The 56,847-nt window shown below is 67.2% G+C and carries 51 protein-coding genes, 1 tRNA gene, 2 pseudogenes and 1 riboswitch (1 of these 55 only partly in view); of the genes and pseudogenes, 32 read left to right on the top strand and 22 right to left on the bottom strand.

Annotated features, from left to right (window positions below; translation table 11 throughout):
- The 3 genes and pseudogenes from J5T34_RS04350 to J5T34_RS04360 form a co-directional block, all read right to left on the bottom strand.
- Positions 1-274: pseudogene (locus J5T34_RS04350) on the bottom strand (allantoinase); the annotation flags it as partial.
- A gap of 105 nt (positions 275-379) precedes the next feature.
- A complete protein-coding gene (locus J5T34_RS04355) occupies positions 380-1,786 on the bottom strand; it encodes a nucleobase:cation symporter-2 family protein (RefSeq protein WP_208578777.1) in 1,407 nt (468 codons plus the stop codon).
- A 180-nt stretch (positions 1,787-1,966) separates the two neighbouring features.
- Entirely contained in the window at positions 1,967-2,707 is a 741-nt protein-coding gene (locus J5T34_RS04360) for a GntR family transcriptional regulator (protein ID WP_208578778.1), read from the bottom strand.
- A gap of 293 nt (positions 2,708-3,000) precedes the next feature.
- On the opposite strand from J5T34_RS04360, the gene uraH reads away from it, so the two are divergent.
- Both uraH and J5T34_RS04370 read left to right on the top strand, forming a co-directional pair.
- Entirely contained in the window at positions 3,001-3,354 is a 354-nt protein-coding gene (gene uraH, locus J5T34_RS04365) for a hydroxyisourate hydrolase (protein WP_208578824.1), read from the top strand.
- Positions 3,355-3,385: 31 nt separating this feature from the next.
- Positions 3,386-4,594: a urate hydroxylase PuuD gene (locus J5T34_RS04370; protein WP_208578779.1), complete on the top strand. Its 1,209-nt coding sequence runs from the start codon at positions 3,386-3,388 to the stop codon at positions 4,592-4,594.
- 135 nt (positions 4,595-4,729) lie between these two features.
- On the opposite strand, the gene J5T34_RS04375 is transcribed toward J5T34_RS04370, so the two are convergent.
- From J5T34_RS04375 to xdhA, 7 genes are all read right to left on the bottom strand, one after another.
- A complete protein-coding gene (locus J5T34_RS04375; protein ID WP_208578780.1) occupies positions 4,730-5,305 on the bottom strand; it encodes a TMEM165/GDT1 family protein in 576 nt (191 codons plus the stop codon).
- 81 nt (positions 5,306-5,386) lie between these two features.
- A riboswitch (yybP-ykoY riboswitch) is annotated at positions 5,387-5,536 on the bottom strand.
- 70 nt (positions 5,537-5,606) lie between these two features.
- Positions 5,607-6,740: a fatty acid desaturase gene (locus J5T34_RS04380; RefSeq protein ID WP_208578781.1), complete on the bottom strand. Its 1,134-nt coding sequence runs from the start codon at positions 6,738-6,740 to the stop codon at positions 5,607-5,609.
- 142 nt (positions 6,741-6,882) lie between these two features.
- Positions 6,883-8,205, bottom strand: coding sequence for a guanine deaminase (gene guaD, locus J5T34_RS04385; RefSeq protein WP_208578782.1), 1,323 nt, complete (start codon positions 8,203-8,205; stop codon positions 6,883-6,885).
- 69 nt (positions 8,206-8,274) lie between these two features.
- A complete protein-coding gene (locus J5T34_RS04390) occupies positions 8,275-9,330 on the bottom strand; it encodes an adenosine deaminase (RefSeq protein WP_208578783.1) in 1,056 nt (351 codons plus the stop codon).
- 69 nt (positions 9,331-9,399) lie between these two features.
- Positions 9,400-10,470, bottom strand: a complete 1,071-nt coding sequence (gene xdhC / locus J5T34_RS04395) for a xanthine dehydrogenase accessory protein XdhC (protein WP_208578784.1) — start codon at positions 10,468-10,470, stop codon at positions 9,400-9,402.
- Positions 10,471-10,501: 31 nt separating this feature from the next.
- Positions 10,502-12,913: a xanthine dehydrogenase molybdopterin binding subunit gene (gene xdhB / locus J5T34_RS04400; RefSeq protein WP_208578785.1), complete on the bottom strand. Its 2,412-nt coding sequence runs from the start codon at positions 12,911-12,913 to the stop codon at positions 10,502-10,504.
- Positions 12,914-12,930: 17 nt separating this feature from the next.
- A complete protein-coding gene (gene xdhA, locus J5T34_RS04405) occupies positions 12,931-14,448 on the bottom strand; it encodes a xanthine dehydrogenase small subunit (RefSeq protein WP_208578786.1) in 1,518 nt (505 codons plus the stop codon).
- Positions 14,449-14,725: 277 nt separating this feature from the next.
- On the opposite strand from xdhA, the gene J5T34_RS04410 reads away from it, so the two are divergent.
- Complete coding sequence (locus J5T34_RS04410; RefSeq protein WP_174108128.1) at positions 14,726-15,676, top strand: LysR substrate-binding domain-containing protein; 951 nt, start codon at positions 14,726-14,728, stop codon at positions 15,674-15,676.
- A 75-nt stretch (positions 15,677-15,751) separates the two neighbouring features.
- Here J5T34_RS04410 and J5T34_RS04415 read toward each other — a convergent pair whose 3' ends face one another.
- Positions 15,752-16,621: a substrate-binding domain-containing protein gene (locus J5T34_RS04415; RefSeq protein ID WP_208578787.1), complete on the bottom strand. Its 870-nt coding sequence runs from the start codon at positions 16,619-16,621 to the stop codon at positions 15,752-15,754.
- Between the two features lie 165 nt (positions 16,622-16,786).
- Between J5T34_RS04415 and J5T34_RS04420 the strand changes: the two genes are divergently transcribed.
- The 5 genes from J5T34_RS04420 (at position 16,787) to J5T34_RS04440 (ending at position 22,988) form a co-directional block, all read left to right on the top strand.
- Positions 16,787-17,878, top strand: a complete 1,092-nt coding sequence (locus J5T34_RS04420) for a substrate-binding domain-containing protein (RefSeq protein WP_208578788.1) — start codon at positions 16,787-16,789, stop codon at positions 17,876-17,878.
- A gap of 272 nt (positions 17,879-18,150) precedes the next feature.
- The gene (locus J5T34_RS04425; RefSeq protein WP_208578789.1) at positions 18,151-18,750 is read left to right on the top strand and encodes a DUF4126 domain-containing protein; all 600 of its coding nucleotides are present in this window, start codon (positions 18,151-18,153) and stop codon (positions 18,748-18,750) included.
- A 127-nt stretch (positions 18,751-18,877) separates the two neighbouring features.
- Positions 18,878-21,583, top strand: coding sequence for an ABC transporter permease (locus J5T34_RS04430; protein WP_208578790.1), 2,706 nt, complete (start codon positions 18,878-18,880; stop codon positions 21,581-21,583).
- A gap of 76 nt (positions 21,584-21,659) precedes the next feature.
- Positions 21,660-22,160 carry a group II truncated hemoglobin gene (locus J5T34_RS04435; RefSeq protein ID WP_244258699.1) on the top strand — a complete coding sequence of 167 codons (501 nt, stop codon included), beginning with the start codon at positions 21,660-21,662 and terminating at the stop codon, positions 22,158-22,160.
- 207 nt (positions 22,161-22,367) lie between these two features.
- Positions 22,368-22,988, top strand: a complete 621-nt coding sequence (locus tag J5T34_RS04440) for a DUF924 family protein (protein WP_208578791.1) — start codon at positions 22,368-22,370, stop codon at positions 22,986-22,988.
- 48 nt (positions 22,989-23,036) lie between these two features.
- Here the strand turns inward: J5T34_RS04440 and J5T34_RS04445 are convergent, their stop codons facing one another.
- The 10 genes from J5T34_RS04445 to J5T34_RS04490 all read right to left on the bottom strand — a co-directional run bounded on the left by J5T34_RS04445 (position 23,037) and on the right by J5T34_RS04490 (position 30,994).
- Positions 23,037-23,621 (bottom strand): TIGR00730 family Rossman fold protein, encoded by a 585-nt coding sequence (locus J5T34_RS04445; RefSeq protein WP_208578792.1) that lies wholly within the window; start codon positions 23,619-23,621, stop codon positions 23,037-23,039.
- Positions 23,618-24,340, bottom strand: a complete 723-nt coding sequence (locus J5T34_RS04450; RefSeq protein WP_208578793.1) for a TetR/AcrR family transcriptional regulator — start codon at positions 24,338-24,340, stop codon at positions 23,618-23,620. The genes J5T34_RS04445 and J5T34_RS04450 overlap by 4 nt, the downstream gene beginning before the upstream one ends.
- Before the next feature lie 161 nt (positions 24,341-24,501).
- Complete coding sequence (locus J5T34_RS04455) at positions 24,502-24,981, bottom strand: diacylglycerol kinase (protein WP_149319401.1); 480 nt, start codon at positions 24,979-24,981, stop codon at positions 24,502-24,504.
- A complete protein-coding gene (locus J5T34_RS04460; RefSeq protein WP_208578794.1) occupies positions 24,902-26,017 on the bottom strand; it encodes a glycosyltransferase family 4 protein in 1,116 nt (371 codons plus the stop codon). Before J5T34_RS04460 ends, J5T34_RS04455 begins: the two co-directional genes overlap by 80 nt.
- A gap of 87 nt (positions 26,018-26,104) precedes the next feature.
- A complete protein-coding gene (locus tag J5T34_RS04465) occupies positions 26,105-27,130 on the bottom strand; it encodes a UDP-2,3-diacylglucosamine diphosphatase (protein WP_208578795.1) in 1,026 nt (341 codons plus the stop codon).
- Positions 27,131-27,290: 160 nt separating this feature from the next.
- A complete protein-coding gene (locus tag J5T34_RS04470; RefSeq protein ID WP_208578796.1) occupies positions 27,291-28,331 on the bottom strand; it encodes an esterase/lipase family protein in 1,041 nt (346 codons plus the stop codon).
- 29 nt (positions 28,332-28,360) lie between these two features.
- Positions 28,361-28,867 (bottom strand): RDD family protein, encoded by a 507-nt coding sequence (locus tag J5T34_RS04475; RefSeq protein ID WP_208578825.1) that lies wholly within the window; start codon positions 28,865-28,867, stop codon positions 28,361-28,363.
- Between the two features lie 330 nt (positions 28,868-29,197).
- Positions 29,198-30,013, bottom strand: a complete 816-nt coding sequence (locus J5T34_RS04480; protein ID WP_208578797.1) for a DUF3106 domain-containing protein — start codon at positions 30,011-30,013, stop codon at positions 29,198-29,200.
- Positions 30,003-30,431 carry a DUF3619 family protein gene (locus J5T34_RS04485; RefSeq protein ID WP_208578798.1) on the bottom strand — a complete coding sequence of 143 codons (429 nt, stop codon included), beginning with the start codon at positions 30,429-30,431 and terminating at the stop codon, positions 30,003-30,005. Before J5T34_RS04485 ends, J5T34_RS04480 begins: the two co-directional genes overlap by 11 nt.
- Positions 30,428-30,994, bottom strand: coding sequence for an RNA polymerase sigma factor (locus J5T34_RS04490; RefSeq protein ID WP_208578799.1), 567 nt, complete (start codon positions 30,992-30,994; stop codon positions 30,428-30,430). The genes J5T34_RS04485 and J5T34_RS04490 overlap by 4 nt, the downstream gene beginning before the upstream one ends.
- Before the next feature lie 305 nt (positions 30,995-31,299).
- Between J5T34_RS04490 and J5T34_RS04495 the strand changes: the two genes are divergently transcribed.
- The 8 genes and pseudogenes from J5T34_RS04495 to J5T34_RS04530 all read left to right on the top strand — a co-directional run bounded on the left by J5T34_RS04495 (position 31,300) and on the right by J5T34_RS04530 (position 40,686).
- The gene (locus tag J5T34_RS04495) at positions 31,300-33,063 is read left to right on the top strand and encodes an acetolactate synthase 3 catalytic subunit (RefSeq protein ID WP_208578800.1); all 1,764 of its coding nucleotides are present in this window, start codon (positions 31,300-31,302) and stop codon (positions 33,061-33,063) included.
- Positions 33,063-33,554: an acetolactate synthase small subunit gene (ilvN, locus tag J5T34_RS04500; protein ID WP_006577027.1), complete on the top strand. Its 492-nt coding sequence runs from the start codon at positions 33,063-33,065 to the stop codon at positions 33,552-33,554. Before J5T34_RS04495 ends, ilvN begins: the two co-directional genes overlap by 1 nt.
- An 85-nt stretch (positions 33,555-33,639) precedes the next feature.
- Positions 33,640-34,701 (top strand): annotated as a pseudogene (gene ilvC / locus J5T34_RS04505) (ketol-acid reductoisomerase); the annotation flags it as partial.
- Between the two features lie 196 nt (positions 34,702-34,897).
- A complete protein-coding gene (locus J5T34_RS04510) occupies positions 34,898-35,542 on the top strand; it encodes a phosphatidylserine decarboxylase (RefSeq protein ID WP_174108115.1) in 645 nt (214 codons plus the stop codon).
- A gap of 26 nt (positions 35,543-35,568) precedes the next feature.
- Positions 35,569-36,456: a CDP-diacylglycerol--serine O-phosphatidyltransferase gene (gene pssA / locus J5T34_RS04515; protein WP_208578801.1), complete on the top strand. Its 888-nt coding sequence runs from the start codon at positions 35,569-35,571 to the stop codon at positions 36,454-36,456.
- Between the two features lie 206 nt (positions 36,457-36,662).
- Positions 36,663-37,166, top strand: coding sequence for a peptidoglycan-binding protein LysM (lysM, locus tag J5T34_RS04520; protein ID WP_208578802.1), 504 nt, complete (start codon positions 36,663-36,665; stop codon positions 37,164-37,166).
- Between the two features lie 372 nt (positions 37,167-37,538).
- Positions 37,539-39,077 (top strand): 2-isopropylmalate synthase, encoded by a 1,539-nt coding sequence (locus J5T34_RS04525; RefSeq protein WP_208578803.1) that lies wholly within the window; start codon positions 37,539-37,541, stop codon positions 39,075-39,077.
- Positions 39,078-39,411: 334 nt separating this feature from the next.
- The gene (locus J5T34_RS04530; RefSeq protein ID WP_208578804.1) at positions 39,412-40,686 is read left to right on the top strand and encodes an ankyrin repeat domain-containing protein; all 1,275 of its coding nucleotides are present in this window, start codon (positions 39,412-39,414) and stop codon (positions 40,684-40,686) included.
- Positions 40,687-40,720: 34 nt separating this feature from the next.
- On the opposite strand, the gene J5T34_RS04535 is transcribed toward J5T34_RS04530, so the two are convergent.
- A complete protein-coding gene (locus J5T34_RS04535; protein WP_174108110.1) occupies positions 40,721-41,245 on the bottom strand; it encodes a hypothetical protein in 525 nt (174 codons plus the stop codon).
- Between the two features lie 150 nt (positions 41,246-41,395).
- On the opposite strand from J5T34_RS04535, the gene J5T34_RS04540 reads away from it, so the two are divergent.
- The 16 genes from J5T34_RS04540 to nuoH form a co-directional block, all read left to right on the top strand.
- Positions 41,396-42,643: a branched-chain amino acid ABC transporter substrate-binding protein gene (locus tag J5T34_RS04540; RefSeq protein ID WP_208578805.1), complete on the top strand. Its 1,248-nt coding sequence runs from the start codon at positions 41,396-41,398 to the stop codon at positions 42,641-42,643.
- A gap of 198 nt (positions 42,644-42,841) precedes the next feature.
- Positions 42,842-43,111 (top strand): 30S ribosomal protein S15, encoded by a 270-nt coding sequence (rpsO, locus tag J5T34_RS04545; RefSeq protein WP_149319390.1) that lies wholly within the window; start codon positions 42,842-42,844, stop codon positions 43,109-43,111.
- Between the two features lie 534 nt (positions 43,112-43,645).
- Positions 43,646-45,817 carry a polyribonucleotide nucleotidyltransferase gene (gene pnp / locus J5T34_RS04550; protein ID WP_208578806.1) on the top strand — a complete coding sequence of 724 codons (2,172 nt, stop codon included), beginning with the start codon at positions 43,646-43,648 and terminating at the stop codon, positions 45,815-45,817.
- A gap of 219 nt (positions 45,818-46,036) precedes the next feature.
- On the top strand, positions 46,037-47,047 hold the full coding sequence (locus J5T34_RS04555; protein WP_208578807.1) for an NAD(P)H-quinone oxidoreductase: 1,011 nt from the start codon (positions 46,037-46,039) through the stop codon (positions 47,045-47,047).
- A 155-nt stretch (positions 47,048-47,202) separates the two neighbouring features.
- Positions 47,203-47,487 carry a hypothetical protein gene (locus J5T34_RS04560; protein WP_208578808.1) on the top strand — a complete coding sequence of 95 codons (285 nt, stop codon included), beginning with the start codon at positions 47,203-47,205 and terminating at the stop codon, positions 47,485-47,487.
- 90 nt (positions 47,488-47,577) lie between these two features.
- Complete coding sequence (gene tpiA / locus J5T34_RS04565) at positions 47,578-48,318, top strand: triose-phosphate isomerase (protein WP_208578809.1); 741 nt, start codon at positions 47,578-47,580, stop codon at positions 48,316-48,318.
- A 45-nt stretch (positions 48,319-48,363) separates the two neighbouring features.
- On the top strand, positions 48,364-48,741 hold the full coding sequence (secG, locus tag J5T34_RS04570; protein ID WP_208578810.1) for a preprotein translocase subunit SecG: 378 nt from the start codon (positions 48,364-48,366) through the stop codon (positions 48,739-48,741).
- 199 nt (positions 48,742-48,940) lie between these two features.
- Positions 48,941-49,025 (top strand) — tRNA-Leu (locus J5T34_RS04575).
- Between the two features lie 169 nt (positions 49,026-49,194).
- Complete coding sequence (locus J5T34_RS04580; RefSeq protein WP_006576543.1) at positions 49,195-49,554, top strand: NADH-quinone oxidoreductase subunit A; 360 nt, start codon at positions 49,195-49,197, stop codon at positions 49,552-49,554.
- Between the two features lie 6 nt (positions 49,555-49,560).
- Entirely contained in the window at positions 49,561-50,043 is a 483-nt protein-coding gene (locus J5T34_RS04585; RefSeq protein WP_151023252.1) for a NuoB/complex I 20 kDa subunit family protein, read from the top strand.
- Position 50,044: 1 nt separating this feature from the next.
- Positions 50,045-50,644: an NADH-quinone oxidoreductase subunit C gene (locus J5T34_RS04590; protein WP_208578811.1), complete on the top strand. Its 600-nt coding sequence runs from the start codon at positions 50,045-50,047 to the stop codon at positions 50,642-50,644.
- A gap of 19 nt (positions 50,645-50,663) precedes the next feature.
- Positions 50,664-51,917, top strand: coding sequence for an NADH-quinone oxidoreductase subunit D (locus J5T34_RS04595; RefSeq protein WP_208578812.1), 1,254 nt, complete (start codon positions 50,664-50,666; stop codon positions 51,915-51,917).
- Positions 51,918-52,084: 167 nt separating this feature from the next.
- On the top strand, positions 52,085-52,585 hold the full coding sequence (gene nuoE / locus J5T34_RS04600) for an NADH-quinone oxidoreductase subunit NuoE (protein WP_208578813.1): 501 nt from the start codon (positions 52,085-52,087) through the stop codon (positions 52,583-52,585).
- A gap of 1 nt (position 52,586) precedes the next feature.
- Positions 52,587-53,882: an NADH-quinone oxidoreductase subunit NuoF gene (nuoF, locus tag J5T34_RS04605; protein WP_208578814.1), complete on the top strand. Its 1,296-nt coding sequence runs from the start codon at positions 52,587-52,589 to the stop codon at positions 53,880-53,882.
- Positions 53,883-53,894: 12 nt separating this feature from the next.
- Entirely contained in the window at positions 53,895-56,261 is a 2,367-nt protein-coding gene (gene nuoG / locus J5T34_RS04610; RefSeq protein ID WP_208578815.1) for an NADH-quinone oxidoreductase subunit NuoG, read from the top strand.
- A gap of 30 nt (positions 56,262-56,291) precedes the next feature.
- Positions 56,292-56,847, top strand: partial view of an NADH-quinone oxidoreductase subunit NuoH gene (gene nuoH, locus J5T34_RS04615; RefSeq protein WP_208578816.1) — the 5' portion only. 509 nt of this gene lie beyond the right edge of the window; only the first 556 of its 1,065 coding nucleotides appear in the window; it begins with the start codon at positions 56,292-56,294; its stop codon lies beyond the right edge, outside the window.

The raw sequence follows: 56,847 nt of genomic DNA on the forward strand, positions 1-56,847 counted from the left end.
GCTCGAACTCGCGCAGGATGCGCCAGACGCCGGCGCGCGAGCCGTATTCGTAGATGCTCTCCATGCTCATGTGGCGGTCCGGATAGGCCGCCGCGCCGACGATCTCGGAGAGGAACTGCTCGGAGGCTGCGTCGCCGTGCAGCACGCAGTTCTCGCCGCCTTCCTCGTAATTGAGCACGAACTGCAGCGCAACGCGCGCGCCGCCCGGCCATTGGGCGTGAGGCGGCTGGCTGCCGTAACCGATCAGATCGCGTGGATAGTTATGGTTTGTCATCAGGGTCACTCGGGTTGTCAAAACAGGCCGCACGGCATCGACCCGGCCCGCGCCGCCGCCGCGGCAGCAACCGAAGCAGCGGCGCGGGCAATCGCACGGCTGGCCTCATTCCGTGCCGTGGGTATTGGCGGCCGCGTTGCGCATCGCTTCGTCGGCCGACTGGATGCCGTTGTAGAACAGGTTCAGCGCCACCGCGACCACGGTGCCCAGCACGATGCCGCTGTGCGTGATCGCATGGGTCCAGCTCGGCAGGTTCTGGAAGAACGTTGGCGACAGCGTCGGGATCATGCCGAAGCCGATCGAGATCGCGACGATGAACAGGTTGTGGCGATTGCGGTTGAAGTCGCACGAGCCCAGGATGCGGATGCCGGTTGCTGCCACCATGCCGAACATCACGATGCCGGCGCCGCCCAGCACGAACTGCGGCACCGAGGCCACCACGTGCGCCATCTTGGGGAACAGGCCGAAGGCGATCAGGATCAGGCCGCCCGCCGCAGCGACATAGCGCGAACGCACACCGGTCACGGTGACCAGGCCGACGTTCTGCGAGAAGGAGGTGTAGGGGAAGGTATTGAACACGCCGCCGATCACCGTGCCCAGGCCGTCGGCGCGCAAGCCGCGCGTCAGGTCGGCGTTGGACAGCCGCTTGCCGGTGATGTCCGCCAGTGCAAGGAACATGCCGGTCGATTCGACCAGTGTGATCACCATCACGATGCACATCGACAGGATCGCCGAGAAGTGGAAGGTCGGCATGCCGAAATGCAGCGGCGTGATGACGGCCACGTAGCTGGCCTCGTGCAGGCCCTCGAACGACACCTTGCCCATCGCCATCGCGATCAGCGTGCCGGCGATGATGCCCAGCAGCACCGCGCAGTTCGATACCAGGCCGCGGCCAAACTTCGTCAGCAGCAGGATGATGACCAGTACCAATGCCGCGATGCCGAGATTGGTCAGGTCGCCATAGGCGAGGTTGGGCACCTCCTTGGCCACGCCGTCGATCACCGTGCGCGTGGTCGGCTGGCCGCCGGCGGCCCAGTTGATGCCGACCCGCATCAGCGATACGCCGATCAGCGTGATCACCGTGCCGGTCACCACGGGCGGGAACAGGCCCAGCATGCGGCCCATCATCGGCGCAATCAGGATGCCGAACAGGCCTGACGCAATCACCGCGCCATAGATGCCGAGCAGGCCGATATTGGGATCGGAGCCGATCGCGATCATCGGCGCCACCGAGGCGAAGGTCACGCCCATCATCACCGGCAGCCGGATGCCGAACTTCCAGAAGCCGAACGCCTGGATCAGCGTGGCGATGCCGGCGGCGAACAGGTCGGCGTTGATCAGGAAGGCCAGCTGGTCCTTCGGCAGCTTCAGTGCGCCGCCGACGATCAGCGGCACCGCCACGGTGCCCGCGTACATCACCAGTACATGCTGCAGCCCGAGCGCGAGCAGCCGCCCGGAGGGCAGGCGCTCGTTGGTCAGGTCCGTGGGGACCGTGGTGCTTGCGCTTGTCATTGTGTTTGTCTCCTCTCCGATGGTTGGACGTTTGCTTGGCCTCCGCATGCCTTCTGGTGCGTGCGGCCCGATCGTCGGGAACGATTCAGGCCTGGGCCCGCTGCCGGCACCTGCGAGGGTGCGCGTGGCTGGGCGGGCTGCGAAAGCTGGGCGGGAGCGCCGGCAGGGTGGAACAGCGTGCTAGGTGGAGCGTCCCAGCACGCTGCGAAGATCGAAGCTGCCCGGGTCGTCGGGCTGTACGCGGTCGGCGCAGGCGCCGAGATGGTGCGCCATGCGCGATTGCGCCAGGGCGGCATCGCCCTGTTCCAGCGCATCGAGAATGGCCTCGTGTTCGTCGAAGGAGCAGGCGTTGTTGCCCGGCGCCTCGACGCTGGCGATCATCAGCGTGGTGCGCGACACCAGGCGACGCATCATCGTGACCAGCAGCGCGTTGCCCGACAGCTCGGCAAGCGCGGTATGGAATTCGGCCGACAGGCGGATCCACTTGGGCCGCTCGTTGTTCAGGAAGGCCTGCCGTTCCTGCTGGACCATCTGGCGCACCGGCGCGATCACGCTGCGGACATTGCGCTGCGCGGCCAGCTTCTCGAGCACGGCGCGCTCCAGCATCTGGCGCAGCTCGAACATGTCGTGCGCCTCGTCGGTGGAAGGGCTGGCGATGAAGGCGCCGCGATTGGGTTCGAGGTCCACCATGCCGTCGGCGGCCAGCCGCGCCAGCACCTTGCGCACGGTGTGGCGCGCGGTGGCATAGATCTCGCAAAGCGAATGCTCGGTCAGCTTGGTGCGCGGCGGCAGCCGATGCTCCATGATCGCGTCGTAGATCTCGTGATACATGCGCTCTTCGACCGAGCCCTTGCGCGGCTTCGTTTCGTTGGGCGCGGCGCCGTCATCGGCACCGGCAATCAGCTTGAGAGTCTTGGACATCGTGGCACCCGCTGGTGGACGGTTCGGCCGCGCATCGTGCAATGGCGCCGATCCAAAAATTGTTGACAATTATTTGGTTGTGCATTCAATATTGTCAACAAAACCGAACCAGGTTTTCGACAACTACGGGTAATCCCGCAGTTGTCATCCGGATTGGTGCAGCGCATTGTCGCCATGCACCAGTTCTGCGCCGGGATGCGTTGAAAAGACGTACCGAGCGGGCACCATACCCACAAATGGTGCTAGTGAAGGCAGCGGCGCCTCTCACCACCCACGTGCTAAGGAACCAGACCATGGGACGCTTGACCACCCACGTTCTCGACACCGCCGGAGGCATTCCCGGCCAAGGCCTGTCGATTACCCTTTCCAAAATTGTTGACAATCGCCGCGAAACGCTGAAGACCGTTGTGACCAATCACGACGGCCGTTGCGATCAGCCGCTGCTCGAAGGCGCCGACTTTGCCGTCGGCGTGTACGAGCTCGAATTCGCCGCCGGCGATTATTTCCGCGCGCGCGGCGTGAAGTTGCCCGAGCCGGCCTTTCTCGACGTGGTGACGCTGCGTTTCGGCATTGCCGATACCAGCGCGCATTACCACGTGCCGCTGCTGGTGTCGCCGTGGTCGTACTCGACCTACCGCGGCAGCTGATTCACGCAGCGAGGGAAACAGGAGACAAGAGATGGAAGGCTATATTCTCGACTGGGCCAATCTGCTGCTGCGCTGGGCCCACGTGATCACCGCGATCGCGTGGATCGGCTCGTCGTTCTACTTCGTCTGGCTGGACAACAGCCTGCAAAAGCCGGTCGATCCCGACCTGGTGGACAAGGGTGTGGGCGGCGAACTGTGGGCCGTGCACGGCGGCGGCTTCTACAACCCGCAGAAATACCTGACAGCCCCGAAGAAATTGCCCGAGAACCTGCACTGGTTCTATTGGGAATCGTATTCGACCTGGATGACGGGCTTTGCGCTGCTGGTGGTGCTGTACCTGTTCAACGCCAGCACGTTCCTGATCGACAAGAACGTCTACGACATGTCGCCCGGTGCGGCGGTCGGATTGGCGATCGCCTATCTGGCGGTGGGCTGGGTCGTCTACGACTGCATCTGCCGCGTATTCGGCAAGAGCGATCGCACCGTCGGCATCCTGGTGGCGCTGTACGTGGTGCTGGCCGCGTACGTGGCCTGCCACCTGTTCTCGGGCCGTGCGGCGTTCCTGCTGACCGGCGCGATGATCGCCACCATCATGAGCGCCAACGTGCTGGTGTGGATCATCCCGGGCCAGCGCAAGACCGTCGCCGCGATGCGCGAAGGCAAGCCGGTCGATCCGATCCACGGCAAGAACGCCAAGCAGCGCAGCGTGCATAACACCTACTTCACGCTGCCGGTGCTGTTCGCGATGCTGTCGAACCACTACAGCATGACCTACGCGCACAAGCACAACTGGGTCGTGCTGGTGCTGATCATGCTGGCCGGCGTGCTGATCCGCCAGTTCTTCATCCTCAAGCACAAGGGCAAGATCAATATCGCGTGGCCGGCCGCCGGCGTCGCCGCGCTCGGCGTGGTCGCCGTGATGATCGCCCCGCAGCCGCGTCAGCCGGTGGCCGCGCAACCGGACGGCGCCACCGCGACCAAGGTCAGCTTCACCAAGGTGCAGGAGATCATGAACGCGCGCTGCGTGCAGTGCCATGCCGAAGCGCCGAAGATGATGCCGACCGCGGCCAAGGGCATCAAGCTCGAGACGCCGGACGAGATCAAGGCGCACGCCCAGCTGATCTATCAGCAGGCCGTGCAGCAGAAGGCGATGCCGCTGGGCAACGTCACGCAGATCACGGACGACGAGCGCGCGCTGCTGGGCCAGTGGTTCGAGGCCGGCGCCAACACGACGCAATAACCCACCGATCGGTGATCGACGGTCCGGTGGCCGCGCAGTCGGCGACCGCAGTACCGGACCGGCGAGGGTTTGAACGGGGCGAAAGCCCCGTTTTTTTATCGGTCGGTGCTATTGAGTGCGTCTGATTGAGGCGCTTTAGCGCGCGATATCCAACAACGCCACCACGCCCAAACCGACGAACACCGCCGCCGCAATGCGGTGCACCAGCCGGATCGGCAGCCGGTGCGCGAAGCGTTCTCCCAGCAGCACCGCGGGCACATTGGCCAGCATCATGCCGATGGTGGTGCCGGCGACCACGGCGAGGATATCGGTGCTGAAGCGCGCGGCGAGGGCGACGGTGGCGATCTGGGTCTTGTCGCCCATCTCGGCGAAGAAGAACACCACGACGGTGGCGCACAGCACGCCGAACGCACCCTTGACCGCCTTGGGCTTCTCGGTCTCGTCGAGCTTGTCGGGGATCAGCATCCAGGCGCCCATCGCGATGAAGCCCAGGCCGAGGATCCAGCGCAGCAAGGCCGGGCCGACCATTTGCGTGATCCAGCCGCCGAGGGCGCCCGCGAGGCCATGATTGACCAGCGTCGCGATCAGGATGCCGAGGATGATGGGGATGGGCTTGCGGTAGCGCGCAGCGAGGATCAGCGACAGCAGTTGCGTCTTGTCGCCCATTTCCGCGAGGGCGACGATACCGGTGGAGACAAGCAGGGATTCCATTCGTTGTTATCGGAGCAGCGGGCCGGACGCATCGCGAGATGCCAATGACGTGCGTTTTCCCCGGCCCAGCCGGAAAACGACGTCATCGGTCTCGCCAGGCCCTGGAACAGGCATTGCACCGTTCCGAAGCTGCGTACGCCATAACCGCAAGCGGTCAAGTCTGTTGACGTACGCCCCTGTCGCACAACGCTGTGTCGCGCGGCAGGGCGGCTACTCCCCAATGGGAAGCGCGATTATAGCCACTGTGCGAGGGGCTCGTCCATACCGGTGCCGGACTCCCGCCGCACCGGGTCTCCGGAGCTCACGCCGGCACCGGCGACGGCGCGGTGGTGCGGCGGCCGCGAAAATCCGTCCAGCACAGCGCCTGGAAGTCGTACAGCTTGCAGCGTCGCGCGGTATCGAAATACCAGCGCCACGAGAAGTTCTGCACCACGATGCGGCCGGGCAGCGCCTGCTCCAGCAGCGCCTGCGCGCGCTTGAGCCGATACAGCGGCACGCTCATGTCGACGTGGTGGGCGGTGTGTTCCATGATGTGGTGGAGCAGCGTGCCGACGCCATGGCGAAAGCGCAGATGGACCGTGGTCGAGACGAAGGGCTGGGCGCGCGCCCACATCGCCTTGCTGGCGTACCAGGCCACGCTTTCGTGCGTATGGTGGACGTACAGCACGAAGCCGACGGTCGCGTTCCAGACCAGGAAGGGGACGACGAAGCCGGCGATCACGAGCAGCGCCACCGACTGGCTCGACGCGAGCGCAAATCCGGCCAAGGCGCCGATCCATAGCGCCGCGAAGGCGGCCACCAGCACGCAATCGGCCAGAAAGATCGGCCGCCGCGTCGCCATCTGCCGCCTGCTGGGAAAGAACAGTTTCAGCCACCAGATCTCGATCAGGTAGTACAGCCCGGCGCCCAGGCCATTGCGATACAGCCGTTCAAGCGCCCGACGCCACCACGGCAGCGCGGCGTATTCCTCGATCGAGTACGGCGCCCAGACGAAATCGAAGCCCTTCAGGTTGGTATAGCCGTGATGGACGACGTTATGGCCGACTTCCCACAGGCTGTACGGCGTCAGCGACGGCAAAAAGGCGATCCGGCCCAGCCATTTGTTCAGCCGTCGCCGCGGCGTCAGGCTCTGGTGGCAGGCATCGTGCCCGAGGATGAACAGGCGGGCGATCAGCACGCCCGCCAGCACACCGAGCGCCAGCTTGGCGAGCCAGTGCGAAGCGATGACGAGCGTGGCGAGGGCGGCAAGGAACAGCGTCGCGTCGAGGGCGAACAACAGCAGCGCGCGCGGCGTGCTGCGTGCCGACAGCGGGATCAGCCAGCTGCGGATGATCTTGCGCGGCGGCAGCGGGGCGTCGGGCGACAGCGGCTCGGGTGGAAGGCTCGGTGGAAGGTCAGATGGAAGGGCATCGGCGGGTGCAGCGGGTGTGGTCATATTGGCATCGGCATTGTCGAATGGCGCGGGCCAGCGTAATGCAGATCGATGACAACCGCCTTGACCGGGGTCAAGCCGCAGCGCCGTACCGCTCGCATAGCCGGTACGGCGCCGTTCGCGCAGGGCGGGGCGTCTTAGACGCCTAAACGCCGGCCCGCTCGCCCATCACGTAGACGCTGTCGATCACCCGATCGTCGCCGAGCATCGCGAACGCAAACAGCTGTTCCTCCAGCGTTTCCGAGCGCGCGCTGCGGCGGCCCAGCAGCGGCGTGGCCTCGGGATCGAGCACGATGAAGTCGGCCTCGTTGCCTGCCGCGAAGCTGCCGATGCGGTCGCCCCATCCGAGCGCATCGGCCGGCGCGCGCGTGGCCAGGTAGAACATCCGCAGCGCGGTCAGGTGATAGCCGCCCATCCGCGCCACCTTGTGGGCGGCATTCATCGTGCGCAGCATCGAGAACGAGGTGCCGCCGCCGACGTCGGTGGCCAGCGTCAAGTTGAGCCGATGCGCGTCCGACTGGTGGAAGTCGTAGAGACCGCTGCCGAGGAACAGGTTCGAGGTCGGGCAGTGCGCGACCGCCGCGCCGGTATCGGCGAGCCGGCGGCGATCGTCGTCGTCCAGGTGGATCGCATGGCCGTAGAACGCGCCCGGCCGCAGCAGGCCGTATCGATCGTAGACGTCCAGATAGCTGCGCGCCTGCGGGAACAGCTCGGCGGCCCATTTGACCTCGTCGCGGTTTTCCGCCACGTGGGTCTGGATCAGCGCATCGGGGTAGGCGCGCGCCAGCTCGCCGCAGGCAGCCAGCTGCGCCTCGGTCGAGGTCGGCGCGAAGCGCGGCGTGATCGCATACGCGAGCCGGCCCTTGCCGTGCCAGCGCGACAGCAGGTCTGCCGATTCGCGCGCGCCGGACTCGGCGGTGTCGCGCAGGAAGTCCGGGCAGTGGCGGTCCATCAGCACCTTGCCGGTCGCCAGCCGCAGATTGCGGCGATGGCTCTCGGCAAACAGCGCGTCGGCGGAGGTCGCATGCACGGTGCTCCAGACCAGCGCGCTGGTGGTGCCGTTGCGCAGCAGCTCGTCGGCGAAGAAGCTCGCCACCGCGGCCGCGTACCGGGGCTCGGCGAAGCGGCGTTCCTCGGGGAAGGTATAGGTGTCCAGCCAATGCAGCAGGCCCGGCGACGGCGACGCGATCATGTCGGTCTGCGGGTAGTGCACGTGCGTATCGATAAAGCCCGGCACGATCAGCTTGCCGCGATGGTCGATCACCTCGGTGCCCGGGGCGATCGTCGGCGCCAGCTCGGCATAGGGGCCGGCCGCGGCGATGCGGCCGTCGGCGACCAGCAGCACACCGTCTTCCCAATACTGATACGCGTCATCATGGAATTGCGGGTCGCGCTGGAAATGCAGCACGCGGCCACGGATGGCGCGAAGGGTACCGGTCGGGGAAGGGAAGGCGGTGGTCTGGTTCATGGTCATGGGGTGGGGGAAGGCCGGCGCGAGGCGCCGGCCGATGTTGCGCCGGTCAGGGCCGCAACGGCATCAAGCCGTCGCCGCGCGTGCCGGCTCCGGGGGACTGGCCGATTGCCAGAAGCGGTCGACTTCGGTCAGGTATTCGGCCTTCAGCGCCGGCCGCAGGAAGCTCGCCTCGAAACTGTTGCGTGCCAGCCGGTGCGCGTCCGCGGCGTCGAGCGGCAGCGCGTCGAAGGTCGCTTCCCAATTGGCGTTCATGTAGCCGCCGAAATAGGCCGGATCGTCCGAATGGATCGTTACCGCGACGCCGGCGTCGAGCAGCTTCTTGAGCGAATGGTCGCGCAGGTCCGGATAGACCTTGAGCTTCTGGTTCGACAGCGGGCAGACCGTCAGCGCGATGCGTTCGCGCGCCAGGCGCTCGACCAGCGCCGGATCGTCGATCGCCCGCACGCCGTGGTCGATCCGCTCGACCTGCAGGATGTCGAGCGCGTCGCGGACATAGTCGGCCGGGCCTTCCTCGCCGGCATGGGCCACGCGATGCAGGCCCAGTTCCTTCGCCCGCGCGAACACCCGCGCAAACTTCTCGGGCGGGTTGCCGCGCTCGGACGAATCGAGGCCGACGCCGACGAAGCGGTCGCGATAGGGCAGCGCGGCTTCCAGCGTGGCGAACGCGTCTTCCTCCGACAGGTGCCGCAGGAAGCAGAGGATCATGCTGCTGGAGAAGTCGTACTGCGTGCGTGCCTGCGCCAGCGCGTCGGCGATGCCGTCGATCACGATCTCGATATCGACGCCGCGGGCGGTATGCGTCTGCGGATCGAAGAAGATTTCCGCGTGGCGCACGTTGTCGGCGACCGCGCGCTCGACGTACGCCATCGTCATGTCGAAGAAGTCTTCCTCGGTCAGCAGCACGCTGGCGCCGGCATAGTAGATGTCGAGGAAGGACTGCAGGTCGGTGAACGCATAGGCGGCGCGCAGCGCCTCGACGCTGGGGTAGGGCAGCTTGACCTTGTTGCGCTGCGCGAGCCGGAAGATCAGCTCGGGCTCGAGCGTCCCTTCGATGTGCACATGCAATTCGGCCTTGGGAGTGCGGCGGATGCGGTCCGCGAGCGCGGCGTCGAGCGTCATGGGGAATCCTTTTTTGCTATGCCGGCCTGCTGTTCGGGTTCGTCGAGTCCGAGCAGACGGCCGGCGCGGTTACCGGTGGGCGAGGCGGTCGCTCTCGCCCGGTTGCCCGCCGTCCCGCTGCGTTGCCGGTGCGTCGGAGCGCAGCGCCGCCAGGCGCTGATCGCGCACTTGCAGCAGCTGGGCGACGATGGCAACTGCAATCATAGCCGGAGCCTTGTCGGTGATGCCCGCGACGCCGATCGGGCAGGTCATCCGCGCAAAGCGCGCCGGGTCGATGCCATGCTCGACCATCCGGTGTTCGAAGCGGGCGCGCTTGGTCTTCGAGCCGATCAGCCCGAAGTAGGCAAAGTCGGTGCGCCGCAGGATCCGTTCGCACAGCGCCTGGTCCAGCGCGTGGCTATGCGTCATGACCAGGAAGTAGCTGCCGGGCGGTGCGTGGTCGACCACCGCCTCGGCCGTGTCGGTGGCCTCGGCCACCACGTTCGCGGGCAGACCGCCCGGAAACAGCGTATCGCGCTCGTCGACCCAATGGACCGTGCACGGCAGCGTGCCGAGCACCTTGACGAGAGCGTGGCCGACATGGCCGGCGCCGAACAGCACCACGTGCATCTCGTCCGGGGCCAGCAGGTCGGTCCAGCTGCCGTCCTCGTGCAGCGTGACGGCGGGCAGCGTCGGCAACGGCGTGCGATCGACGGCATGGCGGACCGGGCCGCTGGCCGGCACCGTGCGCGTCACGGTGCGGCGCGCGGCGAAGGCGGCCTCGATCGCGTCCAGCCATTCGAGATCGGCCGGGCCCAGCCGCTCGAAGCCAAGCTGCACCACGCCGCCGCAGCATTGGCCGAGCGCGGGCCCGAGCGGGATCCGCACGATGCGGCGGGTGGCTTCCAGCGCAAGCGACGACACCTCGCCACCCGCGGCCGCATCGAGCATCTCGCGCGCGATCGCCATGCCGCGCCATTCCAGATGCCCGCCGCCGATGGTGCCGATCAGGTCGTTGCCGGTCACCAGCATGCGGATGCCGGGCTCGCGCGGCGCGGAGCCCTTGACCTCGACGATGGTGACCATGGTCACCGGCACGCCGGCGCGCACCAGTGCGGTGGCATCGGCAAAGCGGAAGGGCTTGAGCGGGGCGTCCTGCATGATCGCGTCCGGTGATGTCGAGCGGCGCCGGTCAGGCGGTCGCGGTCGCCTGACGCACGGCATCGGCCGCGTTCAGGATCGCTTCGCTGGTCGCCGGCGCGTGCAGCGGCGGATTGATCCGATAGCCGCCGAGGCTGGCAATGGCATCGCGGATCGCGAAGAACACCGAGAACGGCAGCAGCAGCGGCGGCTCGCCGACCGCCTTGGAGCGGTGGATGCTGTCCTCGGCGTTGCGGTTCTCGAACAGCCGCACGTTGAACACTTCCGGGCAGTCGTTGACGGTCGGGATCTTGTAGGTCGACGGCGCATGCGTCATCAGCTTGCCGTCCTTGTTCCACCACAGCTCCTCGGTGGTCAGCCAGCCCATGCCCTGGATGAAGCCGCCTTCGACCTGGCCGATATCGATCGCCGGGTTCAGCGAGCGGCCGACGTCGTGCAGCGCGTCGGCACGCAGCAGGCGGAATTCGCCGGTCAGCGTGTCGACCACCACTTCCGAGCAGGCCGCGCCGTACGCGTAGTAGTAGAACGGCCGGCCCTGCAGCTTGCTCTGATCCCAATGCAGCTTGGGCGTGGCATAGAAGCCGTCGGACCACAGCTGCACGCGGGCGACGTAGGCCTGGCGTGCCAGTTCGGCAAAGCCCAGGCGCATTTCGCCTGCCACCACCAGATCGTCGCCGAAGCGCACCGTCGACGGATCGACGCCGGCCTGGCGCGCGGCGAAGGCGGCCAGCCGCTCGCGGATCTGGCGCGCCGCGTCCTGCGCGGCCTTGCCGTTCAGGTCGGTGCCGGTCGAGGCGGCGGTTGCCGAGGTGTTGGCCACCTTGCTGGTATCGGTCGCGGTCACGCGCACGCGTTCGAGCCGGATGCCGAGCTCGTGTGCGACCACCATCGCCACCTTGGTGTTCAGACCCTGACCCATCTCGGTGCCGCCGTGATTGACCAGCACCGAACCGTCGTTATAGACGTGCACCAGCGCGCCGGCCTGGTTGAAGTGCGCGACGTTGAACGAGATGCCGAACTTGACCGGCGTGATCGCGATGCCCTTCTTCAGCACCGGGCTGTTGGCGTTGAACGCGCGCGTGGCCTCGCGGCGGGCGCGGTAGTCGCTGCTGGCCTCGAGCTGGTCCAGCAATTCATGAATGACGTTGTCCTCGACGGTCTGGCCGTAGGGCGTCACGTTGCGCTCGGTCTTGCCGTACAGGTTGTCGCGGCGCACATCCAGCGCGTCGCGGCCGACGGTGCGGGCGATATTGTCGAGGATGTACTCCATCGCGAACGCGCCCTGCGGCCCGCCGAAGCCGCGGAACGCGGTATTGCTCTGCGTATTGGTCTTGCCGCAGTAGCCGTCGATCTGCACGTGCGGCAGCCAGTAGGCGTTGTCGAAATGGCAGATCGCGCGGGTCATCACCGGGCCCGACAGGTCCGCTGAAAAGCCGGCGCGCGACACCATCTCGACTGCGACCGCGTCGATGCGGCCCTGGTCGTCGTGGCCGACCTCGTAGTCGAACACGAAGTCGTGGCGCTTGCCGGTGATCATCATGTCGTCGTCGCGGTCCGGACGCAGCTTGACCGGGCACATCAGCTTCCACGCGGCCAGCGCCGCGCAGCAGGCGAACAGCGCCGACTGCGATTCCTTGCCGCCGAAGCCGCCGCCCATGCGGCGGCATTCGACCAGCACCTGGTGCACCTGCCAGCCCAGCACATGCGCGACCGCGTGCTGCATCTCGGTCGGATGCTGGGTCGAACACCACACGTGCATGCCGTCGTTTTCCTTCGGCGCCGCGTAGGCGATCTGGCCTTCCAGATAGAACTGCTCCTGACCGCCAAGGCGGATATGGCCCTTGTCGCGATGCGTTGCCGTGCCCAGATGCTGGCGCGGTTCGCCGCGCACCAGATGCATCGGCGGCAGGACGTAGCTGCCCGCCTCGTGCGCGGCCTCCGGCGACAGGATCGGCGGCAGGTCCTCGTAATCGATCGCGGCCAGCCGCGCGGCGCGGCGCGCGGCATCGTGCGACGAGGCCACCACGATAAAGATCGGCTGGCCGACGAACTGCACCGTGTCGCTCGCCAGGATCGGATCGTCGTGGATGATCGGGCCGCAGTCGTTGGTGCCCGGAATGTCCTTGGCCGTCAGCACCGCGACCACGCCCGGCGCGGCGCGCACCTTGTCCAGCGCGATCGAGCGGATGCGGGCATGGGCGCGGGCGCTCATGCCCAGCGCGGCGTGCAGCGTGCCGGCCAGTTCGGGGATGTCGTCGGTATAGGTCGCCGTGCCTGCCACATGCAGATGCGCGGACTCGTGCGGGCGCGACACGCCGATCTGCGGCGGCGCCTCGGCGGCAATATGCGCGGCGAGGTCGCCGCTGTTGAAGTCCGCCGTCACGGGACCACCGCCATTGCCGACACCGGTGTCGAGCAGGAAGGCCTCGGTTTGCTTGTTCATGCCGATCGCTCCTCTTCTTAAACGGTGACCGTGGTTGCGGAGGCGGGAACGCTGCCCGCGCCGATCGCCCGTACGTTGACGGCCGCGGCCGGCAGCGCACCGTCGCGCGTCTCCAGCCAGAAGCGGTACAGCAGGTTGGCGGCGCCGCGGGCGCGGTACTCGGCGGTGGCGCGCATATCGGTCAGCGGCGTGTAGTCCTGCGACAGCGCGGCCATCGCCGTCTTGACGGTGGCTTCGTCCCAGCGCTGGCCGAGCAGCGCGGCCTCGGCCAGGGCGGCGCGCCTAGGTGTGGCCGCCATGCCGCCGAAGGCGATGCGGGCCTGCCGCACCACGCCGTCGGCGACGGTGATGCCGAAGGCGGCGCAGACCGCGGAGATGTCCTCGTCAAACCGTTTGGACAGCTTGTAGGTACGGAAGTGCTGAGGCCCGGACACCGGCACGCGCAGCGCCGCGACGAATTCGCCCTCGGCCATCGCGGTCTTCTGATAGGCCAGATACAGGTCCTCGAGCGGCAGCGTGCGGCGCGCATCGCGATGCTGCAGCACGACCTCGGCGCCGAGCGCGATCAGCGCCGGCATCGAGTCGCCGATCGGCGAACCGTTGGCGATATTGCCGCCCAGCGTGCCGGCATTGCGGATCGGCAGCGAGGCGAAACGCTTCCAAAGTTCTTCGAGTTCGGGATGGGCTTGGTTCAGCGCGGCGTAGGCGCGTTCCAGCGAGACCGCAGCGCCGATCTCGATGACGCCATCGCGCTCGACGATCTGCTGCAGGTCCTCGACCTGGCCCACATAGAGCAGGTTACCGAGCTCGCGGAATTGCTTGGTGACCCACAGCCCCACGTCGGTGCTGCCGGCCAGGATGCGCGCCGCGGGCTCGGCCGCCTTCAGCGCGGCGAAGGCCGACGCGGTGCGCGGTGCATGGAACCAGGCGCCAGACGGATCGCGATAGTGGAAGGTATCCTCGCGCATCAGCGTGCGCAGCGCGGTGGCGATCGCCTTGGGCTCGAGCCGGCTGGCCTGCGGGGCGGGCAGCGACATCATGCGCTGGCCGGCCTCGATGATCGGCCGGTAGCCGGTGCAGCGGCACAGATTACCGGTCAGCGCGTCGCAGATGGTCTGGCGGTCCGGCGCCGGTCCGCCCGGCTGGTGCTGCTGGTACAGCGCCCACAGCGACATCACGAAGCCCGGCGTGCAGAAGCCGCATTGCGAGCCGTGGCATTCGACCATGGCCTCCTGTACCGGATGGAGCGAGCCATCGGCCTGACGCAGGTCCTCGACCGTGATCAGCGCCTTGCCGTCGAGCGTGGGGAGAAACTGGATGCAGGAGTTGACGGCCTTGAAGCTCAGTTCGCCATCGGGCTGCAGTTCGCCGATCACCACGGTGCAGGCGCCGCAGTCGCCCTCGGCGCAGCCTTCCTTGGTGCCGGTGCAGCGCGCGTCTTCGCGCAGGTATTGCAGCACGGTGCGCGTGATCGGGGCATCGGTGACCTGCTGAACCTGGCCGCGATGGTAGAAGCGGATGGGTTGTGTCTCCATGGTCGTTTTATCTCCTTGCGATGGGGACAAACATAGCACTCGCGCCGAGTAGCAATATTCGGCCCAGGTGATATGCCCCATCATGGCGTGCACGCCGCCCGCGGCACCGCCGCCGCGGCTTCCCGCTGCGCCGCAACGGAAGGATTCGGCCGCTTTGCGCGGGCTTTCCGCGGGTTTGCGCCGAATTGACCGCTGCCAGGGTGGCTGGCATACACTATGCGCCGATCCTTATCCCCACGCCACTGGCCGCAGGTTTATCAGGCCGGACGAATTCACCATGCACGGACGCGACCATCTGGACACCTATCTGCTTCGGGTATTGCATACCCTGCTGACCGAGCAGAGCGTCACGCGCACCGCGGTGCGGATGGGGCAATCGCAGCCGGCCATCAGCAATACGCTCAAGCGGCTGCGGGAGATCACCGGCGACGCGATTCTGGTGCGCGGCAAGAGCGGCATGGTGCCCACCGAGCGCGGCCGCGAGCTGCTGGAACTGGCCGAGCAGAGCCTGGCGGCGATGGACCGCATCGCGCGGCCGCCGCAGCAGTTCGATCCGGCCACCACCGATCGCACCTTCCATCTGGGCGCCCCGGATTATCTGGATGCGTTCTTCCTGCCCAATATCGTCGAGCGGGTGCGCCGGCTGGCGCCGGGCGCGAAGCTGTTTGTCCATCCGCTGACCAGCGCCACCGATTTTCTGGAGGAGCTGGAGCAGGGCAAGCTCGATATCGTGATCGGCAACTGGCTGTCGCCGCCCGAACATCTGCATATCTCGCCGCTGTTCGAGGACGAGGTGGTCTGCATGCTGGGCGCGCAGCATCCGCTGGCGCGCAAGGGGCTGTCGCTGAAGCACTACCTGGAGATGCCGCATCTGGCGCCGGCGCCGTATGCGTCCATGCAGCGCAGCATGATCGACCAGGCGCTGGCGGAGCAGGGCTACAAGCGCCGCATCCAGGTCACGCTGCCGTATTTCGGGCTGGTGCCCTATGTGCTGATGAAGACCGACATGGTGTTCACCACCGGCCGGCAGTTCGCCGCGCACTATGCGCAGTACTTGCCGATCCGGATGGTGCCGGCGCCGGTGTCGTTTCCGCGCATGCGCTTTTATCAGCTGTGGCACGAGCGCTGTCACGCGGCGCCCGACGTGCTGTGGCTGCGCCGGATGATCGCCGAGGTCGCGGCCGACCTGCCGCTGTTGCCGCGGCTAGAGATGGCCGCGGAGCCCTGAGCGGCGGCGAAGCGGCCGCAGGGACGAGGCTCCCGTTCAGCGATCGGGGGGCCGCGAAGTCGGGAGCCTGCGAGGTCAGGAGCCGGTCTTGTAGCTGGGGAAGAACAACTGTTCGCCGTCGACCTTGTAGCTGGCGATGGCGTCCTGGCCGGCCTTCGACGTGATCCACTCGATCAGCTTGCGCGCATCGGCGTAATTGATGCCGGGATGCCTGGCCGGGTTGACCGCGATGATGCCGTAGGGATTGAACATCTTCGGATCGCCCTGCACTGCGATGGCCAGGCCCGTCCTCGCGCGATAGGCGCCATAGGTGGCGCGATCGGACAGCGTGTAGCCCGGCATCTGCGCCGCCATCGTCAGCACCTCCCCCATGCCGAGCCCGGCGTTGACGTACCACGCCTGGCCCTTGGGCTCGATGCCGGCGACCTTCCAGTACGACTTCTCCATCACGTCGGTGCCGGAATTGTCGCCGCGCGAGATGAACTTGACGCCGCTGGCGGCAATCTTGCGGAAGCTGGCGATCACGTCCTTGCTGCCCGCGATGTTGGCCGGGTCCGCGGACGGGCCAACGACGATGAAGTCGTTGTACATCACGTCGCGCCGGTCGACGCCGTGGCCGGCCGCGACGAAGGCGTCTTCCATCTTGCGGGCGTGCACCAGCAGTACGTCGACGTCGCCCATCTCGCCCATCTTCATCGCCTTGCCCGATCCGACCGCGATCACCTTGACCGTGACGCCGCTGTCGCGTTCGAAGCGCGGCAACAGGTGTTTGAGCAGGCCGGAGTTTTCGGTGCTGGTGGTGGTCGCCAGCTTCAGTTCGCCGGCCAAGGCGGCGCCGCCGCCGAGCAGCGAAGCCGCGGACAGCAGGGCGGCGGCGAGCAGGCGCGGCAGCGCGCGGGATGGGCGACCCAGCGCGGGAAACGCGGGAAAAGGCCAATGCGGCATGTCGGAATTCCTCTTGTTATGTCTATCTGAACATAATTGCGTGCGCCCATCTGCTTCGGTGACATTGCGCAACATCCGGTGCTTCCGCTAATCTGCGCAAGCTTGTACCGGGGCTATGATTGTCCCGGCACTCCAAGAAGAAAGTAAATAAGAACAGCGGAACATATGACATTCCATTTCGAGCTATTCCCGGTGGTATCGACGGACGACAATCCGCGCGCCAACGGCAAGGTGTTCCTGCTGCTGCAGGCCGTGCGCGAGACCGGCTCGCTGCATCGCGCCGCCGCCAAGGTCGGGCTGTCGTACCGGCATGCCTGGGGCGTGATGCGCGACTGGGAGGCGCTGCTGGGCCGCACCATGCTCGATATGGAACGCGGCCGCGGCGCCTCGCTGACCCGTTTCGGCGAACGTCTGCTGCGGGCCGAGAGCAAGCTGCGCGAGACCGTGGACCCGGCGGTACGCAAGGCGCTGATCGAGTTCGCCGCGGAACTGGACGACGCCTCGCGGCCGCAGACGCGCATCCATTTCTCGGGCAGCCACGACCCCGCGATGGAAGTGCTGGCTGCGGCCTTGGGCGAGCAGCCGGAGGGCCTGCAGCTCGACACCGTCTTCTGCGGCAGCGTCGAGGGCCTGATCTGCCTGCACGAGCGGCAGGCGGAACTGGCCGGCTTCTATGTCGCGCCGATCCAGACCGCCGGATCGGTCGCGCACGTGACGCTGCGCAAATGGCTGCGCCCGTCCTCGGTGCGGCTGATCCCCGTGGCCTCGCGCGAGCAGGGGCTGATCGTCGCGCCGTCGCGGGCGCGCGAGATCCGCGAGCTGCGCGATCTGGTGCGCACGCAGGCGCGCTTCGTCAACCGGCAGCGCAGTTCGGGCACGCGGCTGCTGTTCGACCAGCTGCTCGCGGCGCAGGGCCTGTATGCCGATCAGGTGGTCGGCTACGAGGAGCCGGAGTTCAGCAACGAGAAGGTCGCCGAGGCGGTGCATGCCGGCCGCGCCGAGGTCGGCTTCGGCCTGCGCGTCAATGCCGAGGCCCATGGATTGGCGTTCGTGCCGCTGACGCGCGAGGTCTACTACCTGGCGCTGCGCAAGGCCGACCAGTTCGCGCCGTGGGTCCACGCGCTGCTGGCGCTGCTGGCCGACCCGGCGATCGGCGCCCGCATCACCGCGCTGCCGGGCTATGCGCTGGCCGAGCAGCGCGGCGTGCTGGCGCCGGAGCAGGTCCTGCCCTGGTATGGGGCGGACGGGCGGGAGTAGGGAGGGAATAGGCGGGCTCCAGTTTTTCTCCCCTCTCCCGCTCGGCGGGAGAGGGGCCGGGGGAGAGGGATCGGGCGACGGCTATACCAGGCAGTTGGGTCTTGCCACCGCCCTTGCCCTCTCCCCCAGCCCCTCTCCCACAAGTGGGAGAGGGGAGCAGCACGGTGGAGGCTGGCGGAAGCCGCCCCGGACAGGCCCGAATCCCACCCGTATTACACTGCGCCCATGGCCGGCGCCGCCGGCCCCGACTCTGACTCTGCGAGGGCGTCCCGATGCTGGAAACCGCCGCGCTGGCCGCGGGCATGTCCTGGGCCAGCGGCTTTCGTCTCTATCTGGCCGTGCTGGCCGCCGGCGTGCTGGCCCGCATGGGCTGGCTCGATCTGCCGGCCGGGCTGCAGCCGCTGGCATCGAACTGGGTGATCGGCGTGGCAGCGGTGCTGGCGCTGGCCGAATTCATCGCCGACAAGGTCCCGGGCTTCGATTCGCTGTGGGACGGCTTCCATACCTTCGTGCGCATTCCGGCCGGCGCGATCCTGGCCGCCGCGGCGTTCGGCAATCTCGATCCGCAGTGGATGGTGATCGCCGGCCTGATCGGCGGCACGCTGGCGGGAACCGCGCATGCCGCCAAGGCCGGTACCCGCGCCCTGATCAATGTGTCGCCGGAACCCTTTTCGAATTGGGCGGCCTCATTCACCGAGGATGTGGCCGCCAGCGGCAGTCTGCTGCTGGCGTTCTTCCTGCCGGTGGTGTTCTTCGTGCTGCTGGCGATCAGCCTGCTGCTGGCGCTGTGGCTGCTGCCCAAGCTGTGGCGCGGCGTGCGCAAGCTGCATGGCACGCTGACCCGCAAGGGCGGCCCGCCCGCGGCGTACTGACCGGTATTGGCGCGACCGGCGCACCGGGCCGCGCGCCCCGCGCACCTCGTGCACCAAACCTCGCACCGAACCGCGCCTTGAACCGCGCCTTGAACCGCGCATTGAACCGACCCCGGACCACGACAACATGCCGACCGATACCGCTGCGGATTCCGCCGCCCCTGCGCTAGTGCCCCCCGTCGCCGTGCCCCGTGCCGGGGCCCGTTTCTCGCCGTGGGCGCAGGCGTGGCGGATGGCGCGGCGCGACTGGCGGGCCGGCGAGCTGACGCTGCTGCTGTTCGCGCTGGTGCTGGCGGTGGCGGCGCTGGCCAGCGTCGGCTTTCTGTCCGACCGGATGCGGCAAGGCCTGGAGCGCGACGCGCGCCAGCTGATCGGCGCCGACGTGTTGCTGGTGGCCGACCAGCCCTTCGATCCTGCCTTCGCGGCGCAGGCGGCCGCCCAGGGGCTGAAGGTCGCACAGACCGTCACCTTCCCGAGCATGGCCACCGTGGCCCGGCCGGGCGGCGAGGCCAACGGTGCCGCCGCTCCCGGTACGAACGGTGCCGAGCGTGCCGATCCAGGCAACGCCGGGCAGGCCGGCACCGCCTCGGCCGATGCCGATGCGCCGGCCAGCCAGCTGGCCGCGCTGAAGGCGGTCAGCCCCGGCTACCCGCTGCGCGGCACGCTGAAGACGGCCACCGCCCCTGGCGCAGCGGGGCAGCCGGCCGGCGGCATTCCGGCACCGGGCACCGTATGGGTGGACGAAGCGCTGCTGGGCGGGCTCGGCGTGAAGGTCGGCGACACGCTGCGGCTGGGCAGCCGCAACTTCCGCATCGAGCGGATCATCACGCAGGAACTGGACCGTGGCGGCGGCTTCATGAACTTCGCGCCGCGGGTGATGCTGCCGCTGTCCGATCTGGAGGCCACCGGCCTGATCGGCTGGGGCAGCCGGGTCAGCTACCGGCTGCTGGTGGCGGGACCGGAAGCCGCGGGCGTCGCCTATCGCCAGTGGGCGCAGGCCGAGATCGAACGGCGCGGCCTGCGCAATACCCGCGTCGAGTCGCTGGACTCGGGCCAGCCGCAGATGCGCGCCACGCTCGATCGGGCCGAGCGCTTCCTGTCGCTGGTCGCGGTGCTGTCGTCGATGATCGCCGCGGTGGCGATCGCGATGTCGGCGCGCCGCTATATGCAGCGCCATACCGACGCCTGTGCGATCTACAAGTGCCTCGGGCTGTCGCGCCGAGAGATCCTGCTGGCCTTCGGCCTCGAATTCCTGCTGGTCGGCGTGCTGGGCGCCGCGCTGGGTGTCGCGCTCGGCTATCTGGGCCACTACGGCCTGCTGCTGTCGCTGGGCAACCTGCTGACGGTGTCGCTGCCGCAGCCGTCCGCGCTGCCGGCGGTGATCGGGCTGCTGTCCGGGCTGGTGCTGCTGATCGGCTTTGCGTTGCCGCCGCTGCTGGCGCTGACGCGGGTCGCCCCGCTGCGGGTGCTGCGCCGCGATGTCGGCATGCCGCCGATTTCGGTGTGGATCGCCTATGCGCTGGGCCTGGGCGCCTTTGTCTCGCTGCTGCTGGTGGCGGCGCGCGATCTGAAGCTCGGCCTGCTGACCGCGGGCGGCTTCGCCGGCGCCGGCGTGGTGTTCGGGCTGCTGGCGCTGGGCTTGCTGACGCTGCTGGCGCGGCTCGTGCGCGGCCGTCTGGTCGGTGGCCGGTCGGCCGGGCGTGCGGTCGGCTGGCGCTTCGCGCTGGCGGTGCTGGAGCGCCGCCGCGCGGTCACGGTGCTGCAGACGGTGGCGTTGGCGGTGGGCCTGATGGCGCTGCTGCTGCTCGGCATGACGCGCAACGATCTGATCGATTCGTGGCGCAATGCCACCCCGGCCGATGCGCCCAACCGCTTCATCATCAACATCCAGCCGGACCAGCGCGAGCCGCTGCGGCAGATGCTGGCGCGCGACGGCATCGACGATCTGCTCTATCCGATGGTGCGCGGACGGCTGACGCATATCGGCGGGGAGCCGGTGCAGGCCTCGCACTTCGAGGAGGGCCGCGCGCGCAATCTGGTCGAGCGCGAATTCAACCTGTCCTATACCGATGCGCTGCCCGAGGGCAATCGCGTGGTGGCCGGCCGCTGGTTCGACGGCAAGCGGCCGGAGGCGTCGATGGAGGAGGGCATCGCCAAGACGCTGGGCGTGAAGCTGGGCGATACGCTGCGCTTCGACGTCGCGGGCCAGCAGATCGAGGCCCCGGTGACCTCGCTGCGCAAGCTCGACTGGAGCTCGATGCGCGTCAATTTCTTCGTGATCCTGCCGCCGTCGATGATGCAGGGGCTGCCGGAGACGTACATCACCGCCTTTCATCTGAAGCCGGAACAGGCGTCGCTGGGCAACGCGCTGAGCGCGCGCTTTCCCAACATCACGATCGTCAATACCGAGCTGATCCTGCGGCAGGTGCAGGGCGTGCTGGATCAGGTCATCGCCGCGGTGCAGTTCCTGTTCGCCTTCACGCTGGCCGCCGGGGTCACCGTGCTCTATGCCGCGCTGGCCGGCGCGCGCGACGAGCGCCGCCGCGACGCGGGGCTGCTCAAGGCGCTGGGCGCCTCGGCTGCGACCATCAAGCAGACCCAGTACGCGGAATTCCTGGTGGTCGGTGGATTGGCCGGGCTGCTGGCCAGCATCGGTGCGATCGCGGTCGGCTGGGCGCTGTCGCGCTTCGTGTTCGACTTCTCCTATGTGCTGAATCCGTGGATCGTGCCGGTCGGCGTGGTTTCTGGCATGCTGTGCGCTTTTGCCGGCGGCTGGCTGGGCCTGTGCGACGTGCTGCGCCAGCCGGCGCTCGCCACGCTGCGCGAGGCTTGAGAAGGCGGCCGAGCAGCAGCGCCGCCCGCGCGGCGGCGCCGTCGCCGGCAATCCGATTCCGTTGATCCGAACCGCAATGTCCGACGTATCCCGGCAGCATGCCGACACCCCTCCCGTTGCCGACCCGCAAGCCGCCGACCAGGCAAACGACAAGGCAACCGGCCAGGCAACCGACCAGGCCGCCAACGACGCGCCGCAGCCCACCGCCTTCGAACTGATCGGCGGCGAGGCGCGCGTGCGCGAGCTGGTCGACCGCTTCTACGACCTGATGGATCTGGAGCCCGAGTTCGCCGGCCTGCGCGCGCTGCATCCGCCGTCGATGGACGGCTCGCGCGACAAGCTGTTCTGGTTCCTGTGCGGCTGGCTCGGCGGTCCCAACCATTTCATCGAACGCTTCGGCCATCCGCGGCTGCGCGCCCGCCATCTGCCGTTCGAGATCGGCATCAGCGAGCGCGACCAGTGGATGCGCTGCATGGCGATGGCGATGCAGGACGTCGGCCTGTCCGAGGACCTGCAGATGCGGCTGCTGCAGGCGCTGTTCCAGACGGCCGACTGGATGCGCAACGTGGCGCGGTGAGGCGTCGCCATAGCGACCACTGACGCGCTCGCGCGAGCCGTGCTCCCTCTCCCGCTTGCGGGAGAGGGTAGGGGAGAGGGCAAGCGGCGGTGGCTATACCACCGCCAATTCAAAACCACCTCCCTCTCCCCAGCCCTCTCCCCCTGAGGGGGAGAGGGAGTGCGCCACCGCGAGCGTTGGCACGGGCGACAACCACAGGAGGAAACGATGGACCAAACCAATCACAACAACCTCGCCGCGCGCATCCTGGCCTTCTGGTTCGGCACGCCGGACTCGGCCGACTGGGATCGGGAGCGGGCGATGTGGTTCACCCGCAGCGAGGCATTCGATGCCCGCGTGCGGGATGAATTCCTGCCGGCATGGGAAGCCGCGCATGCGGGCACCGATGGCTGGTCGGCGTTCGTCGAGAACACCGCCGAAGTGGCGCCGGAAACGGTGTGCGCGCGCATCGTGCTGCTCGATCAGTTCCCGCGCAACATGTTCCGCGGCGATCCGCGCAGCTTTGCCACCGATGCCCAGGCGCTGGCGCTGGCAAGGCGGATGGTCGAGCGCGGCGACGACCGGTGCCTGCCGACGCCCTATCACCGGATGTTCTGCTATATGCCGTTCGAGCATGCGGAAGCGCTGGACGCGCAGCACGCCGCGGTCGAACTGATGACCGCGCTGCGCGAGGACACCGCAGGGCGGGTCGATGTGGTCGAATGGGCCGAGCGGCACCGCGTGGTGATCGAGCGCTTCGGCCGCTTTCCGCATCGCAATGCGGTGCTGGGCCGGCCCAGCACCGATGAGGAACTGGCCTTCCTGCGTCAGCCCGGATCCTCGTTCTGAGACGGCGGCGGGCGTCGTTGCACGTCCGCTTTGCCGCTCCCTTCCCGCTCAGGTCTTGTCGCGCGCCTGCTGCCACTTGTCGACGCGCAGCTGCGGCACGTTGGCCAGCGACGACAGGATGCCGTCCGGGGTGTCGGCCACCCGCAGCAGGCCGGCGTGTTCCTGCTTCAGGAAGCCTTCGCCAACCGCATGGCGCAGGAAGCCGAGCATGCCGTCATAGAATCCCGCGACATTGAGCACGCCGACCGGCTTGGCGTGATAGCCCAGCTGCAGCCACGTGAACGTCTCGAAGAGTTCCTCGTAGGTGCCGATGCCGCCCGGCATCGCGACGAAGGCGTCGGCGCGATCGGCCATCATCTGCTTGCGCTCGTGCATGTTGCGCACGACGTGCAGCTCGGTCAGCCCGGCGTGGCCGATCTCCTTGTGCATCAGCGCCTCGGGAATGATGCCGATCGCGGTGCCGCCATGCTCGAGCACCGCATCGGCGACCATGCCCATCAGGCCCACCTTGCCGCCGCCGTAGACCAGCGCCAGGTCCCTTTCCGCCATCACGCGGCCCATTTCGCGCGCCGCTTCCGCGTATTCCGGACGATTGCCGGGGCTCGAACCGCAATAGACGCAAACCGATTTCACTGCTTTCCTTCCTGTCTGGGTTTGGATGGGGCCGGGGCGCCCGCGTGCGCTTTCCCGGCGGCGAACTCGCGCGCCAGCTGATCGAAGGCCTGACGCGCGTTGCCGCGCAGATATGGGGCCAGGATCGAGAAGATGTGATAGCTGGCGCTATGCAGATAGCCGCGGATCTGCTCGGGGTCGTTGTACTGGCGCGGATGCTGCACGAACTGGAACGACAGCCAGTAGGTCGCGACCACGACGATATTGGTACAGATCGCGTCGACCTGATCCGGCGTGGCTTCCATCTCGCCGTCGTCGAGAAACTGGCGGCAGATCTCCTGCGCGAAGCGCTTCTTCTGCTCGACGATGCGCTTGAAGTTGGTCTCCAGCATCCGGTTGCGGGCCAGCAGATCGTTGATGTCCCGATAGAGGAAACGGTAGTTCCACAGAAACTCGGACATGTACTGCAGATAGCCCCAGCTTTCGCCGAGCGTCGGCTTGTGGTCGTCCGGCAGCTTCAGCCGGCGTTCCATTTCCTGCTCGAAGCGCGCGAAGATCGACGTGATGATGTCGTCCTTGTTGCGGAAGTGGTAGTACAGATTGCCGGGGCTGATCTCCATCGCCTCGGCGATGGTGGTGGTGGTCACGTTGGGCTCGCCGACCTCGTTGAACAGGCGCAGCGAGACATCGAGGATGCGGTCCCGCGTGCGGCGGGGACCGGTCTGGGGTTTGGATTCCATGAGGCCGGGCAAGCTAGGACAGTCGCGGGCCGCGAACGGACCGGCGCACTGCGAATGGACGGACTGCGATTATATGCAATGCCGTCACCCGCGCCCCTGCGGCGCCGTGACGCCGCGGTCCGTGCCCGGCCGCGTGTTCAGCCGCGTGTTCAACCGCGTGTTCAGCCGATCAGCGCGCGCAGCCAGCCCACCACATGCGGCGCGGCAATCGCCAGCCAGGTGCCGCCGCACAGCACCAGCGCCAGCATCACAGCCGCGCTGCCGAAATCCTTGGCGCGCTTGGACAGGCCGTGCCGCTCCAGCGAGATGCGATCGACCGCGGCCTCGACGCTCGAATTGAGCAGCTCGACGATCAGCACCAGCAGCAGCGTGCCGAGCAGCAGGATCCGTTCGACCACGGTCACCGGCAGCAGAAACGCCAGCGGCGTCAGCACCGCGACCAGCGTCAGCTCCTGCCGGAACGCGCTTTCCTCGAGCACCGCATAGCGCAGGCCGGACAGCGAATTGACGGCGGCGCGCCAGGCGCGGGCGATGCCGCGATTGCCCTTGTGGGGGTTGTCTTCAATCGTGTAGTCGCCGTTCTCGCGGGGCAAGGTCGGCTTCGGCACGGAGTTGTCGGAGGGAAGAGGGGGTTTCGCCATGATCTTGTCGGGGGCGCGCGGTCTGGCCGTTCGGCTTGCCGTGCAGCGGTCGCAGATGCGCGAGGAACTGTTCGGACGCGGCGCGCCACGAGAAGCGTTCGGCGTGCGCGCGTGCGGTGGCACGGTCGATGCGCAGCGCTTCGAGGCAGGCCTCGCGCAAATCCTCGTGCATCACGCCGGCGTCGCTGTCGCCCAGCACGTCGATCGGGCCGGTGACCGGATACGCTGCGACCGGCAGGCCGCTGGCCAGCGCTTCGAGCAGCACCAGGCCAAAGGTATCGGTGCGGCTCGGGAACACGAAGACATCGGCCGAAGCATACACCTTGGCCAGCTCGGGCTGGCTCAGCACGCCCAGATAATTCGCGTTCGGATAGCGCGCACGCAGCGCCGGCAGCGCGGGGCCGTCGCCCACCACCCACTTGGAACCGGGCAGATCCAGCGCAAGGAAGGCCTCGACGTTCTTCTCGACCGCGACGCGGCCGACATAGAGGAAGATCGGGTGGGCGGTGTTCAGCACGTTGACCGACTGCGGCACGAACACGTCGAGATCGACGCCGCGCGTCCACAGCACCGCATGCTCGATGCCGTAGCGGTGCAGATCCTGCAGCACCACCGGCGTCGGCGCCATCACCGCCTGCGCCGGGCCGTGGAACCAGCGCAGGAAGCGATAGGTCCAGGCCAGCGGAATGCCGAAGCGCGCCTGCACGTATTCCGGAAAGCGGGTGTGATAGGCGGTGGTGAACGGCAGCTTGTGGCGCACCGCATGGCGGCGCGCCGCCAGACCGAGCGGGCCCTCGGTGGCGATATGCAGCGCGTCCGGCGCGAACTCGCGGATGCGCCGGCGCACCGCCGCGCCCGGCAGCAGCGACAGCCGGATCTCGGGGTAGGTCGGGCAGGGCACCGTGCGGAATTCGAGCGGCGTCAGCAGCTCGACGGTATGGCCCATCGCCTGCAACTCGCGGCGGGTCGACTTCAGCGTGCGAACCACGCCATTGACCTGCGGTTCCCAGGCATCGGTGACGATCAGGATTTTCATGGTGTGTCCTTGCGGCGCGGCCGCGGTATCGGTTTCCTGGCGGCGGTCGGTCGGTGGATTGGTCGGTCGATCGAACAGGGTGCGGCGCTATGCCGCCACCGCGCTCTTGCGCGTGCGGCGCGCGACGGGCGGCGCGGGGTCGCGCAGCGCGGTCCAGTAGACGATCTTCAGCTCGCCTTCCATGGTCTCGACCAGCGCCGACAGGCTCTCGACCCAGTCGCCGTCGTTGCAGTAGAGCTGGCCGTCGACCTCGCGGATCTCGGCCTTGTGGATATGGCCGCAGACCACGCCGTCGCAGCCGCGCCGGCGCGCTTCCTCGACCATCGCGTGTTCGAACGAGCTGATGTAGTTGACCGCGTTCTTGACCTGGTGCTTCAGGTACTGCGACAGCGACCAGTAGGGAAAGCCCAGCCGAGCGCGGATGCGGTTGAAATGCCGGTTCAGCGCGAGGATCAGCGTGTACAGCGTGTCGCCCAGATACGCCAGCCAGCGCGCGTGCTGGACCACGCCGTCGAACAGGTCGCCGTGCACCACCCACAGGCGCCGGCCGGTGGCCGTCACGTGCACCGCTTCCTCGCGCACCACCACGTCGCCGAAGGCCAGGCCATCGAACTGGCGCGCGACCTCGTCGTGGTTGCCCGGTACATAGATGACCTCGGTGCCCTTGCGCGCCTTGCGCAGCAGCTTCTGCACGACGTCGTTGTGGCTTTGCGGCCAGTACCATCCGCGCCGCAGCTGCCAGCCGTCGATGATGTCGCCGACCAGGTACAGGGTGTCGGACTCGTTGTGCTTGAGGAAGTCGAGCAGGTAGTCGGCCTGGCAGCCCGGCGTGCCCAGATGGATGTCGGACAGCCAGATCGCGCGGTAGCGCTCGACTTCAGGCGGCTGCGCGGATGGGGCCGTGGCGGGCAGCGGATCGTTCCGGTCCGGGCAGTCGGTGCTGGCGGGAGAGGCGGGAAAGGCGGTGGTCGGCGCACGGTCCAGACCGGGCGGCATGAAGGCGGCTGGCATGCCGGGTATGGCGGCCAGCGGCAGCATCGGGTCGGAGCGTCCGCGCAGTCGCTGCGCGGCGCGGGCCAGATGTGCCCGGGCGGAACGGAGTGGACTGACCATGGCGGCCCCGGTGACGGCGATGACTGCATTGAGCCAGCCATCGATGACGGCGCCATGACGGAAACATGAATGACATGTGACCAACCGGAAAGACGGTCGGCGGGCGATGCGAGCGACGTGACGGAGGCGGCCGGCGCTGCCGGCGGCAGAGATCGACCGGTCAGGAAGCGGCCGGCGCCGACGCGCGCGCGAGGCGGTCCAGCGCGGACAGCGTCGCGTCGATCGCGCGGGCGTCGCGCAGCAGCGTGACATGGCCGATGCCGGCCAGCGCCACGTTGTCGGCGCCGTCGAGCCAGCTGGTTTCGGCCGGGCCCGCGATCGAATCGTGCCAGCTGAAGATCGACACCATCGCGGCGCGCTCGCGCGGGCCTTCGCTGCGCGCCAGCGCCTGCAGCCAGTCGTTGCCGCAGCGCATCTGGCGCGCATTGGCGCCGCTGCCGATGCTGGCCAGCGTGCAGCCGTGGTGCGGCGTGCCCAGCGTGACGATGCCCGCGCAAGGAGCGGAACGTCCCTCGCGACGGGCGCGTGCCAGCGCCGCGCGCGCGGCCAGTCCGCCCATGCTGTGGCACAGCAGCAGCGGTGCGCGGCCGGCGGCGCGGTGCAACGCCTGCATCGCGGCCAGCAGCGCGTCGGCATATTCGTCGATGTCGGCCAGCATCGGCACGAGGTCGATCGCCTCGCAGCGATAGCCGGCGGCCGCCAGCGCGGGCTGCAGGTCGAGCCAGACCGCGCGATTGCAGCCGTAGCCGTGCACCAGCAGCACCGGCGGACGCAAAGCCGCGGCCTGCGTTCCAGGCGGGGAAGGCGGGGTCAGCGGGTGCCGATGGCGGAACGGCTGCAGCCAGTTGAACATGCGAAACACCGCGATGCATTCACGCACAAAGCAGAGCAGGGCCTGCCGCGGCCCGAGCCGGGAGGCCGCGCGATGCGCCTGCAGCGGGGCAGGCAGCGTCGGCATGCCGGCGCCGAATGTGCCGGTACCCAGTGCGCCGGTACCCAATGCGCCGGTTCCGCCCACCGATATCGCGAAGGCCATCGCTATCGACAGCGCGAACAGCACCAGCACCGTGGCGATGCCCCCGGCCAACGCCGCCATCCAGTTCCAGTCGGCGAGCCGGACCAGCGCGAGTGCGACACCGTACGCGCCGCCGAGCTGCATCGCCACGGCGATGCGGCGGACCGCGGTGGCCGTCAGCCTCATGTCGGCCTCATGTGGGAATCACGTTGCCATCACGGCTGGCGCGGCGGCCGCAGGTCGACCAGCCGGGTGCCCGCGAGCCGGTCATGCAGGAACTGGCGGCGCCGGTCCAGGAACGCCAGCAGGATCCAGAGCGCCAGACCTGCCGCCAGCACGCCGACGAAGGGGCCCTTGACCACGCCCGGCGCATGGCCGACCGCCGCCGACGGCGGCAGCCACAGCCACGCGAGCAGATAACGCAGCGCCGCGCGCGGCCAGCGCGGCGGCCTGCCGTCGGCGCCTTCGACGCGGATGCGCCAGGTCTGCATCGGCAGCGTCTGGCCGGTGCGTTGCCAGAACCAGGTGAAATAGAGCCCCATCACCACAAAGCTCCACAGCTGCATGGTCAGCGGCGTATCGATGCGCAGCTCGCGCAGCAGCGGCCGGGCCAGCAGATAGAGGGCGGTGGAGGCGCTGAGCACGCCGAACAGCAGCACGCCTTCGTACAGCATGCAGGCGATGCGGCGGCGGATGGTGGGCGCCTGCGCCGGGGGCGGCATTGCAGCCTGGTGTGCAGCCTGTTTTGCGGCGGTCGGCTCGGTACGCGGTTCGGCAGCGTCGATGGCGGGCTTGGCAGACATGGGCGGAATAAGAGCCATTGTGGCCATTGTGGCCGTGGTGGCCGTAGTGGCCGTAGGGATCGGAGCGCCCGGGCGCGGACGAAGGCCGTGCCGCTGGCGTGATGGGCAGCGGCATTATGCCAAAGGCGTCGCGTTGCGCTGAATCGGGCGGGACGGTGTCGGCGGGAAGCGGTTGCGCGGCGCCGGGCGGGCCGATAGCGCAACCGATAGCGCGGCCGATAGCGCGGTCGTAAGAGCGACCGGGGCGGATCAGTTGCCGCGAGAGAAGGTGTCGGCGTTCGCCGCCGGAGCGGTGTCGGTGACAGGCGCCGAAGCGGCCGCCGTACCGCTGGCAGCGTCGAAGGGCAGGGTGGCACTGGCAGGCACCGAGCCGGGCGCGCCGCTGGCGGGGGCCGCGCCCGGCGCCAGCGCGGCAGAGGCGGAGAGCACCGCGGCGGCACTCGCCGCGGCTGGGGGCGCCGAGGCCGCGCTCGACGCATGCGGCACCGTCCGTGCGGGAGTCGTCGAAATCGGCGGCTTGCGGCTCGACGGCAGCGCGCTGACCGCCCCCGGGCGCGGCGGCACCTTGGCGGCCTCGGCCAGCTGGCGCTTCTGCGCCTCCGGCAGTTGCTGGTAGCGGTCCCAGGCCTCGGTCTTGCGCTCGACCGGCACGGTGCGATGGATCTGGAAGTTCTCGCGCGCCAGCCGGCGCTGTTCCGGCGTCAATTTCGCCCATTCGGTCATGCGCGCATGCACGCGCTGCTGCTCGGCCGGCGCCAGTTCCTCGAAGCGGGCGGCGATGCGCAGCCATTTGCGGCGATGCACCTCGGTCAGCGTGTTCCACTGGCCGGCCAGCGGCGCCAGCACGCGCTGCTGCGTCGGCGTCAGCTCCGACCACGCGGGGCGGGCGGCACGGACGGCCGGGCTGGTCGGCGTGGCCGCCGGGCTCGACGCCCTGGCGGCGTCGACGGCGTCGCGCGCATGGGCGGGCGGTGTCAGGCACCACAGCGCCGCGGCGCCCAGGCCGGCGGCCAGCAGCAGCGCGAGTCCCCGGCGCGCGGGGACCCCGGTCGGTTTATTCGCCATGCTTGAGGAACACATGGAAGCCCTCGTCCGCATACGCGGCCGGCGGCAGTTCATCGAGCAGCATGGCGGCGTCGACATCGGCGAGTTCCTCGATCCGTTGCTGCTGTTGCCATTGGTAGATGCCGGCCAGTCCGCCGGCGAGCGCCACCAGCGTCCAGACCAGGCCGAGCCGGCGCACCCAGTCGCCCAGCGGCCGCAGGGTCCGGCGCGCGTCGCCGTGCAGCGACGGCCCGGTTGTCGCCAAGCGAGGTGATGTTTGAGCCGCTTCGACGCGGCGGCGCGACAGCGCCACGCGGCGTGCGGCGGCCAGCCGGGCGGCGATGTCGTCCGGCACCTGGTTGGCGGAGGCGTCCAGCATGGCGGTGATCTGCCGGGCCAGGCGGCGTTGCTCGATCTCGGATGCGTTTCTGCTGTTCATAGTCGGAGTCCCCGGGCGCGCAGCGCCTGCGCCAGGGCATGCGTGGCGCGCGAACAGTGGGTCTTGACGCTGCCTTCCGAACATCCCATGGCAGCGGCCGTTTCCGCGACGTCCATATCCTCCCAGTAACGCAGCAGAAAGGCCTCGCGTTGACGGGTGGGCAGGCGCTGGACTTCTTCTTCGATGATCCGCATGGTCTGCACGCGCTCGAACCGGTCGGCGCTGCTCTCGGCCGCCTGCGAACCGGGCTCGCTTTCCAGCGCTTCGAGCAGATCGGCGTCGTCGCCGTCGCGCTCGTCGCGCAGGTTCGAAAACAGCGTGACCCAGGTGTTGCGCACCTTCTGGCGGCGAAACCAGTCGTGAATGGTGTTCTGCAGGATGCGCTGGAACAGCGGCGGCAGCTCGGCCGGGGCACGGTCGCCGTATTTTTCGGCCAGCTTGATCATGGCGTCCTGGACGATGTCCAGGGCGGCCTGTTCGTCCCGTACTGCGAATACCGCGTGCTTGAAGGCGCGGCGTTCGGCGCTGGCGAGAAAATCGGATAGTTCCTGTTCGGTTGCCATGCGGCGGGCGAGGGCAGTCGGCGCGAATACCGCACGCTGGCGGGACGGCCGGCAGCCCGGAAATCAGCAAAATGGGCCGATGCTAGCAAATAACCGGGCCGCCGTGTCGCCCCGGCGACACGATACGTGGTCATAGACCGCGCTGGTGCGATGCAGTATCATCGACGGTTCACGACATCAGTGGTTGTCTCATCTGGCCGCTTATGAGGCGGTCTCCCATGCAGACGCGCACCGCTTGAACCCGTGCCACAAGCCCGGCAGAGAGCATCCAAACAATTTTTTGCCGAAAATTGCAAAGGACTGACATGAACATGCCCAGCGCGGAATTCTCCCACGCCGACAGCAATTCATCTGCCGCACCCGAAATGATCGGGGCGGAAATCCTCGTCCACGCACTTGCCGAAGAAGGCGTCGAATACGTCTGGGGTTATCCCGGCGGCGCAGTGCTGTATATCTACGACGAGCTGTACAAGCAAAAGAAAATCGAGCACATCCTGGTGCGCCACGAGCAGGCCGCGGTCCACGCCGCGGACGGCTATGCGCGCGCGACCGGCAAGGTGGGCTGCGCGCTGGTGACCTCGGGTCCCGGTGTGACCAATGCCGTCACCGGCATCGCCACCGCCTATCTGGACTCGATTCCGATGGTGGTGATCACCGGCAACGTGCCGACCCATGCGATCGGCCAGGACGCCTTCCAGGAGTGCGACACGGTCGGCATCACGCGCCCGGTGGTCAAGCACAACTTCCTGGTCAAGGACGTGCGCGATCTGGCGGCGACCATCAAGAAGGCCTTCTATATCGCCGCCACCGGCCGTCCCGGCCCCGTGGTGGTCGACATTCCAAAGGACGTGTCGCGCAATGCCTGCAGGTACGAGTACCCGAAGGCGATCGACATGCGCTCGTACAACCCCGTCAACAAGGGCCATTCGGGCCAGATCCGCAAGGCATTGGCGCTGCTGCAGAGCGCCGAGCGGCCGCTGATCTATTCGGGCGGCGGCGTGGTGCTGGCCAATGCCAGCGACGAGCTGCGCCAGCTGGCCGCGCTGACCGGCCATCCGGTCACCAACACGCTGATGGGCCTGGGCGCGTTCCCCGGCACCAGCAAGCAGTTCGTCGGCATGCTCGGCATGCACGGCACCTACGAAGCCAACATGGCGATGCAGAACTGCGACGTGCTGATCGCCATCGGGGCGCGCTTCGACGACCGCGTGATCGGCAATCCGGCGCACTTCACCTCGCAGCCGCGCAAGATCATCCATATCGACATCGACCCGTCGTCGATCTCGAAGCGGGTCAAGGTCGACATCCCCATCGTCGGCAACGTCAAGGACGTGCTGCAGGAACTGATCGCGCAGCTGCAGGCCAGCGACGTCAAGCCCCGCCGCGAGGCGCTGGCGCGCTGGTGGGAGCAGATCGAGCAATGGCGCTCGGTCGACTGCCTGAAGTACGACCGCAATTCGGAAATCATCAAGCCGCAGTACGTGATCGAGAAGATCTGGGAACTGACCAAGGGCGACGCCTTCGTCTGCTCGGATGTCGGCCAGCACCAGATGTGGGCCGCGCAGTTCTACAAGTTCGATCAGCCGCGCCGCTGGATCAACTCGGGCGGCCTCGGCACGATGGGCGTGGGCCTGCCGTACGCGATGGGCATCAAGAAGGCGTTCCCGGACAAGGAGGTCGTCACCGTGACCGGTGAGGGCTCGATCCAGATGTGCATCCAGGAACTGTCGACCTGCCTGCAGTACGACACCCCGGTCAAGATCTGCGCGCTGAACAACCGCTACCTGGGCATGGTGCGCCAGTGGCAGGAGATCGAGTACGACAACCGCTACTCGCACTCCTACATGGACGCGCTGCCCGACTTCGTCAAGCTGGCCGAGGCCTATGGCCACGTCGGCTTGCGCGTCGAGAAGACCGCCGACGTCGAGCCGGCGCTGCGCGAAGCCTTCCGCCTGAAGGACCGCACCGTGTTCCTGGACTTCCAGACCGACCCGACCGAAAACGTCTGGCCGATGGTGCAGGCGGGCAAGGGCATTTCGGAAATGCTGCTCGGCGCGGAGGACCTGTGATGCGACACATCATTTCGGTCCTGCTGGAGAACGAACCGGGCGCGCTGTCGCGCGTGGTCGGGCTGTTCTCGGCGCGCGGCTACAACATCGAGACGCTGACCGTGGCGCCCACCGAGGACGCCTCGCTGTCGCGGATGACGATCGTGACGACCGGCTCGGATGACGTGATCGAACAGATCACCAAGCATCTGAACCGGCTGGTCGAGGTGGTCAAGGTGGTCGATCTGACCGAAGGCGCGCATATCGAGCGCGAGCTGATGCTCGTCAAGGTGCGCGCGGTCGGCAAGGAGCGCGAGGAGATGAAACGCACCGCGGACATCTTCCGCGGCCGGGTCATCGACGTCACCGAGAAGACCTACACGATCGAGCTGACCGGCAACGGCAGCAAGCTCGATGCCTTCCTCGATGCGATCGATCGCAGCGCGATCCTGGAGACCGTCCGTACCGGCGGCTCGGGGATCGGCCGCGGCGAGCGCATCCTGAAGGTCTGACGCCGGTCTCTCGCGCGGCAACCCACCCCACCTCATTGCAGTATCGACGGCGGCGCGCCGGCGCCAATAACATGCACATGCGCGGCGCGTCGTCGACTCCCAACATCGGAAAAAGAGCGAAGGAATCATCATGAAAGTGTTTTACGACAAGGACGCCGACCTGTCCCTGATCAAGGGCAAGAACGTCACCATCATCGGCTACGGCTCGCAGGGTCACGCCCACGCGCTGAACCTGAACGACTCGGGCGTCAAGGTGACGGTCGGTTTGCGCAAGAACGGCGCGTCGTGGAACAAGGCCGTCAACGCCGGCCTGCAGGTCAAGGAAGTCGCCGAAGCGGTCAAGGATGCCGACGTGGTGATGATCCTGCTGCCGGACGAGCAGATCGCCGACGTCTACAAGAACGAAGTGCACGACAACATCAAGGAAGGCGCCGCGCTGGCCTTCGCCCACGGCTTCAACGTGCACTACGGCGCGGTGATCCCGCGCGCCGATCTGGACGTGATCATGATCGCGCCGAAGGCCCCGGGCCACACCGTGCGTTCGACCTATAGCCAGGGTGGCGGCGTGCCGCACCTGATCGCGGTGCACCAGAACAAGTCGGGCGCCGCCCGCGACATCGCGCTGTCGTATGCCACTGCCAACGGCGGCGGCCGTGCCGGCATCATCGAGACCAATTTCCGCGAAGAGACCGAGACCGATCTGTTCGGCGAGCAGGCCGTGCTGTGCGGCGGTACCGTCGAGCTGATCAAGGCCGGTTTCGAGACGCTGGTCGAAGCCGGCTACGCGCCGGAAATGGCCTACTTCGAGTGCCTGCACGAGCTCAAGCTGATCGTCGACCTGATCTACGAAGGCGGCATCGCCAACATGAACTACTCGATCTCCAACAACGCCGAGTACGGCGAGTACGTGACCGGTCCGCGCGTCGTCACCGAGGAGACCAAGAAGGCCATGAAGCAGTGCCTGAAGGACATCCAGACCGGCGAATACGCCAAGAGCTTCCTGCTCGAGAACAAGGCCGGCGCCCCGACCCTGATCTCGCGCCGCCGTCTGACGGCCGAGCACCAGATCGAGGAAGTGGGTGCCAAGCTGCGCGCGATGATGCCCTGGATCGCCAAGAACAAGCTGGTCGACCAGTCGAAGAACTAAGCGTGCCCAACGCCGCGCCGCCGGGTTTGCCGGCCGGCGCGGCCTTGCGTCCCGCAGCCGTCCAGCCTTCCGTCCCCACCAGAGGCGGTCGCCATGGCCAGACCATGGTCCGCCGAGGGAAACGGGCGAGGGCTGGGCGGCTTTTTGTTATCCTTGTCAGACTTGACTGACCCCCATTGACCTCTTTCCCACCTGCATGAACTATCCCCATCCGCTGATCGCCCGTGAAGGCTGGCCGTTTCTGGCCGGCGCTTTTGTCATCTCGCTGCTGGTGCATGCCAGCGCGGGATTCTGGTGGGCGCTGCCGTTCTGGATCGTCACGGTGTTCGTGCTGCAGTTCTTCCGCGATCCGCCGCGGCCGATCCCGACGCAGCCCAATGCGGTACTGGCGCCGGCCGACGGACGCATCGTCGCGGTCGAGAAGACCCAGGACCCCTACGCCGGCCGCGAGGCGCTGAAGATCAGCGTGTTCATGAACGTCTTCAACGTGCATTCGAACCGCGTGTCGGTCGACGGCAAGGTCGAGAAGATCGATTATTTCCCCGGCCAGTTCGTCAACGCCGACCTGGACAAGGCCTCGACCGAGAACGAGCGCAACGCGGTGGTGATCCGCCGCGCCGGCGACGACAAGGTCGTCACGCTGGTGCAGGTCGCCGGCCTGATCGCGCGCCGCATCCTGTGCTACACGCGCGTCGGCGACACGGTGGCGCGCGGCCAGCGCTACGGCTTCATCCGCTTCGGCTCGCGCGTCGATGTCTATCTGCCGCTCGATGCCCGCCCGCGGGTGACGATCGGCGAGAAGGTGTCGGCTTCGTCGACGATCCTCGCCGAGCTGGATTGAGCCACGAGCGATCGAGGAGATTCGGCATGGGTGCATTCAACCGGCGCAACAAGCGCGTGATCGGCGGCAACGTGACCCATCTGCGGCCGTTCCGCCATAACCAGATGCGGAGCCCGGAGATCGATCCCGCGGACGACGACGAGCTCGAGGTCGAATACGTGCGGCCGCGCCGGCGCGGCATCTACCTGCTGCCGAACGCCTTCACCACGGCGGCGCTGTTCGCCGGCTTCTTCGCCATCGTGCAGGCGATGAACATGCGCTTCGATGTCGCCGCCATCGCGATCTTCGCGGCGATGGTGCTCGACGGCATGGACGGCCGCGTGGCGCGCATCACCAATACGCAGAGCGCCTTCGGCGAGCAGTACGACTCGCTGTCGGACATGACCTCGTTCGGCGTCGCCCCGGCGCTGGTGATGTACGAATGGATCCTGAAGGACCTCGGCAAGTGGGGCTGGATCGCGGCCTTCGTCTATTGCACCTGCGCCGCGCTGCGGCTGGCGCGCTTCAACGCCAATATCGGCGTGGTCGACAAGCGCTTTTTCCAGGGCCTGCCGAGTCCCGCGGCGGCTGCGCTGGTGGCCGGCTTCGTCTGGCTGGCGATCGACAACAAGCTGCCGGTGCGCGAGCTGTGGATGCCGTGGGTGGCATTCACGATCACGCTGTACGCGGGGCTGTCGATGGTCACCAACGCGCCGTTCTATAGCGGCAAGGCGCTGGACGTGCGCCATCGCGTCTCGTTCGGCGTGATGATCCTGGTGATGGTGCTGTTCGTGGTGGTGTCGAGCGATCCGCCGGTGGCGCTGTTCGGCCTGTTCGTCGGCTATGCCATCTCCGGCTACGTGCTGTGGGGCTGGCGCGCAATGCACGGCGAACAGGGCGGCGTGGCGCGCTCCCAGGCGGGCGGTCCGGACTGATCCGGCGCGCTGCGACGGCCTGGATGTCGGCTTGATGCACGAGAAAGGCGCTTCGGCGCCTTTTTTGTTTGGCGTTTTCCTGGCGATACGCTTGTGATGTTCTTGCAATTCGCGGTATGTTGCCGTGGCGTCATGCCGACAGGCATGGCGGCCCGCCGCGTAGCCATCGTCGGCTACCGACTTGCCATTGAACAAAGGAGAATCCCATGAGCGTGCTGGATTTCATCAAGGAAGCAGGCGAGAAGCTGTTCGGCCGCGAAGCCAAGGCCGCCGAGCCGGCCCAGGCCGCGCCCGCCGATGCCGCCCAGAAGGCCGAAGCGGCCAACCGCACCGCCGGCGAAGCGATCGAAAACTACATCCGCAAGATGGGACTCGATGCGACCGGCCTGTCGGTGCAGGTCGACGGCGCCCAGGGCAAGGTCACGGTGTTCGGCGTCGCGCCGGACCAGGCCACGCGCGAGAAGATCATCCTGTGCTGCGGCAACGTCGAGGGCGTCGAGCAGGTCGAGGACAAGATGTCGGTCAACGTCGAATCCGAATCGGCGCAATGGCACACGGTGGCCAAGGGCGACACGCTGTCGGCGATCGCGCAGAAGTTCTACGGCAATGCCAACGCCTACAACGCGATCTTCGAGGCCAACCGCCCGATGCTGTCGCATCCGGACAAGATCTATCCGGGCCAGAAGCTGCGCATTCCGCCCAAGCCCTGAGGCCGCCGAGCCCCCGCACCGTGCGGAGGCAGGCCGGCGCGCGCCCGCTGGGGAAAACCCGCGTGTTGCGCGCCGTAGCCATCTCGGCTATATTCGCTGCCATGATTTCGCGCCAAGCCCGACTCGCCCGTACCCTGCTAGGTAGCCTACTAGGCAGCCAGGTCGGGACGCGCGCGCGCTGAGGAAGCGATACCTTAACGCGAAGTCGCACAGGATTTATCCACGCCCCGGCCTGCATCCCTGCACGCCGGGGCGTTTTGCATTGTGCCGCAGCCAGTGGCGACGATGCGACCGGCAGGCAGCGGGGCACCCGGAACAGAAACCGAAACCGCCGAAACCCGTTCGAGCACTTATCCCCCAGGAGCGTTTTCCATGTCGGACAAACTGATCATTTTCGATACCACCTTGCGCGACGGCGAGCAGTCGCCCGGCGCCTCGATGACGCGCGAGGAGAAGATCCGCATCGCGCGCCAGCTCGAGCGCCTGAAGGTCGATGTGATCGAGGCCGGCTTCGCCGCCAGCTCGAACGGCGACTTCGAGGCGATCCGCGCGATCGCGCAGACCGTCAAGGACTCGACCATCTGCTCGCTGGCGCGCGCCAACGACAAGGACATCGCCCGCGCCGCCGAGGCGCTCAAGCCCGCCAACGCCTTCCGCATCCATACCTTCATCGCCACCTCGGCGCTGCATATGGAAAAGAAGCTGCGCATGACGCCGGACCAGGTCTACGAGCAGGCCCGTCTCGCCGTACGGTTCGCGCGCCAGTTCACCGACGACATCGAGTTCTCGCCGGAAGACGGCAGCCGCTCCGACATGGACTTCCTGTGCCGCGTGCTGGAGGCCGTGATCGACGAGGGCGCGACCACGATCAACCTGCCGGATACGGTCGGCTATGCGGTGCCCGAAGGCTATGCCGCGCTGATCCGTTCGGTGCGCGAGCGCATTCCGAATTCGGACAAGGCGGTCTGGTCGGTGCACTGCCATAACGACCTGGGCATGGCGGTGGCGAACTCGCTGGCCGCGGTCAAGCTCGGCGGCGCGCGCCAGATCGAATGCACGATCAACGGCCTGGGCGAGCGTGCCGGCAACACCAGCCTCGAAGAGGTGGTGATGGCGGTCAAGACCCGGCGCGACTACTTCAATCTCGATGTGGGCGTCGATACCACGCAGATCGTGCCGGCCTCGAAGCTGGTCTCGCAGATCACCGGCTTCGTGGTGCAGCCGAACAAGGCCGTGGTCGGCGCCAACGCCTTTGCCCATGCGTCCGGCATCCACCAGGACGGCGTGCTGAAGGCGCGCGATACCTACGAGATCATGCGGGCCGAGGACGTGGGCTGGACCGCCAACAAGATCGTGCTGGGCAAGCTGTCCGGCCGCAACGCGTTCAAGCAGCGCCTGCAGGAGCTGGGCATCGAGCTCGACAGCGAGAGCGAAGTCAATGCCGCCTTCGCCCGCTTCAAGGAGCTGGCCGACCAGAAGGCCGAGATCTTCGACGAAGACATCATGGCCATCGTCTCGGACGAGGCGCATGACGCCAACGAGCACTATCGCTTCATCTCGCTGTCGCAGCGCTCGGAAACCGGCGAGCGGCCGCATGCGCGCGTGGTGTTCAACATGGACGGCCAGGAATGCACCGGCGAAGGCGAGGGCAACGGCCCGGTCGACGCCACGCTGCATGCGATCGAAGGCAAGGTGAACAGCGGCGCCGAGCTGGTGCTGTATTCGGTCAACGCGATCACCACCGGCACGCAGGCGCAGGGCGAGGTCACGGTGCGGCTGTCGAAGGCCGGCCGCATCGTCAACGGCGTCGGCACCGACCCGGACATCGTCGCGGCTTCGGCCAAGGCCTATCTGGCGGCGCTGAACAAGCTGCACGACAAGGCAGTACAGAAGATCAATCCGCAGATCTGATCGATTCGTCTGCCCGGCCTTCGGGCCGACCCGACGACCAACCCGATCAACCCGATCAACCCGGCCAACCCACACGCCACGCCGGTCGTTCGCGAGCACTGCTCGGGACGATCGGCGTTTTTGTTTGTCCTTGCAGCAGCGGGCCCAACGACGCGCAACATCGCGGCAGAACTGCATGGCGGAACGCTGCGGAACGTGACAAAAGCACACAGCGGCGAGGAAACCGGAAGCCGTCGCGCCAGCACTGCACGATCATCGCGGTCGCGGTTCGCAAGGATTCGTGGAGGCGATTTCTTGTGTGTGACCGCAGTACCTTTGTGCGGGTGGGATGTCGATGTCGTTGGTAGTCAGTGAGTTTTCCGTGCCGCTCAGATTGTCGAATGCGGAACAAGTGAAGGATCTTGGGGATGGCGACAGGCACCGCATCGCGCTCGGTACGCCGTTACTGATCGGGGAGCGCAGCTACCGGGTCAAATGGGACAGGGAGTACGCCGGGGCCTGCCTGCTTGCCGGGCACGGCAAGCCCGTGCGAAGAGACCGTCGGCAGGAACGGCTGCTGGCCGATGGCCTGGCCAGGCGCTTGCGGGCCGCGGTGGTCCAGGCCGTGGACCTCGAAGCGCTCCTTCCCGGTCGCACCATCAACCGCAAACTGGCGCTGGAACACGTCGCGGCCGGCGGGTTGCTGCAAGTGCGGGGTCGCTCTTGCGAGAAGCGGTTTGCCGTGGTCGAGCTGCGCGGCACGGCAAGGTGGACGACGGTCAGCGAATCGGCCTGGCCGATGTTCAGGGCCCTTTGGGACTGGCTCCGCTGCCTGCGGAGCAGAGGGCGACGAGCCCGGCGGGACGAACGTCAACTGCTGCGTCAACTCGACGCTGCGTTGCCCGCGAACATGGTCAAGTGCCGACGCGAAGCCATCGAGGCGGGTCGAGCGACCTTGGCCCGCGGGCTGGACAGGCAGGACCCCCGCCTGGGGCAGGAGATCTTCCGCAGCCGCATTGCGACTCCCGAGGGCGTCGTGCAATTCCTGCGATACGACGCGACGGCGATGACGCAGGTCGATGGCGACAACAGAACCGTGCTGCATCACGTGGCGCGCGATCCCCGGCTGGCAATCCGGGAGGTGCTCGACCCGCTGTTCGTGCGAGTTGGTATCGCGACCGAGGCATGGTGCGCGGACGAGGAGCGGAACAAGGAGCGGGCGCGAGCGAACGGAAAGGCAGAGCCCGACGGACAGGCAACGCCGCCGATCTTCGCCTCCGACTACGAAGGCAATACGCCGGTCCACCTGGCTGTCATGCACGGCGACAAGGAGGCGGTGCGCCGCTTTCTGCAGCAGGCGGCGATGACGGATGCCCGCAATACGTCGAGGCACGCCCTGCGCTTTGCCGATCGAACGAATCAGGCGGGGCAGACGATCTGGGATTGCGCGTTGGCCAGGATCGCGGCGCGAACGGCAGATTCGTGGCTGATCGAAGCCCTGGTCAAATATGGTTGCAAGCCATCGGCGATGCAGGGCGCGAGGACGCGCGCCGAGCCGGCGGACGGAGCGCCGGCATGCTCGCGAAGCCGCGGGGAGGCAGGGCCGGCTTCGCCGGGCCGCCGGCACTGAACACCGAACACGGAATCTACCGGAGCTACGACATCTACCTGATCGTCTCGCGCGGATCGGCCAGCGGATCCGGCGTGATCTGGGTCTGCCGCAACACGCCGGCGTCGTCGAAATAGAAGTGGAACAGCGACGGCCAGTTGTCCTCATGCAGGAAGCGGTACGACCAGACATCCCGGCGCATCAGCGGGAAGTACTGCGTCGGCTCGCGCGGCAGGCCGAAATGCTCGGCGACGTCGCGCTTGGTCCAGGTGCCGACCCTGGCCTTGTAGAGCTCCGTGGTGGTCAGCATCTGGCGAAACCGCGTCAGCTTGCCGCTGGTGTCGAAGTCCGCCGCATAGGCCTGGCGCCCCAGCGGCTGCTTGGAATAGATCCAGCGCACGGTGCCGTCGTCCAGCCGGTAGATATCGGTCGGCTCGCCGAAGGTCGCGCGTACCGTGCTTTCGGGTGCGCCGATCAGCTTCTGCGCCTCCTGTACCGGCTGCAGGTACACGCAGGCCGTCAACAGCGCGCCCGCGGTGCCGAGCGCGAGCCAGCGGCCAATGCTTTCCAGTGCTTTCATTGCGATCCTCGACCTTCATGCCAACGGATAGCGCAAGTGTAGCGCCGCAGGCGCCGCATGGCATCGCGGTGAGGCGCCGCCGCCGCGCCGGCACGATTGCAAGGCGGTGAGCGCTGGCTTACCATGCTGCGCTTTCGCGGAGGGCGATCGATGGTTTGGAAGGGGTGGCTGGGGGCTTGCCTGTTGGCCCTGGCGGGAGGGGCCGCGGCGGCGCAGGAGCCGATCCGGCTCGGCATGATCGACGGGCTGTCGGGCCCGTTCGCCAATGCCGGCGAAGCGGTGGTGCGCAATCTGCGGCTCGCGATCGAGCGGGTCAATGCCCGTGGCGGCGTCCGCACCGCGGAAGGGCAGCGCCCGCTGGAGCTCGTCACCTTCGACAGCAAGGGCAATGTCGACGAGAGCCTGATCCAGTTCCGCGCGCTGGTGGACCGCCGCATTCCCTTCGTGCTGCAGGGGAACAGCTCCGCGGTGGCCGCCGCGCTGGTGGGCGCCGTGAACCGTCACAACAGCCGCCAGCCCGATGCCCGCGTGCTGTTCCTGAACTATTCGGCGGTCGATCCGGCGCTGACCAACGAGAACTGCAGCTTCTGGCATTTCCGCTTCGACGCTGGCGCCGACATGCGGATGGAGGCGCTGACCGAGGTCATCCGCGCCGACGCCAGCGTGCGCCGGGTCTATCTGATCGCCCAGGACTACAGCTTCGGCCACCAGGTCTCGCGGCTGGCGCGCGACATGCTGGCCGCCAAGCGGCCCGATGTGAAGATCGTCGGCGACGAATTTCATCCGATCGGCAAGATCAAGGACTTCGCGCCCTATATCGCCAAGATCAAGGCCAGCGGCGCCGACGCGGTGATCACCGGCAACTGGGGCAACGACCTGACGCTGATGGTCAAGGCCGCGCGCGAGGGCGGCCTGGGCGCCAAGTTCTATACCTTCTATGGCAATGGTCTGGGCGCCCCGGCGGCGATGGGCGATGCCGGCGTGGGCCGCGTGCTGGCGGTCGCCGAATGGCATCCGAACGTGGGCGGCGCCGCGTCGGACGCGTTCTATCAGGCCTTCCGCAGCCGCTATCCCGAGCCGAAGGACGATTACGTCCATCTGCGCATGCAGATGATGGTCGAGATGCTGGCGCGCGCCATCGAGCAGGCCGGCTCGACCGATGCGATCAAGGTCGCACGGGCGCTGGAGGACATGCGCTACGTCAACGAATTCCACGACGCCACGGTGCGCGCGGACGATCACCAGGTGCTGCAGCCGCTCTATGTGTCGATGATGGAGCGCCAGGGCGGCGACGTCCGCTTCGACAACGAGGGGTCGGGCTTCGGCTTCCGTACCGTCAAGCGGCTGAAGGCGGCCCAGACCACCCGGGCCACCACCTGCAGGATGGAGCGGCCGTAGGCGTTCGGCAGGCCCGCAGCCCGCGGTTTTGCCCGGCCACTGCAGTTGCGCTATAATGCGCGGCTGTCGTTCAGGCGGCACTCGCGGCAACGCGGGCGCACCCGGCGGCAAAGCAGTGGTGCGGCGCAAGCCGCATCTTTATCCCGCACGACGTTCGCGGCCCTGGCGCTGCAACGTTCGCAAGTGAAAGGAAATACCATGTCCGTAGCCGATATCAACAAGTCCGAAGTCATCAAGCAGTTCGCCCGTGGCGCCAACGACACCGGCAGCCCCGAAGTCCAGGTCGCTCTGCTGACCACGCGCATCAACGAACTGACCCCGCACTTCAAGGCCAACATGAAGGATCACCACAGCCGCCGCGGTCTGCTGCGCATGGTGAGCCGTCGTCGCCGCCTGCTGGACTACCTGAAGTCGAACGACGCCGACCGTTATCGCGCGCTGATCGAGAAGCTGGGTCTGCGCAAGTAAATTGCGCCAGGTCAGGCCGGCCGCTCAGGTCAGGGAAGGGACGAGGATGGCGATGCCGATGGCGGCATGGTCTGCATGGTCGATCCTCGTACCGCGTCTCGCACCGCACGCCCCGGCGTGACGCCAGGATGCCTGCGTCAGCACTGCTGATGCAGGCATTTTGTTTTTTGCGCGGCGAATCGGCTGCAGCGGCAAATGCCGCGAAGCCGATGGCGCCGCGGGCGGCCGGCCCGGCCGGGCGCCGTTGCCGTTGCGCCACGATGCGCAACGGAGTAAGTTAATTCGTTCTTTTTATTCATGACACCGGAGTCCGGCAAGGAAACAGGGCTTTGTGTCATTCCAGCGCCTCATCGACGCGGGCATCGATCGTTCTGCATCGATCCCGCCCCGGTGACGCGCTGGAATGGCATAGCACTTCCCTGCAACCGCGCCTGACAGCGATCCGGCAGCATTGCCCGCGGCTGCATCACGCGGGCGCCGACACGCCGGCGGGCCCGATGGCCCGTCGCCGTGCAAGCACACAGGGGAACGCTCATGTCCATGTTCAACAAGGTCGTCAAGCAATTCCAATGGGGCCAGCATACGGTCCGCATGGAAACCGGCGAAATCGCCCGCCAGGCCGGCGGCGCGGTGCTGGTCGATGTCGAGGACACCGTGGTGCTCGCCACCGTGGTGGCCGCCAAGCAACCCAAGCCGGGCCAGGATTTCTTCCCGCTGACGGTCGACTACATCGAGAAGACCTATGCCGCCGGCAAGATCCCGGGCGGCTTCTTCAAGCGCGAAGGCCGTCCGTCGGAGAACGAGACGCTGACCTCGCGGCTGATCGACCGTCCGCTGCGTCCGCTGTTTCCGGAAGGCTTCTATAACGACGTGCAGGTGGTGGTCCACGTCGTCTCGCTGAACCCCGAAGTGCCGGCCGATATCCCGGCGCTGATCGGCGCCTCGGCCGCGCTGGCGGTCTCGGGCATTCCGTTCAACGGCCCGGTGGGCGCCGCACGCGTCGGCTACCAGAACGGCCAGTATCTGCTGAACCCGACCCGCAGCCAGCTGGCCAGCTCCGAGATGGACCTGATCGTGGCCGGCACCGAGCGTGCCGTGCTGATGGTCGAATCCGAAGCCAACCAGCTGTCCGAGGAAGTGATGCTGGGCGCCGTGGTCTATGGCCATGAGCAGATGCAGATCGCGATCAACGCGATCCACGAGCTGGTGCGCGAAGGCGGCAAGCCCGAGTGGAACTGGGCGCCGGCGGCCAAGAACGAGCCGCTGATCGCCAAGGTGGCCGAATTCGGCGCGCCGCTGCTGCAGGAGGCCTACCAGATCCGCCAGAAGTCGGCCCGCTCGCAAAAGATCAAGGAAGCCTACACCGCGGTCGAGGCCAGGCTGGCCGAGGCCGGCGTCGAGTTCGACAAGGTCGAGGTCGGCAACATCCTGTTCGACCTGGAAGCGAAGATCGTCCGCGGCCAGATTCTGGCCGGCGAGCCGCGCATCGATGGCCGCGATACCCGCACCGTGCGCCCGATCGAGATCCGTTCGTCGGTGCTGCCGCGCGCGCACGGCTCGGCGCTGTTCACCCGCGGCGAGACCCAGGCGCTGGTGGTGGCCACGCTCGGCACCAAGAGCGATGAGCAGATCATCGACGCGCTGGCCGGCGAATACCGCGACCGCTTCATGCTCCACTACAACATGCCCCCGTTTGCCACCGGCGAGACGGGCCGCGTGGGTTCGCCCAAGCGCCGCGAGATCGGCCACGGCCGTCTGGCCAAGCGCGCGCTGATCCCGGTGCTGCCAGCCGAGGACGAATTCGCCTACACGATCCGCCTGGTCTCGGAAATCACCGAGTCGAACGGCTCGTCGTCGATGGCTTCGGTCTGCGGCGGCTGCCTGGCGCTGATGGATGCCGGCGTTCCGGTCAAGGCGCATGTGGCCGGCGTGGCCATGGGTCTGATCCTGGAAGGCAACAAGTTCGCCGTGCTGACCGACATCCTCGGCGACGAGGACCACCTCGGCGACATGGACTTCAAGGTGGCGGGCACCGACAACGGCATCACCGCGCTGCAGATGGACATCAAGGTCCAGGGCATCACCAAGGAGATCATGCAGGTCGCGCTGGCGCAGGCCAAGGAAGGCCGCCTGCATATCCTGTCGAAGATGCAGGAGGCGATGGGCCATGCGCGCACCGAGCTGTCGGAGCACGCACCGCGCATGATCACGATGAAGATCCATCCGGACAAGATCCGCGAGGTGATCGGCAAGGGCGGCTCGACGATCCAGGCGCTGACCAAGGAAACCGGCACCACGATCGACATCCAGGAAGACGGCACGATCACGATCGCGTCGACCTCGACTGAAGGCATGGCCGAGGCCAAGCGCCGCATCGAGGGCATCACCGCGGAAGCCGAAGTGGGCAAGATCTACAACGGCACCGTGCTGAAGCTGCTGGACTTCGGCGCCATCGTCAACATCCTGCCGGGCAAGGACGGTCTGCTGCATATCTCGGAGATCGTCAACGAGCGCGTCAAGGACATCAAGGACTGGCTGAAGGAAGGCCAGCAGGTCCGCGTCAAGCTGATCCAGGCCGACGAGAAGGGTCGCCTGCGTCTGTCGCTGAAGGCGGCGATGGCCGAGGAGGGCGGTTCGATCGCCCCGCTGGCCAACGCCGAAGCGCCGGCCGAGTCATCGGCCCCCGCCGGCAGCGAGCAGCAGTAAGCTGCGGCGCTGAAGCCGCCGTTTCCGCGCAGGCGGGGCGGCGGTTTCGCGGTCAGGCGCGATCGGTACCGAAGAACGGCTGGGCGATGCCCGGCCGTTTTTTTGTTTACACTGCCGCCAGTCCCTCAGGGCAGGCGCGTTCGTTCGCGCTTTCTGTTTCCCTTCCTTTTTCGCATCCCTGCCGCGCACCACGCGCGGTTTCAGTTTCAAGGAGCCAGCATGCAAGCCATCGAGATCCGCGAATACGGCGGCCCCGACGTGTTGCAGTTGACCGAGCGTCCCGATCCGACGCCCGGTCCCGGTGAAGTCCTGATCCGCGTCGCCGCGGCCGGCATCAACCGGCCGGACGTGTTCCAGCGCACCGGCAACTATCCGGTGCCGCCGGGCGCGTCCGATCTGCCGGGACTCGAGGTGGCGGGCGAGATCGTCGGCGGCGACCTTTCGCATCCGGACAATCGCTTCGGCCTGAAGGTCGGCGACCGCGTCTGCGCGCTGGTGCAGGGCGGCGGCTACGCGCAGCTGTGCACCGCGCCGCTGGCACAGTGCCTGCCGGTGCCGCAGGGGCTCAGCGATATCGAGGCCGCGGCCTTGCCCGAGACCTTCTTCACCGTGTGGAGCAATGTCTTCGACCGCGGCTATCTCGGCCGCGGCCCGCGCGGAAAGGAAGAGACGCTGCTGATCCAGGGCGGTTCGAGCGGCATCGGTACCACCGCGATCCAGATCGCCAAGGCGCTGGGCCACAAGGTATTCGTCACCGCCGGCAGCGACGAGAAGTGCCGCGCCTGCGAGGACCTCGGCGCCGACCGCGCGATCAACTACAAGACGCAGGACTTTGCCGCCGAGGTCAAGACGCTGACCGAAGGCCGCGGTGTCGACGTGATTCTCGACATGGTGGCCGGCTCCTATCTGGCGCGCGAGCTGTCGTGCATCGCCGACGACGGCCGCATCGTCATCATCGCGCTGCTCGGCGGGGCCAAGGCGGAGATTCCGCTCGGCGACATCCTGCGCCGCCGCATCACCGTCACCGGCTCGACGCTGCGCCCGCGCCCGGCCTCGTTCAAGGGCGAAATCGCCCGTGCGCTGCACGAGCATGTCTGGCCGCTGCTGGCCAATGGCAGCATCAAGCCGGTGATCCATCAGGTCTTTCCGGCCGCGCACGCCGCCGATGCCCATCGCCTGATGGAGTCGAGCGAGCATGTCGGCAAGATCGTGCTGACCTGGCAAGGCTGACGGCCAGAGCGGCCGGGCGATGCCCGGCCGCTTCTGCGGCATGCGCGCGGGCGGGGCAGAAGTTGAAATCGGGGCGGCAACGAGACAATCCCGGCGAGTTGGCGGCGAATACTTCCTTGGCCATATCGGCATCGGTCACTTCCAAGGAGCTTGCCATGCAGACCAATCGAACCGCACCCCAGGCCATTCACCCGGGATTGTTTCCGTCTGAGGCCCCCAACCACATGACGCAGCAGGATATCGACGAGTTGACCGCGCTTGTCCAGCCCGAGCTGGAGCGGGCCGGAACGTGGCGGGCCTGGCTTTGCTGTTGCCTGCGCTGTCTCTTTCCTTGTATCTGCTGCGTCGAGGCCTGCCACTCCTACCGCGTGTCGAAGAAGGTGATGGAGCGGATGGAGGCGCGGGCGCTGGCCCAGGCGGAGGCACGCCTGGTCCCCTGAGCTGACGCGACGGCGCCGGGTATCGCGTGGTCGTAGCGCCCGGGTACTCGGCGCGGTACAATTGCGGGTTTGATTTTGAGAGGCGCTTTCGTGAGACAAAAGCTCGTCATCGGCAACTGGAAGATGCATGGCAGCCTGGCTGCCAACGAGGCCCTGCTGAACGGTATCAAGGCCGGTGCCCCTGCGGGTGCCAGCCTCGCGGTCTGCGCGCCGTTCCCGTATCTGGCGCAGTGCCAGGCGTTGCTGGCGGGCAGCCAGATCGCCTGGGGTGCGCAGGACGTGTCGGCCGAGGCGCGCGGCGCCTTCACCGGCGAAGTGGCGGCGTCGATGCTGGCCGAATTCGGCGTCAGCTACGTGCTGGTCGGCCATTCCGAGCGCCGCACCTATCATGGCGAGAGCGATGCCGCCGTCGCGGCCAAGGCGCTGCGGGCCCTGGAATTCGGCATCGTGCCGGTGATCTGCGTCGGCGAAACGCTGGAGCAGCGCGAGGCGGGCGAGACCGAGGCCGTGGTCGGCCGGCAGCTGCAGGCGGTGCTGGAAGCGCTGTCGGTCGAGCAGCTGGGTCGCGTGGTGCTGGCCTACGAGCCGGTCTGGGCGATCGGCACGGGCAAGACCGCCAGCAAGGAGCAGGCCCAGGCCGTGCACGCCTTCCTGCGCGCCCAGGTCGCCGCCCGCGACGCCGGTGTGGCGCAGCGCATGGCGATCCTGTACGGCGGCAGCGTCAAGCCGGACAATGCGGCCGAGCTGTTCTCGATGGCCGATATCGACGGCGGGCTGATCGGCGGCGCCTCCCTCAAAACCGAAGATTTTCTCGCGATCGGCAACGCCTGATGCCGGCCGCACCGACCGTCTGAATCAGGCAAGCGAATCGAATCCATGGCAATTCTGAAAACTCTATTGATGGTCGCGCAGGTGCTGTCGGCACTGGGCGTGATCGGGCTGGTGCTGCTGCAGCACGGCAAGGGCGCCGACGTCGGCGCAGCGTTCGGCTCGGGCGCCTCCGGCAGCCTGTTCGGCGCCACCGGCTCGGCCAACTTCCTGTCGCGTACCACGGCGGTGCTGGCCACGCTGTTCTTCGTCTGCACGCTGGCGCTGACGCTGCTGGGCAACTACCGTCCGTCGGCCTCGCTGGGCGTGATGGGCGCGGCCCCGCAGACCGCTCCGGCGCCGGCCGCCTCCGCGCCGGCGGCGTCGGCCCCGGCAGCGCCGGCCGCCGCAGCCTCGGCGCCGGCTGCTCCCGCCGTGCCGAAATAATCCGGCATTCGCGCCCGGGATTGCCGAACATTTTGCACTTGTGCATTGAACAAAGTGGCGATCATGGGTTAGAATGCAGGGCTTGAAACGATTCCCCAGCGACGGTTCCTGGCGGTGCAGCCAAATAGCAAAAATGGCCGCAAAACCAGCGTTCCGAAGGGCTTGAAACCCGGCGCCAGGCAATATTGTTTCTCCCCCAGCCGACGTGGTGAAATTGGTAGACACGCTATCTTGAGGGGGTAGTGGCGAAAGCTGTGCGAGTTCGAGTCTCGCCGTCGGCACCAAACAACTTGATCGGAGTCTGCTCCCGGGCAATGCCCCGGTGAGGGGCTCCGGCAGTCCGCAAGGCGGCGCCGTGATGTCTGCGCAATGGCGTTGGGCGCGTGGGGTGGGCAACAGGACGCCGCTTCAGCTGGTGCTGTTGACAACATTCCAGATAAGGCTGGCCGTACCTTGAATCTCGAAGCCTATTTCCCCGTTCTCGTCTTCATCATCTTCGGCGTCGTGCTCGGCCTCGCGCTGATGTCGATCGGCCGGATCCTGGGTCCGAACAAGCCCGACGCGGCCAAGCTCTCGCCTTACGAGTGCGGCTTCGAAGCGTTCGAGGACGCGCGCATGAAGTTCGACGTGCGCTACTACCTCATCGCCATCCTTTTCATTCTGTTCGATCTCGAAACCGCTTTCCTTTTCCCGTGGGGCGTCGCCCTGCAGGACATCGGCTGGCCGGGTTTCATCGCCATGGGCGTGTTTCTGCTGGAATTCATCGTGGGCTTCGTCTACATCTGGAAAAAGGGCGCGCTCGATTGGGAGTGATGTGAAATGGCAATCGAAGGCGTTCTGAACGAAGGCTTCGTCACGACTACCGCTGACAAGCTGATCAACTGGACCCGCACCGGGTCGCTGTGGCCGATGACCTTCGGCCTGGCCTGCTGTGCCGTGGAAATGATGCATGCCGGCGCGTCGCGCTACGACATGGACCGCTTCGGCGTGATTTTCCGCCCATCGCCGCGCCAGTCGGACGTGATGATCGTGGCCGGCACGCTGTGCAACAAGATGGCCCCCGCACTGCGCAAGGTGTACGACCAGATGGCCGAGCCGCGCTGGGTCATCTCGATGGGCTCGTGCGCCAACGGCGGCGGCTACTATCACTACTCGTATTCGGTGGTGCGCGGTTGCGACCGGATCGTGCCGGTCGACATCTACGTGCCGGGCTGCCCGCCGACGGCCGAAGCGCTGATCTACGGCATCATCCAGCTGCAGAACAAGATCCGCCGCACCAACACCATCGCGCGCAAGGGTTGACATGGCCAAGCTCGATACCCTGAAGTCCGCGCTGGAGAAGGCGCTCGGCAATCGCATCGCCAAGCTGGTGGAATCGCTCGGCGAGCTGACGCTGATCGTCAAGGCCGACGCCTACCTCGAAGCGGCCCGCATCCTGCGCGACGATCCGTCGCTGCGTTTCGAACAGCTGATCGATCTGTGCGGCGTCGACTATTCCACCTATGGCGACGGTGCCTGGGACGGCCCGCGTTTCGCCGCGGTCACGCATCTGCTGTCGCTGACGCATAACTGGCGCCTGCGCGTGCGCGTGTTTGCACCGGACGACGACATGCCGGTGATCCCGTCGCTGATCGACGTGTGGAACTCGGTCAACTGGTTCGAGCGCGAGGCGTTCGACTTCTACGGCATCATCTTCGAAGGCCATCCGGACCTGCGCCGCATCCTGACCGACTACGGTTTCGTCGGCCATCCGTTCCGCAAGGACTTCCCGGTGTCCGGCTATGTCGAGATGCGCTACGACCCCGAGCAGAAGCGCGTCATCTATCAGCCGGTCACGATCGAACCGCGCGAGCTGACGCCACGGGTGATCCGCGAGGAAAACTACGGCGGCCTGAAGCACTGACCGGCACTGAGAACCCGCGATGGCAGATATCAAGAATTACACCCTGAACTTCGGTCCGCAGCACCCGGCGGCGCACGGCGTGCTGCGCCTGGTGCTGGAGCTGGACGGCGAGGTGATCCAGCGCGCCGATCCGCACATCGGCCTGCTGCACCGTGCCACCGAGAAGCTGGCCGAACAGAAGACCTGGATCCAGAGCGTGCCGTACATGGACCGTCTCGACTATGTGTCGATGATGGCCAACGAACACGCCTACGTGATGGCGATCGAGAAGCTGGTCGGCATCGACGTGCCGATCCGCGCGCAGTACATCCGCGTGATGTTCGACGAGATCACGCGTCTGCTGAACCACCTGATGTGGATCGGCTCGCATGCGCTGGACGTCGGCGCGATGGCGGTGTTCCTGTACGCGTTCCGCGAGCGCGAGGACATGTTCGACATGTACGAGGCGGTGTCGGGCGCGCGGATGCACGCGGCCTACTATCGTCCGGGCGGCGTCTATCGCGACCTGCCTGACACGATGCCGCAATACAAGGCGTCCAAGGTCCACAACGAACGGGCGATCAAGGCGATGAACGAGGCGCGCTCCGGCTCGCTGCTCGACTTCATCGAGGATTTCACCAACCGTTTCCCGAAGTACGTCGACGAGTACGAGACGCTGCTGACCGACAACCGGATCTGGAAGCAGCGCCTGGTCGGCATCGGCGTGGTCAGCCCGGAGCGCGCGCTCCAAATGGGCTTCACCGGCCCGATGCTGCGCGGCTCGGGGATCGAGTGGGATCTGCGCAAGAAGCAGCCGTACGAGGTCTACGACAAGGTCGACTTCGACGTGCCGGTCGGTGTGGGCGGCGACTGCTATTCGCGCTATCTGGTGCGGGTGGAAGAAATGCGCCAGTCCAACCGCATCATCAAGCAATGCGTCGACTGGCTGCGCCGCAACCCGGGCCCGGTGATGAGCGACAACCACAAGGTCACGCCGCCGTCGCGCGTCGACATGAAGTCGAACATGGAAGAGCTGATCCACCATTTCAAGCTCTTCACCGAAGGCATTCGCGTGCCGGAGGGCGAGACCTACGCGGCGGTGGAGCACCCGAAGGGCGAGTTCGGTATCTATGCGATCTCCGACGGCGCGAACAAGCCGTACCGTCTGAAGATCCGCGCGCCGGGCTTCGCTCACCTGGCCGCGCTCGACGAAATGGCCAGGGGCCACATGATCGCGGACGCGGTGACGATCATCGGTACGCAGGACATCGTGTTCGGCGAGATCGACCGCTAACGACGTGCCGCCGCCGGACGACGATCCGGACCGACCGCGGCAAGCCGGCATGGGGCTCATGCCTGCGAGGACAAACGCAGCGACGGCTGCAACTGATGCGAACCGCGCCACCGGCTGGCGCGCTTCGCTTGTAAATCGGCGCATTAGGCAACACCACGGCAACGACCATGCTATCAGCAGAAGCTCTCAAGGAAATCGATCGCGCGATCGCCAAGTATCCGGCCGACCAGAAGCAATCGGCCGTGATGGCGGCATTGGCCGTGGCGCAGGGCGAAGTGGGCTGGGTGTCCCCGGAAGTCATGGAGTTCGTGGCCAGGTACCTCGACATGCCGCCGGTGTGGGTGGAGGAAGTGGCCACCTTCTACAACATGTACGACACCAAGCCGGTCGGCCGCTACAAGCTGACCGTCTGTACCAACCTGCCTTGCGCACTGTCCGGCGGCGAACGCGCCGGCGACTACCTGAAGCGCAAGCTGGGCATCGACTACAACGAGACGACCCCGTGCGGCACCTTCACGCTGAAGGAAGGCGAGTGCATGGGCGCCTGCGGCGACGCCCCGGTGATGATCGTCAACAACACCCGCATGTGCAGCTTCATGAGCGACGCCAAGCTCGACGCGCTGGTCGACGAGCTCAAGGCCGAAGCCGCTGCCAAGGGGGACAAGTAATATGACCTGTCTGCACGACCGCCATATCCAGCCGCTGATCCTGGCCGGGCTGGATGGCAAGAACTGGCATCTGGAAGACTACGTCAAGCGCGGCGGCTATCAGCAGCTCAAGCGCATCCTGACCGAGAAGGTGCCGCCCGAGCAGGTGATCGCCGACGTCAAGGCCTCGGGCCTGCGTGGCCGCGGCGGCGCGGGCTTCCCCACCGGCCTGAAGTGGAGCTTCATGCCGCGTCAGTTCCCGGGCCAGAAGTACCTGGTCTGCAATACCGACGAGGGCGAGCCGGGCACGTTCAAGGATCGCGACATCATCCGCTACAACCCGCACGCGCTGATCGAGGGCATGGCCATCGGCGCGTACGCGATGGGCATCACCGTGGGCTACAACTACATCCACGGCGAGATCTGGAACGAGTACAAGATCTTCGAGGAAGCCCTCGAAGAGGCGCGCGCGGCCGGCTTCCTGGGTGACGACATCCTGGGCTCGGGCTTCAGCTTCCAGCTGCATGCCCACCACGGCTATGGCGCCTACATCTGCGGCGAGGAAACCGCGCTGCTCGAATCGCTGGAAGGCAAGAAGGGCCAGCCGCGCTTCAAGCCGCCGTTCCCGGCCAGCTTCGGCCTGTATGGCAAGCCGACCACGATCAACAACACCGAGACCTTCGCCGCGGTGCCGTTCCTGCTGGCCGTCGGTCCCGAGAATTACCTGAAGATGGGCAAGCCGAACAACGGCGGCACCAAGATCTTCTCGGTCTCGGGCGACGTCGAGCGTCCCGGCAACTACGAGATTCCGCTGGGCACGCCGTTCGCGACGCTGCTGGAACTGGCCGGCGGCATGCGCGGCGGCAAGAAGCTCAAGGCCGTGATCCCGGGCGGCTCGTCGGCGCCGGTGGTGCCGGCCGACCTGATGATGGCGTCCGACATGGACTACGACTCGATCGCCAAGGCCGGCTCGATGCTGGGCTCGGGCGCGGTGATCGTGATGGACGAGACGCGCTGCATGGTTCGCTCGCTGCTGCGCCTGTCCTATTTCTACTTCGAAGAATCGTGCGGCCAGTGCACGCCGTGCCGCGAAGGCACCGGCTGGCTCTACCGCATGGTGAACCGCATCGAGCATGGTGAAGGCCGCCAGGAAGACCTGGACCTGCTCAACAACGTTGCCGAAAACATCATGGGCCGCACCATCTGCGCGCTCGGCGATGCGGCGGCGATGCCGGTCCGCGGCATGCTCAAGCACTACTGGAAAGAGTTCGAATATCACGTCGAACACAAGCAGTGCATGGTTCCGGCCTACATCTAAGCGTGGCAGAACATGGTTGAACTCGAAATCGACGGCAAGAAGGTTGAGGTTGCGGAAGGCAGCCTGGTGATGGAAGCGGCCCGCAAGCTGGGCACCTACATCCCGCACTTCTGCTATCACCGCAAGCTGTCCATCGCGGCGAACTGCCGCATGTGTCTGGTCGAGGTCGAAAAGGCGCCGAAGGCGCTGCCGGCCTGCGCCACGCCGGTCACCGCGGGCATGAAGGTCTTCACCAATTCGGAGAAGGCGGTCAAGGCCCAGAAGTCGGTGATGGAATTCCTGCTGATCAATCACCCGCTCGATTGCCCGATCTGCGATCAGGGCGGCGAGTGCCAGCTGCAGGATCTGGCGGTCGGCTACGGCGCCTCCGAATCGCGCTACAAGGAAGAGAAGCGCGTGGTGTTCCACAAGAACGTGGGCCCGCTGATCTCGATGGAAGAGATGACGCGCTGCATCCACTGCACCCGCTGCGTGCGCTTTGGCCAGGAAGTGGCCGGCGTGATGGAGCTGGGCATGCTGAACCGCGGCGAGCATTCCGAGATCACGACCTTCGTCGGCAAGACGGTGGACTCCGAGCTGTCGGGCAACATGATCGACCTGTGCCCGGTCGGCGCGCTGACCAGCAAGCCGTTCCGCTACACCGCGCGTACGTGGGAACTGTCGCGCCGCAAGTCGGTGTCGCCGCACGACGGCCTGGGCACGAACCTGATCGTCCAGTCGAAGAACCATCGCGTGATGCGCGTGCTGCCGCTGGACAACGAAGCCATCAACGAATGCTGGCTGTCGGACCGCGACCGCTTCTCGTACGAGGGCCTGAACAGCGCCGACCGGCTGACCCGGCCGATGATCAAGCAGGACAACCAGTGGCTCGAAACCGACTGGCAGACCGCGCTCGAATACGTCGCCAACGGCCTGGCCAGCATCAAGCGCGAGCATGGTGCAGACCAGATCGCCGCGCTGGCCAGCCCGCACGCCACCGTCGAGGAGCTCTATCTGCTCGGCAAGCTGGTGCGCGGCCTTGGTAGCGACAATATCGATTTCCGCCTGCGCCAGGCCGATTTCTCGGCGCAGGCAGAGGGCGCGCCGTGGCTCGGCATGCCGATCGCCGAGGTGTCGACGCTGCAGGGCGCGCTGGTGATCGGCGCCTCGCTGCGCAAGGATCAACCGCTGCTGGCCTCGCGTCTGCGCCAGGCCGCCAAGAAGGGCGCCCGTGTGGCCGTGCTGGGCGCGAGCCCCGAAGATCTGCTGATGCCGCTGGCGGCGCGCATCGCCGTGGCGCCGTCGGCCTGGGCCGGCGCGCTGGCGGGCGTGGCCCGTGCGGTCGCAGCCGCCAAGGGTGTGGCCGCGCCGGCCGGCACCGACGGTTTCGACGGCGGCGCGCTGGCCGAGGCGGCCGCGCAGGCCCTGCTGTCGGGCGAGCGCCGTGCCGTCTTCCTCGGCAACGAGGCGGTCCGCCATCCGCAATTTGCCGCGCTGCATGCGCTGGCGCAGTGGATCGCCGACAACACCGGCGCCACGCTGGGCTTCCTGACCGAAGCGGCCAATACCGTCGGCGCGCATCTGGTCGGCGCGCTGCCGCGCCAGGGCGGAGCCGATGCCCGCGCCATGCTGGAGACGCCGCGCAAGGCCTATGTGGTGCTGAACGCCGAGCCCGAATTCGACAGCGCCGACCCGCAACGCGCGCTGGCCGCGCTGAGCCAGGCCGGTACCGTGATCGTGCTGTCGCCGTTCCGCTCCGACGCCGCGCTGCAATACGCCGACGTGATCCTGCCGGTCGCGCCGTTCAGCGAGACCTCCGGCACGTACGTCAACTGCGAAGGCGTGCCGCAGAGCTTCAACGGCGTGGTGCGTCCGCTGGGCGAGACCCGTCCGGCGTGGAAGGTGCTGCGCGTGCTCGGCAATCTGCTGGACGTGCCGGGCTTCGACTACGAGACCGCCGAATCGGTCCGCGACGAGGCCCTGGCCGAAGAAATCGGCCCGCGCCTGAACAACCGGACCACCGCGGCGATCCAGATCGCCGCGCCGGCAGCCGATGGCGCCGTGCCGGCGATCGAGCGCGTCGCCGACGTGCCGATCTACCACTCGGACGCGATCGTGCGCCGTGCCGATTCGCTGCAGCTGACGGCCGCCGCGCGCCGCGCGATGCAGGTGGGCCTGTCGGCCGATCTGTTCGCCGCGCTGGGCGTGGCCGCCGGCGATCCGGTGCGCGTGACGCAAGGGCAGGGCAGCGTGGTGCTGCCGGCCGTGCTGGAAGAAGGTCTGCCCGCCAATACGGTACGCGTGTCGGCGGCGACGCCGGCGGCCGTCGGCCTGGGGCCGATGTTCGGCACCGTGCTGGTGGAGAAGGCGGTGGAGCTGGCCCCGGTGGCCGCGGCTTAAAGAAGCGAATACGACAGGCGAGAGAGAAAGATGATCGATTGGATTACCTCGCAGGGACAGGCCGTCTTCGGTGGCGCATGGACGCCGCTGTGGATCCTGATTCGCGCCGTGGTCATCGTGGTGCCGCTGCTGCTGTGCGTGGCCTACCTGATTCTGTGGGAGCGCAAGCTGATCGGCTGGATGCACGTGCGGATCGGCCCGAACCGGGTCGGCCCGCTGGGCCTGCTGCAGCCGATTGCCGACGTGCTGAAGCTGCTGCTCAAGGAAGTGATGACGCCCTCGCAGGTCAGCAAGGGCCTGTACCTGATTGCCCCGCTGATGGTGCTGATGCCGGCGGTGGCGATCTGGGCGGTGATTCCGTTCCAGGCCGAGGTGGTGATGGCCGACGTCAACGCCGGCCTGCTGTATGTGATGGCGATCAGCTCGGTCGGCGTCTACGGCGTGATCCTGGCCGGCTGGGCCTCGAACTCGAAGTACGCCTTCATCGGCGCGATGCGTGCCGCCGCGCAGATGGTGTCGTACGAAATCGCGATGGGCTTTGCCCTGGTTACCGTGCTGATGGTGTCGGGCAGCCTGAACCTGTCGG

The sequence above is a fragment of the Cupriavidus gilardii genome, assembly GCF_017598945.1.
Taxonomy (GTDB): Bacteria; Pseudomonadota; Gammaproteobacteria; order Burkholderiales; family Burkholderiaceae; genus Cupriavidus; species Cupriavidus gilardii_E.

Bases quoted from the DNA above. Each gene is read 5' to 3' on its own strand.
- J5T34_RS04355 (WP_208578777.1), bottom strand. From the start codon at position 1,786: ATGACAAGCGCAAGCACCACGGTCCCCACGGACCTGACCAACGAGCGC.
- J5T34_RS04360 (WP_208578778.1), bottom strand. From the start codon at position 2,707: ATGTCCAAGACTCTCAAGCTGATTGCCGGTGCCGATGACGGCGCCGCG.
- uraH (WP_208578824.1), top strand. From the start codon at position 3,001: ATGGGACGCTTGACCACCCACGTTCTCGACACCGCCGGAGGCATTCCC.
- J5T34_RS04370 (WP_208578779.1), top strand. From the start codon at position 3,386: ATGGAAGGCTATATTCTCGACTGGGCCAATCTGCTGCTGCGCTGGGCC.
- J5T34_RS04375 (WP_208578780.1), bottom strand. From the start codon at position 5,305: ATGGAATCCCTGCTTGTCTCCACCGGTATCGTCGCCCTCGCGGAAATG.
- J5T34_RS04380 (WP_208578781.1), bottom strand. From the start codon at position 6,740: ATGACCACACCCGCTGCACCCGCCGATGCCCTTCCATCTGACCTTCCA.
- guaD (WP_208578782.1), bottom strand. From the start codon at position 8,205: ATGAACCAGACCACCGCCTTCCCTTCCCCGACCGGTACCCTTCGCGCC.
- J5T34_RS04390 (WP_208578783.1), bottom strand. From the start codon at position 9,330: ATGACGCTCGACGCCGCGCTCGCGGACCGCATCCGCCGCACTCCCAAG.
- xdhC (WP_208578784.1), bottom strand. From the start codon at position 10,470: ATGCAGGACGCCCCGCTCAAGCCCTTCCGCTTTGCCGATGCCACCGCA.
- xdhB (WP_208578785.1), bottom strand. From the start codon at position 12,913: ATGAACAAGCAAACCGAGGCCTTCCTGCTCGACACCGGTGTCGGCAAT.
- xdhA (WP_208578786.1), bottom strand. From the start codon at position 14,448: ATGGAGACACAACCCATCCGCTTCTACCATCGCGGCCAGGTTCAGCAG.
- J5T34_RS04410 (WP_174108128.1), top strand. From the start codon at position 14,726: ATGCACGGACGCGACCATCTGGACACCTATCTGCTTCGGGTATTGCAT.
- J5T34_RS04415 (WP_208578787.1), bottom strand. From the start codon at position 16,621: ATGCCGCATTGGCCTTTTCCCGCGTTTCCCGCGCTGGGTCGCCCATCC.
- J5T34_RS04420 (WP_208578788.1), top strand. From the start codon at position 16,787: ATGACATTCCATTTCGAGCTATTCCCGGTGGTATCGACGGACGACAAT.
- J5T34_RS04425 (WP_208578789.1), top strand. From the start codon at position 18,151: ATGCTGGAAACCGCCGCGCTGGCCGCGGGCATGTCCTGGGCCAGCGGC.
- J5T34_RS04430 (WP_208578790.1), top strand. From the start codon at position 18,878: ATGCCGACCGATACCGCTGCGGATTCCGCCGCCCCTGCGCTAGTGCCC.
- J5T34_RS04435 (WP_244258699.1), top strand. From the start codon at position 21,660: ATGTCCGACGTATCCCGGCAGCATGCCGACACCCCTCCCGTTGCCGAC.
- J5T34_RS04440 (WP_208578791.1), top strand. From the start codon at position 22,368: ATGGACCAAACCAATCACAACAACCTCGCCGCGCGCATCCTGGCCTTC.
- J5T34_RS04450 (WP_208578793.1), bottom strand. From the start codon at position 24,340: ATGGAATCCAAACCCCAGACCGGTCCCCGCCGCACGCGGGACCGCATC.
- J5T34_RS04455 (WP_149319401.1), bottom strand. From the start codon at position 24,981: ATGGCGAAACCCCCTCTTCCCTCCGACAACTCCGTGCCGAAGCCGACC.
- J5T34_RS04460 (WP_208578794.1), bottom strand. From the start codon at position 26,017: ATGAAAATCCTGATCGTCACCGATGCCTGGGAACCGCAGGTCAATGGC.
- J5T34_RS04465 (WP_208578795.1), bottom strand. From the start codon at position 27,130: ATGGTCAGTCCACTCCGTTCCGCCCGGGCACATCTGGCCCGCGCCGCG.
- J5T34_RS04470 (WP_208578796.1), bottom strand. From the start codon at position 28,331: ATGAGGCTGACGGCCACCGCGGTCCGCCGCATCGCCGTGGCGATGCAG.
- J5T34_RS04475 (WP_208578825.1), bottom strand. From the start codon at position 28,867: ATGCCGCCCCCGGCGCAGGCGCCCACCATCCGCCGCCGCATCGCCTGC.
- J5T34_RS04480 (WP_208578797.1), bottom strand. From the start codon at position 30,013: ATGGCGAATAAACCGACCGGGGTCCCCGCGCGCCGGGGACTCGCGCTG.
- J5T34_RS04485 (WP_208578798.1), bottom strand. From the start codon at position 30,431: ATGAACAGCAGAAACGCATCCGAGATCGAGCAACGCCGCCTGGCCCGG.
- J5T34_RS04490 (WP_208578799.1), bottom strand. From the start codon at position 30,994: ATGGCAACCGAACAGGAACTATCCGATTTTCTCGCCAGCGCCGAACGC.
- J5T34_RS04495 (WP_208578800.1), top strand. From the start codon at position 31,300: ATGAACATGCCCAGCGCGGAATTCTCCCACGCCGACAGCAATTCATCT.
- ilvN (WP_006577027.1), top strand. From the start codon at position 33,063: ATGCGACACATCATTTCGGTCCTGCTGGAGAACGAACCGGGCGCGCTG.
- J5T34_RS04510 (WP_174108115.1), top strand. From the start codon at position 34,898: ATGAACTATCCCCATCCGCTGATCGCCCGTGAAGGCTGGCCGTTTCTG.
- pssA (WP_208578801.1), top strand. From the start codon at position 35,569: ATGGGTGCATTCAACCGGCGCAACAAGCGCGTGATCGGCGGCAACGTG.
- lysM (WP_208578802.1), top strand. From the start codon at position 36,663: ATGAGCGTGCTGGATTTCATCAAGGAAGCAGGCGAGAAGCTGTTCGGC.
- J5T34_RS04525 (WP_208578803.1), top strand. From the start codon at position 37,539: ATGTCGGACAAACTGATCATTTTCGATACCACCTTGCGCGACGGCGAG.
- J5T34_RS04530 (WP_208578804.1), top strand. From the start codon at position 39,412: ATGTCGTTGGTAGTCAGTGAGTTTTCCGTGCCGCTCAGATTGTCGAAT.
- J5T34_RS04535 (WP_174108110.1), bottom strand. From the start codon at position 41,245: ATGAAAGCACTGGAAAGCATTGGCCGCTGGCTCGCGCTCGGCACCGCG.
- J5T34_RS04540 (WP_208578805.1), top strand. From the start codon at position 41,396: ATGGTTTGGAAGGGGTGGCTGGGGGCTTGCCTGTTGGCCCTGGCGGGA.
- rpsO (WP_149319390.1), top strand. From the start codon at position 42,842: ATGTCCGTAGCCGATATCAACAAGTCCGAAGTCATCAAGCAGTTCGCC.
- pnp (WP_208578806.1), top strand. From the start codon at position 43,646: ATGTCCATGTTCAACAAGGTCGTCAAGCAATTCCAATGGGGCCAGCAT.
- J5T34_RS04555 (WP_208578807.1), top strand. From the start codon at position 46,037: ATGCAAGCCATCGAGATCCGCGAATACGGCGGCCCCGACGTGTTGCAG.
- J5T34_RS04560 (WP_208578808.1), top strand. From the start codon at position 47,203: ATGCAGACCAATCGAACCGCACCCCAGGCCATTCACCCGGGATTGTTT.
- secG (WP_208578810.1), top strand. From the start codon at position 48,364: ATGGCAATTCTGAAAACTCTATTGATGGTCGCGCAGGTGCTGTCGGCA.
- J5T34_RS04585 (WP_151023252.1), top strand. From the start codon at position 49,561: ATGGCAATCGAAGGCGTTCTGAACGAAGGCTTCGTCACGACTACCGCT.
- J5T34_RS04590 (WP_208578811.1), top strand. From the start codon at position 50,045: ATGGCCAAGCTCGATACCCTGAAGTCCGCGCTGGAGAAGGCGCTCGGC.
- J5T34_RS04595 (WP_208578812.1), top strand. From the start codon at position 50,664: ATGGCAGATATCAAGAATTACACCCTGAACTTCGGTCCGCAGCACCCG.
- nuoE (WP_208578813.1), top strand. From the start codon at position 52,085: ATGCTATCAGCAGAAGCTCTCAAGGAAATCGATCGCGCGATCGCCAAG.
- nuoF (WP_208578814.1), top strand. From the start codon at position 52,587: ATGACCTGTCTGCACGACCGCCATATCCAGCCGCTGATCCTGGCCGGG.
- nuoG (WP_208578815.1), top strand. From the start codon at position 53,895: ATGGTTGAACTCGAAATCGACGGCAAGAAGGTTGAGGTTGCGGAAGGC.